The organism is Acidocella sp. (assembly GCF_036489515.1).
Classification (GTDB): Bacteria; Pseudomonadota; Alphaproteobacteria; order Acetobacterales; family Acetobacteraceae; genus Acidocella.
Genome location: NZ_DASXFO010000031.1, coordinates 1 through 55805, shown reverse-complemented (window position 1 = coordinate 55805; position 55805 = coordinate 1). Strand labels below are relative to the sequence as shown.

General features: G+C 64.4%; 57 protein-coding genes and 3 tRNA genes (1 of these 60 running past the window's edge). 37 read left to right on the top strand and 23 right to left on the bottom strand.

Features of this window, described 5'->3' with window-relative positions:
* The 8 genes from VGG47_RS04200 to VGG47_RS04165 all read left to right on the top strand — a co-directional run.
* Positions 1 to 128: the end of a fumarate hydratase gene (locus VGG47_RS04200; RefSeq protein WP_331535750.1), read on the top strand. It extends 1519 nt beyond the left edge of the window; the window shows 128 of its 1647 coding nt (coding positions 1520-1647); its start codon lies beyond the left edge, outside the window; it ends in the stop codon at positions 126 to 128.
* Positions 128 to 523 carry a VOC family protein gene (locus tag VGG47_RS04195; protein WP_331535748.1) on the top strand — a complete coding sequence of 132 codons (396 nt, stop codon included), beginning with the start codon at positions 128 to 130 and terminating at the stop codon, positions 521 to 523. The genes VGG47_RS04200 and VGG47_RS04195 overlap by 1 nt, the downstream gene beginning before the upstream one ends.
* 213 nt (positions 524 to 736) lie before the next feature.
* Positions 737 to 1756 carry a tRNA preQ1(34) S-adenosylmethionine ribosyltransferase-isomerase QueA gene (gene queA, locus VGG47_RS04190; protein ID WP_331535746.1) on the top strand — a complete coding sequence of 340 codons (1020 nt, stop codon included), beginning with the start codon at positions 737 to 739 and terminating at the stop codon, positions 1754 to 1756.
* Entirely contained in the window at positions 1753 to 2874 is a 1122-nt protein-coding gene (gene tgt, locus VGG47_RS04185) for a tRNA guanosine(34) transglycosylase Tgt (protein WP_331535744.1), read from the top strand. Before queA ends, tgt begins: the two co-directional genes overlap by 4 nt.
* Positions 2871 to 3335 carry a preQ(1) synthase gene (queF, locus tag VGG47_RS04180; RefSeq protein WP_331535742.1) on the top strand — a complete coding sequence of 155 codons (465 nt, stop codon included), beginning with the start codon at positions 2871 to 2873 and terminating at the stop codon, positions 3333 to 3335. The genes tgt and queF overlap by 4 nt, the downstream gene beginning before the upstream one ends.
* A complete protein-coding gene (gene queG, locus VGG47_RS04175) occupies positions 3322 to 4356 on the top strand; it encodes a tRNA epoxyqueuosine(34) reductase QueG (RefSeq protein ID WP_331535740.1) in 1035 nt (344 codons plus the stop codon). Before queF ends, queG begins: the two co-directional genes overlap by 14 nt.
* Positions 4357 to 4455: 99 nt before the next feature.
* The gene (gene accD, locus VGG47_RS04170) at positions 4456 to 5322 is read left to right on the top strand and encodes an acetyl-CoA carboxylase, carboxyltransferase subunit beta (protein ID WP_331535738.1); all 867 of its coding nucleotides are present in this window, start codon (positions 4456 to 4458) and stop codon (positions 5320 to 5322) included.
* Positions 5319 to 6593, top strand: coding sequence for a bifunctional folylpolyglutamate synthase/dihydrofolate synthase (locus VGG47_RS04165; protein WP_331535736.1), 1275 nt, complete (start codon positions 5319 to 5321; stop codon positions 6591 to 6593). Before accD ends, VGG47_RS04165 begins: the two co-directional genes overlap by 4 nt.
* A gap of 138 nt (positions 6594 to 6731) precedes the next feature.
* Here the strand turns inward: VGG47_RS04165 and VGG47_RS04160 are convergent, their stop codons facing one another.
* The 9 genes from VGG47_RS04160 to VGG47_RS04120 all read right to left on the bottom strand — a co-directional run bounded on the left by VGG47_RS04160 (position 6732) and on the right by VGG47_RS04120 (position 12184).
* Complete coding sequence (locus VGG47_RS04160; RefSeq protein ID WP_331535734.1) at positions 6732 to 7217, bottom strand: GNAT family N-acetyltransferase; 486 nt, start codon at positions 7215 to 7217, stop codon at positions 6732 to 6734.
* A 10-nt stretch (positions 7218 to 7227) separates the two neighbouring features.
* Positions 7228 to 7950 carry an acetoacetyl-CoA reductase gene (gene phbB / locus VGG47_RS04155; RefSeq protein WP_331535732.1) on the bottom strand — a complete coding sequence of 241 codons (723 nt, stop codon included), beginning with the start codon at positions 7948 to 7950 and terminating at the stop codon, positions 7228 to 7230.
* A gap of 296 nt (positions 7951 to 8246) precedes the next feature.
* The gene (locus tag VGG47_RS04150; protein ID WP_331535730.1) at positions 8247 to 9809 is read right to left on the bottom strand and encodes a DHA2 family efflux MFS transporter permease subunit; all 1563 of its coding nucleotides are present in this window, start codon (positions 9807 to 9809) and stop codon (positions 8247 to 8249) included.
* Between the two features lies 1 nt (position 9810).
* Complete coding sequence (locus VGG47_RS04145) at positions 9811 to 10866, bottom strand: HlyD family secretion protein (protein WP_331535728.1); 1056 nt, start codon at positions 10864 to 10866, stop codon at positions 9811 to 9813.
* Positions 10867 to 10927: 61 nt separating this feature from the next.
* On the bottom strand, positions 10928 to 11458 hold the full coding sequence (gene nusG / locus VGG47_RS04140) for a transcription termination/antitermination protein NusG (RefSeq protein ID WP_331535726.1): 531 nt from the start codon (positions 11456 to 11458) through the stop codon (positions 10928 to 10930).
* A gap of 9 nt (positions 11459 to 11467) precedes the next feature.
* Complete coding sequence (gene secE, locus VGG47_RS04135; protein WP_331535724.1) at positions 11468 to 11662, bottom strand: preprotein translocase subunit SecE; 195 nt, start codon at positions 11660 to 11662, stop codon at positions 11468 to 11470.
* Between the two features lie 37 nt (positions 11663 to 11699).
* Positions 11700 to 11776: transfer RNA gene (locus VGG47_RS04130), tRNA-Trp, on the bottom strand.
* A gap of 149 nt (positions 11777 to 11925) precedes the next feature.
* Positions 11926 to 11999 (bottom strand) — tRNA-Gly (locus VGG47_RS04125).
* A 102-nt stretch (positions 12000 to 12101) separates the two neighbouring features.
* A tRNA-Tyr gene (locus tag VGG47_RS04120) sits at positions 12102 to 12184 on the bottom strand.
* A 69-nt stretch (positions 12185 to 12253) separates the two neighbouring features.
* Here VGG47_RS04120 and VGG47_RS04115 point away from each other — a divergent pair.
* A complete protein-coding gene (locus VGG47_RS04115; protein ID WP_331535722.1) occupies positions 12254 to 13177 on the top strand; it encodes a TrmH family RNA methyltransferase in 924 nt (307 codons plus the stop codon).
* 143 nt (positions 13178 to 13320) lie between these two features.
* Here VGG47_RS04115 and VGG47_RS04110 read toward each other — a convergent pair whose 3' ends face one another.
* A complete protein-coding gene (locus tag VGG47_RS04110) occupies positions 13321 to 14718 on the bottom strand; it encodes a trypsin-like peptidase domain-containing protein (RefSeq protein ID WP_331535720.1) in 1398 nt (465 codons plus the stop codon).
* A 77-nt stretch (positions 14719 to 14795) separates the two neighbouring features.
* On the opposite strand from VGG47_RS04110, the gene VGG47_RS04105 reads away from it, so the two are divergent.
* From VGG47_RS04105 to VGG47_RS04055, 11 genes are all read left to right on the top strand, one after another.
* Positions 14796 to 15845, top strand: coding sequence for an Mrp/NBP35 family ATP-binding protein (locus tag VGG47_RS04105; RefSeq protein ID WP_331535718.1), 1050 nt, complete (start codon positions 14796 to 14798; stop codon positions 15843 to 15845).
* Positions 15845 to 16288 (top strand): DNA polymerase III subunit chi, encoded by a 444-nt coding sequence (locus VGG47_RS04100; protein ID WP_331535716.1) that lies wholly within the window; start codon positions 15845 to 15847, stop codon positions 16286 to 16288. Before VGG47_RS04105 ends, VGG47_RS04100 begins: the two co-directional genes overlap by 1 nt.
* 11 nt (positions 16289 to 16299) lie before the next feature.
* The gene (locus tag VGG47_RS04095) at positions 16300 to 16884 is read left to right on the top strand and encodes an AtpZ/AtpI family protein (RefSeq protein WP_331535714.1); all 585 of its coding nucleotides are present in this window, start codon (positions 16300 to 16302) and stop codon (positions 16882 to 16884) included.
* A 3-nt stretch (positions 16885 to 16887) separates the two neighbouring features.
* Positions 16888 to 17640, top strand: coding sequence for a F0F1 ATP synthase subunit A (locus tag VGG47_RS04090; RefSeq protein ID WP_331535712.1), 753 nt, complete (start codon positions 16888 to 16890; stop codon positions 17638 to 17640).
* A gap of 38 nt (positions 17641 to 17678) precedes the next feature.
* Positions 17679 to 17915 (top strand): ATP synthase subunit C family protein, encoded by a 237-nt coding sequence (locus VGG47_RS04085; protein WP_325395237.1) that lies wholly within the window; start codon positions 17679 to 17681, stop codon positions 17913 to 17915.
* On the top strand, positions 17915 to 18484 hold the full coding sequence (locus VGG47_RS04080; RefSeq protein ID WP_331535709.1) for a F0F1 ATP synthase subunit B: 570 nt from the start codon (positions 17915 to 17917) through the stop codon (positions 18482 to 18484). The genes VGG47_RS04085 and VGG47_RS04080 overlap by 1 nt, the downstream gene beginning before the upstream one ends.
* Positions 18485 to 18488: 4 nt before the next feature.
* Positions 18489 to 19007: a F0F1 ATP synthase subunit B gene (locus VGG47_RS04075; protein WP_331535707.1), complete on the top strand. Its 519-nt coding sequence runs from the start codon at positions 18489 to 18491 to the stop codon at positions 19005 to 19007.
* Positions 19008 to 19280: 273 nt separating this feature from the next.
* A complete protein-coding gene (locus VGG47_RS04070; RefSeq protein WP_331535705.1) occupies positions 19281 to 19706 on the top strand; it encodes a MerR family transcriptional regulator in 426 nt (141 codons plus the stop codon).
* Positions 19707 to 19761: 55 nt separating this feature from the next.
* Positions 19762 to 20898: a thiolase family protein gene (locus VGG47_RS04065; RefSeq protein ID WP_331535703.1), complete on the top strand. Its 1137-nt coding sequence runs from the start codon at positions 19762 to 19764 to the stop codon at positions 20896 to 20898.
* A 1-nt stretch (position 20899) separates the two neighbouring features.
* Positions 20900 to 23263 carry a 3-hydroxyacyl-CoA dehydrogenase/enoyl-CoA hydratase family protein gene (locus tag VGG47_RS04060; RefSeq protein WP_331535702.1) on the top strand — a complete coding sequence of 788 codons (2364 nt, stop codon included), beginning with the start codon at positions 20900 to 20902 and terminating at the stop codon, positions 23261 to 23263.
* A 203-nt stretch (positions 23264 to 23466) separates the two neighbouring features.
* On the top strand, positions 23467 to 25239 hold the full coding sequence (locus VGG47_RS04055) for an acyl-CoA dehydrogenase C-terminal domain-containing protein (RefSeq protein WP_331535701.1): 1773 nt from the start codon (positions 23467 to 23469) through the stop codon (positions 25237 to 25239).
* Positions 25240 to 25381: 142 nt separating this feature from the next.
* Here the strand turns inward: VGG47_RS04055 and VGG47_RS04050 are convergent, their stop codons facing one another.
* Together VGG47_RS04050 and phaR are read right to left on the bottom strand one after the other, a co-directional pair.
* Positions 25382 to 25978, bottom strand: a complete 597-nt coding sequence (locus VGG47_RS04050; protein ID WP_331535699.1) for an ankyrin repeat domain-containing protein — start codon at positions 25976 to 25978, stop codon at positions 25382 to 25384.
* A 202-nt stretch (positions 25979 to 26180) separates the two neighbouring features.
* A complete protein-coding gene (phaR, locus tag VGG47_RS04045) occupies positions 26181 to 26774 on the bottom strand; it encodes a polyhydroxyalkanoate synthesis repressor PhaR (protein ID WP_331535697.1) in 594 nt (197 codons plus the stop codon).
* Positions 26775 to 27080: 306 nt separating this feature from the next.
* Between phaR and VGG47_RS04040 the strand changes: the two genes are divergently transcribed.
* The 4 genes from VGG47_RS04040 (at position 27081) to VGG47_RS04025 (ending at position 30991) form a co-directional block, all read left to right on the top strand.
* Entirely contained in the window at positions 27081 to 28247 is a 1167-nt protein-coding gene (locus VGG47_RS04040) for an alpha/beta fold hydrolase (RefSeq protein ID WP_331535695.1), read from the top strand.
* Between the two features lie 40 nt (positions 28248 to 28287).
* Entirely contained in the window at positions 28288 to 29460 is a 1173-nt protein-coding gene (locus VGG47_RS04035; protein WP_331535693.1) for an acetyl-CoA C-acetyltransferase, read from the top strand.
* A gap of 185 nt (positions 29461 to 29645) precedes the next feature.
* Positions 29646 to 30353 (top strand): CoA transferase subunit A, encoded by a 708-nt coding sequence (locus VGG47_RS04030; RefSeq protein WP_331535691.1) that lies wholly within the window; start codon positions 29646 to 29648, stop codon positions 30351 to 30353.
* Complete coding sequence (locus VGG47_RS04025; RefSeq protein WP_331535689.1) at positions 30353 to 30991, top strand: 3-oxoacid CoA-transferase subunit B; 639 nt, start codon at positions 30353 to 30355, stop codon at positions 30989 to 30991. Before VGG47_RS04030 ends, VGG47_RS04025 begins: the two co-directional genes overlap by 1 nt.
* Before the next feature lie 139 nt (positions 30992 to 31130).
* Here VGG47_RS04025 and VGG47_RS04020 read toward each other — a convergent pair whose 3' ends face one another.
* Together VGG47_RS04020 and VGG47_RS04015 are read right to left on the bottom strand one after the other, a co-directional pair.
* The gene (locus tag VGG47_RS04020; protein ID WP_331535687.1) at positions 31131 to 32795 is read right to left on the bottom strand and encodes a long-chain-fatty-acid--CoA ligase; all 1665 of its coding nucleotides are present in this window, start codon (positions 32793 to 32795) and stop codon (positions 31131 to 31133) included.
* A gap of 409 nt (positions 32796 to 33204) precedes the next feature.
* Entirely contained in the window at positions 33205 to 33408 is a 204-nt protein-coding gene (locus tag VGG47_RS04015) for a cold-shock protein (RefSeq protein ID WP_284256130.1), read from the bottom strand.
* Between the two features lie 362 nt (positions 33409 to 33770).
* Between VGG47_RS04015 and acs the strand changes: the two genes are divergently transcribed.
* A complete protein-coding gene (gene acs / locus VGG47_RS04010) occupies positions 33771 to 35705 on the top strand; it encodes an acetate--CoA ligase (protein ID WP_331535682.1) in 1935 nt (644 codons plus the stop codon).
* A gap of 142 nt (positions 35706 to 35847) precedes the next feature.
* Here acs and trpS read toward each other — a convergent pair whose 3' ends face one another.
* The 3 genes from trpS to VGG47_RS03995 form a co-directional block, all read right to left on the bottom strand.
* Positions 35848 to 36852, bottom strand: coding sequence for a tryptophan--tRNA ligase (gene trpS / locus VGG47_RS04005; protein ID WP_331535680.1), 1005 nt, complete (start codon positions 36850 to 36852; stop codon positions 35848 to 35850).
* 32 nt (positions 36853 to 36884) lie between these two features.
* A complete protein-coding gene (murJ, locus tag VGG47_RS04000) occupies positions 36885 to 38429 on the bottom strand; it encodes a murein biosynthesis integral membrane protein MurJ (RefSeq protein WP_331535678.1) in 1545 nt (514 codons plus the stop codon).
* A 193-nt stretch (positions 38430 to 38622) separates the two neighbouring features.
* Positions 38623 to 39768, bottom strand: coding sequence for an ABC transporter substrate-binding protein (locus VGG47_RS03995; protein ID WP_331535676.1), 1146 nt, complete (start codon positions 39766 to 39768; stop codon positions 38623 to 38625).
* An 85-nt stretch (positions 39769 to 39853) separates the two neighbouring features.
* Here VGG47_RS03995 and VGG47_RS03990 point away from each other — a divergent pair, with 85 nt between their 5' ends.
* The 5 genes from VGG47_RS03990 (at position 39854) to VGG47_RS03970 (ending at position 43344) form a co-directional block, all read left to right on the top strand.
* Entirely contained in the window at positions 39854 to 40858 is a 1005-nt protein-coding gene (locus VGG47_RS03990) for an NAD(P)H-quinone oxidoreductase (RefSeq protein ID WP_331535674.1), read from the top strand.
* Between the two features lie 140 nt (positions 40859 to 40998).
* Positions 40999 to 41460, top strand: a complete 462-nt coding sequence (locus VGG47_RS03985; protein ID WP_331535672.1) for a hypothetical protein — start codon at positions 40999 to 41001, stop codon at positions 41458 to 41460.
* A gap of 65 nt (positions 41461 to 41525) precedes the next feature.
* Positions 41526 to 41855, top strand: coding sequence for a hypothetical protein (locus VGG47_RS03980; RefSeq protein WP_331535670.1), 330 nt, complete (start codon positions 41526 to 41528; stop codon positions 41853 to 41855).
* Positions 41856 to 41900: 45 nt separating this feature from the next.
* Positions 41901 to 42251 carry a RidA family protein gene (locus VGG47_RS03975; protein ID WP_331535668.1) on the top strand — a complete coding sequence of 117 codons (351 nt, stop codon included), beginning with the start codon at positions 41901 to 41903 and terminating at the stop codon, positions 42249 to 42251.
* Positions 42252 to 42573: 322 nt separating this feature from the next.
* Complete coding sequence (locus VGG47_RS03970) at positions 42574 to 43344, top strand: CHAP domain-containing protein (protein WP_331535666.1); 771 nt, start codon at positions 42574 to 42576, stop codon at positions 43342 to 43344.
* 141 nt (positions 43345 to 43485) lie between these two features.
* Here VGG47_RS03970 and rsmA read toward each other — a convergent pair whose 3' ends face one another.
* Entirely contained in the window at positions 43486 to 44319 is an 834-nt protein-coding gene (rsmA, locus tag VGG47_RS03965; RefSeq protein WP_331535664.1) for a 16S rRNA (adenine(1518)-N(6)/adenine(1519)-N(6))-dimethyltransferase RsmA, read from the bottom strand.
* Between the two features lie 43 nt (positions 44320 to 44362).
* Between rsmA and VGG47_RS03960 the strand changes: the two genes are divergently transcribed.
* Both VGG47_RS03960 and VGG47_RS03955 read left to right on the top strand, forming a co-directional pair.
* The gene (locus VGG47_RS03960; RefSeq protein ID WP_331535662.1) at positions 44363 to 46153 is read left to right on the top strand and encodes a chloride channel protein; all 1791 of its coding nucleotides are present in this window, start codon (positions 44363 to 44365) and stop codon (positions 46151 to 46153) included.
* A 193-nt stretch (positions 46154 to 46346) separates the two neighbouring features.
* Complete coding sequence (locus VGG47_RS03955; RefSeq protein WP_331535660.1) at positions 46347 to 47441, top strand: hypothetical protein; 1095 nt, start codon at positions 46347 to 46349, stop codon at positions 47439 to 47441.
* 164 nt (positions 47442 to 47605) lie between these two features.
* On the opposite strand, the gene msrB is transcribed toward VGG47_RS03955, so the two are convergent.
* Complete coding sequence (gene msrB, locus VGG47_RS03950; RefSeq protein WP_331535658.1) at positions 47606 to 48016, bottom strand: peptide-methionine (R)-S-oxide reductase MsrB; 411 nt, start codon at positions 48014 to 48016, stop codon at positions 47606 to 47608.
* A 100-nt stretch (positions 48017 to 48116) separates the two neighbouring features.
* Here msrB and msrA point away from each other — a divergent pair, with 100 nt between their 5' ends.
* Entirely contained in the window at positions 48117 to 48815 is a 699-nt protein-coding gene (msrA, locus tag VGG47_RS03945; RefSeq protein WP_331535656.1) for a peptide-methionine (S)-S-oxide reductase MsrA, read from the top strand.
* 17 nt (positions 48816 to 48832) lie between these two features.
* Positions 48833 to 48979, top strand: a complete 147-nt coding sequence (locus tag VGG47_RS03940) for a DUF6726 family protein (RefSeq protein ID WP_331535654.1) — start codon at positions 48833 to 48835, stop codon at positions 48977 to 48979.
* 154 nt (positions 48980 to 49133) lie between these two features.
* Here VGG47_RS03940 and VGG47_RS03935 read toward each other — a convergent pair whose 3' ends face one another.
* A complete protein-coding gene (locus VGG47_RS03935) occupies positions 49134 to 49307 on the bottom strand; it encodes a hypothetical protein (RefSeq protein WP_331535652.1) in 174 nt (57 codons plus the stop codon).
* Positions 49308 to 49515: 208 nt separating this feature from the next.
* On the opposite strand from VGG47_RS03935, the gene VGG47_RS03930 reads away from it, so the two are divergent.
* The 3 genes from VGG47_RS03930 to VGG47_RS03920 all read left to right on the top strand — a co-directional run bounded on the left by VGG47_RS03930 (position 49516) and on the right by VGG47_RS03920 (position 51367).
* Complete coding sequence (locus tag VGG47_RS03930) at positions 49516 to 49887, top strand: hypothetical protein (protein ID WP_331535650.1); 372 nt, start codon at positions 49516 to 49518, stop codon at positions 49885 to 49887.
* 35 nt (positions 49888 to 49922) lie between these two features.
* A complete protein-coding gene (gene gshB / locus VGG47_RS03925; protein ID WP_331535648.1) occupies positions 49923 to 50867 on the top strand; it encodes a glutathione synthase in 945 nt (314 codons plus the stop codon).
* Between the two features lie 119 nt (positions 50868 to 50986).
* On the top strand, positions 50987 to 51367 hold the full coding sequence (locus VGG47_RS03920; protein ID WP_331535646.1) for a hypothetical protein: 381 nt from the start codon (positions 50987 to 50989) through the stop codon (positions 51365 to 51367).
* 147 nt (positions 51368 to 51514) lie between these two features.
* On the opposite strand, the gene otsB is transcribed toward VGG47_RS03920, so the two are convergent.
* From otsB to VGG47_RS03905, 3 genes are all read right to left on the bottom strand, one after another.
* Entirely contained in the window at positions 51515 to 52210 is a 696-nt protein-coding gene (gene otsB / locus VGG47_RS03915; protein ID WP_331535644.1) for a trehalose-phosphatase, read from the bottom strand.
* 163 nt (positions 52211 to 52373) lie between these two features.
* A complete protein-coding gene (gene malQ, locus VGG47_RS03910) occupies positions 52374 to 54401 on the bottom strand; it encodes a 4-alpha-glucanotransferase (protein ID WP_331535642.1) in 2028 nt (675 codons plus the stop codon).
* A partial coding sequence (locus VGG47_RS03905; RefSeq protein ID WP_331535640.1) for an alpha-amylase family glycosyl hydrolase occupies positions 54398 to 55805 on the bottom strand: 1408 nt, incomplete at its 5' end. The genes VGG47_RS03905 and malQ, both read right to left, overlap by 4 nt.

The window sequence follows — 55805 nt, the reverse complement described above, 5'->3', positions numbered from 1 at the left end:
CCAAGGTCGAGGTGCTGGAATACCCCGAACTGGGCATGGAAGCGGTGTGGCGGATCGAAGTGAAGAACTTCCCGGCCTTCATCGTCGTCGACGACAAGGGCAACGACTTCTTCGCCGGGCTTGGCTGATGCGCTTCACCGTCGACCGGATCGACCATGTCGTGGTCTGGTGCGCTGACCTGGAGCTGGCCGCTGCCTGGTATCAGCGCGTGCTGGGCATGGAACGCGAGGAATATGGCGGGGAAAACCGCACCGCTTTGCGCTTCGGCGCGCAGAAGATCAACCTGCAGGAGACCGGCCATTCGCTCCTCTCGGGGAGCGATGAACCAGGCCCGGGGACACAGGAGATCTGCTTCGTCGTCGCCGTCCGCCCCGAAGACGCCATCGCCCAGCTCCACGCCTGCGGCGTGACCGTCGAACGCGGCCCGGTCGCCCGCATCGGCGCGCTCGGCGACGTCATGTCCGTCTATTGCCGCGACCCGGACGGCAATCTCATCGAACTCGCTTCGTACCTGGGAGCCTAAGTTCGTGGAGCAGCAAGGCCAAGGGGCGCTGCCCCTTGGAACCCCGCTAAGGGCTGAGCCCTTAGAACCCATTAGTAGGTTTGTGGAAGGCGCTGGCCCTGACCTTGTCACGGCCACGTATGCCAGCGCCTTCCACAAACCTTTTAGCGGATCGAACGGCGCCGCCGTTCGCAGGGGGTTCAGGGGGACAGAGTCCCCCTGGCCTTGCTTCTCATGAACCTGTCCGAGTTCGATTACGATCTGCCTGACCGGCTGATTGCCACGGCGCCGGCGCGGCCGCGGGATAGTGCGCGGCTGCTGCATGTGGGGGCGGGGCTGGCGGATCATGTGGTGCGGGATCTGCCGGGGTTGTTGCGGCGCGGGGATTTGCTGGTGGTGAACGACACCAAGGTGATTCCGGCGCAGCTGACGGCGATGCGCGGTGCGGCGCGGATTGGGATCACTTTGGACCGGCGGCTGGATGACGGGCGCTGGCGGGTTCTGCTACGCAACGCGAGGCGGGTGCGGGCGGGGGATCTTCTGGAGATCGATCCGGCGTTTTCCGCGACCGTGGATGCGGTTCTGGAGGGTGGTGCGGCGCTGTTGCGGTTTGCGGCGGACGATTTTTACGCCGCTTTGGCGCGCTCCGGCGCGCTGGCGCTGCCGCCTTACATTGCCCGGCCGGAGGGGATCACCGCGCAGGACAAGGCGGATTACCAGACGATGTTCGCCACGCATGAGGGCGCGGTGGCCGCTCCCACGGCGGGGCTGCATTTTACGCCGGAGCTGCTGGGCGCGTTGGCGCAGGCCGGGGTGGAGAGTGTGCGGGTGACGCTGCATGTGGGGGCGGGGACGTTTCTGCCGGTGCGGACCGAGAATGTGCTTGAGCACCGGATGCATGCGGAGCGCGGTTTTGTGTCGGCCGAGACGGCGGCGCGGATCCGTGCGACACGGGCAGCGGGCGGGCGGATTGTGCCGGTCGGCACCACGGCGCTGCGGGTGATCGAATCCGCGGCGGCGGGCGGCGAGATTGAGGCCTTCGACGGGGAGACGGATATTTTCATCATCCCCGGCTATGGCTTCAAGGTCACCGATCTGCTGGTGACGAATTTCCATCTGCCGCGTTCGACGCTGTTGATGCTGGTTTCGGCCTTTGCCGGCATGGAGCGCATTCGCGCGGCCTATGCGCATGCGATCGCGTCGGGTTACCGGTTTTATTCCTATGGCGATGCCTGTTTGTTGGAGCGTGCGTGAGTTTTTCCTTTGAATTAGCGGCCACGGATGGCGCGGCGCGGGCGGGCACGTTGCACACCGCGCATGGCGAGGTGCCGACGCCGACCTTCATGGCGGTGGGCACCGCCGGCACGGTGAAGGCGATGACTGCTGACGCGGTGCGGGCGACGGGCGCGAACATCGTGCTTGGCAACACCTATCATCTGATGCTGCGACCGACGGCCGAGCGCGTGGCGCGGCTTGGCGGTTTGCACAAGATGATGGACTGGCCGGGGCCGATCCTCACCGATTCCGGCGGGTTCCAGGTGATGTCGCTCGCCAAGTTGCGGAAGATGGACGAGACCGGGGTGACGTTCCGCTCGCATCTGGACGGTTCGGCGCATCATCTGACGCCGGAACGGTCGATGGAAATCCAGTATCTGCTGGATTCCACGATCACCATGGTGCTCGATGAGTGCACGAAGTTTCCGGCCACGCATGACGAGGCGGGGGCTTCGATGCGGCTATCCACGCGCTGGGCTAAACGCTCGCGCACCGCTTTCGTCGAGCGCGAGGGCTATGGCCAGTTCGGCATCGTGCAGGGCAGCGTTTATGAGGATCTGCGCCGGGAGTCCGCTGATGCGCTGCGGGAGTTGAATTTCGAGGGCTATGCGATCGGCGGCCTGGCGGTGGGCGAGGGGCAGGAGATGATGTTCGGCATGCTGGACATCACCGCGCCGATGCTGCCCGCGCAGAAGCCGCGCTATCTGATGGGCGTGGGCACGCCGGACGATTTGCTGGGGGCGGTGGCGCGCGGGGTGGACATGTTCGACTGCGTGATGCCGACCCGGGCCGGGCGCACGGCGAGGGCTTTCACCTCCCGCGGTGTCTACAACATGCGCAATGCGCGGTTCATCGATGACGGCGCGCCGCTGGATGAAGGCTGCGCCTGCCTGTGTTGCACGCGCCATTCGCGGGCCTATCTGCATCATCTGTTCCGGGCCGAGGAAATTCTTGGGCCGATGCTGCTGACGGCGCATAATCTCACCTATTATCAAGCGCTGATGCAGGGCGCGCGGACGGCGATCCTGGCCGGTGACTATGACGCCTATTGCGCGGCAGTCCGTGCCGGTTGGACGGATGGAGGACCGAAAAAATGACGGACGATCGTTACCAGGGGCTGAAGCAGCTCGGCGCCCACACCAAACAGCCGAATTCGCCGGAAGAGGCGGTGCTGGAGCGTGTGCCGGCGATGATGGGCGGCAAGAACGCGGTGGTGCGCTTCACCTGCCCGGAATTCACCTCGCTCTGTCCGATGACGGGGCAGCCGGATTTCGCGCATATCGTCATCGACTACATTCCCGGCGAATGGCTGGTGGAGAGCAAGTCGCTGAAGCTGTTCTTCACCAGTTTCCGCAACCATGGCGATTTTCATGAGGCCTGCACGCTGCAGATCGCGGACCGGCTGGTCGAGCTTTTGAGCCCGGTCTGGCTGCGCATTGGCGCGTACTGGTATCCGCGCGGCGGCATTCCGATCGACGTGTTCTGGCAGACCGGGGCGCCGCCTGACGGGGCGTGGATCCCGCCGCAGGACGTGCCGGGATATCGTGGCCGCGGCTGATGCCAAAACCGCGATCATCGCGCGGGCCCGGGCGCTGGGGTTCGATGCGATCGGTTTTGCCCAGGCCTCTTTGAGCCCAAAACGCGCCGCCGGGTTGCGCGAATATCTGCAGGCGGGCCGTCACGGCGAGATGCGCTGGATGGCCGAACGGGAAAAGCAGCGGGCCGACCCGAAGGCGTTGTGGCCGGAGGTGGTGAGCGTGATATCGCTCGGCCTTTCCTACGCGCCCGAAGGCGATCCGCTGGAGAATCTGTGCCGGAAGCAGGTGGGCAATATTTCCGTCTATGCCCGCAACCGGGATTATCATGACATCGTCAAAGGCAAGCTGAAGCATCTGGCGCAGGCCATCGCCGCACTTGGCAAGGGTGTTAAAGTGTTCGTCGACACCGCGCCGGTGATGGAAAAGCCATTGGCGATGCAGGCGGGGCTGGGCTGGCAGGGCAAGCATACCAACCTGGTGTCGCGCGCCCATGGCTCCTGGCTGTTTCTGGGCGAGGTTTTCACCACGCTGGAGATCGCGCAGGATGCGCCGCATGCGGATCGTTGCGGGTCGTGCCGCGCCTGCCAGGACGTGTGCCCGACCGAGGCCTTTCCCGCCCCCTATAAGCTCGATGCGCGGCGCTGCATTTCCTACCTGACCATCGAATATACCGGGCCGATTCCGGAAGAATTCCGCGTGGCGATGGGCAACCGGATTTATGGCTGCGATGACTGCCTGGCGGTGTGCCCGTGGAACAAGTTTGCGAAAGCGGGGCGGGAGCAAAAGCTGGCGCAGCGGGAGGATCTAACCGCGCCGCTGTTGGCCGAGCTGGCGGCGTTGGACGATGCGGCATTCCGCCAGAAATTCTCCGGCTCGCCGGTGAAACGCATCGGGAGGAACCGGTTCGTTAGGAACGTGGCGATCGCGATAGGCAATAGTGGCGATCTTTTGCTTATGCCTGCGGCGGAAGCTCTAGCGCGGGATGCGGATTCGGTGGTGGCCGAGGCAGGAGCCTGGGCGATGAAGCGGCTCAAAAATTAGGGGTCTGGGGCCTTCCGGCCCCAGCGGGTGCAGGGCGGAGCCCTGCCCGCCGGAGGCCATTGCTTTTCTTCCGTAATTAAAGAAGCTAAATCCCTTCCCATGAGCTGGCTCACCGAATTCGTCCGTCCGAAAATCCGTACCCTGCTGGGCCGTCAGGAGGTGCCGGACAATCTCTGGCATCAATGCCCGAAATGCCAGCAGATGATTTTTCATCGCGAGCTGGAGGCGGCGCGAAAGGTGTGCCCGCATTGCGGCCATCATATGCGCGCCACTGCGGCCGAGCGTCTGGCCTGGACCTTCGATGATGGGGTGTACACCCGCATCGATCTGCCGAAGGCGGTGGTCGATCCGCTGAAATTCCGTGACCAGAAGCGCTATGCGGACCGGCTGCGCGATGCGCAAAGTGCCACCAAGCAGGACGACGCGCTGTTGGTCGCGCACGGCACGGTCGGCGGCTGCAAGGCCGTGGTGGCGGCGATGTCGTTCGAGTTCATGGGCGGGTCGATGGGCGGTGCGGTCGGTGACGGGCTGGTGGCGGCGGCGCGTCTGGCGGTGCTGCAGGCGGCGCCGCTGATCGTCTACACCTCCTCGGGCGGCGCGCGCATGCAGGAGGGCTCGGTCAGCCTGATGCAGATGCCGCGCACCACCATCGCCACGCAAATGGTGAAGGAGGCCGGGCTGCCCTTCATCGTGGTGCTGACCGACCCCACCACCGGCGGCGTGACCGCCTCCTTCGCGATGCTGGGTGACATCCAGATCGCCGAGCCGAACGCGCTGATCGGCTTCGCCGGGGCGCGCGTGATCGAGCAGACCGTGCGCGAGAAGCTGCCCGAAGGGTTTCAACGCGCGGAATATCTGTTGGAGCACGGCATCATCGACATGGTGGTGCACCGCGCCGAGCTGACCGCGACGCTGGCGCGGCTGATCGACATGATGACCGCGAATAAGCGGCAAGTCGCCGCTTGACCCAGGCTGACGCCGCGCCGGAGGCGGCGCGCAGCGTGCATGCCAGTTTGGAGCGTCTGCACAAGCTCTACCCCAAGCTGATCGATTTGCGGCTGGACCGTTTGGTCCGGCTGCTGGCTGACCTGGGCGATCCACAGCTCTCATTGCCGCCGGTGATCCATGTGGCCGGCACCAACGGCAAGGGCAGCGTGTGCGCGTTCATTCGCGCCATCGCTGAGGCGGCCGGCTTGCGGGTGCATGTGTATACTTCGCCGCATCTGGTGCGTTTCAACGAGCGCATCCGTCTGGCAGGTTCGCTGGTGTCCGACGAACAGCTGGCGCAGGCGCTGGACGAGATCGAGGCGGTGAACGCGGAAAACCAGATCACGGTGTTCGAGGCGATCACCGCCGCGGCGTTTTTTCTGTTCGCCCGCGTGCCGGCGGATTTGTGCGTGGTCGAGGTGGGGCTGGGCGGCAAGCTTGACGCCACCAACGTGGTGCGGCCGGCCGCCTGCGCGATCACCTCCATTTCCATGGACCATCAGGATTTTCTCGGGGACCGGCTGGAGATCATCGCCGTCGAGAAGGCCGGGATCATCAAGCAAAACGTGCCCGTGGTGACCGGTTTTCTGGCCCCGCCGGCGATGGGGGCGGTCGAGGCGGCGGCCGGTGAGGCTGGCGCCCGGCTGCTGCGGCGCGGACGTGACTGGGATGTGGTGGAGACAGAAAACGGCCTGCGGCTTGACGGGCTGGACCTGCCGCGCCCGGCGCTGCTCGGCGCGCATCAGGCGGAGAATGCCGGCATTGCCATCCAGGCGCTGCGCGCCGCCGGGTTCGACCTGGCCGTGCCAGCCCTGGCCTTGGGTCTGAAAAGTGCTGAATGGCCGGCGCGGCTGCAAAGGCTGCGCGGCGCGCTGCTGGCGCAACTGCCGGCAGGTTCACAGTTATGGCTGGATGGCGCGCATAACCCCGGCGGCGCCGAGGCGCTGGCCACCCAGCTCGCCGCCTGGGACGGGCCGACGACGCTGGTCGTTGGCATGAAGCAGTCCAAGGACGTCACGGAATTCCTGCTAATCCTGCTCCCCCATGCGGCGCAAATCATCGCCGTGCAGGAGCCCGACCAGCATCTGGCGCTGCCGGTGCCCGAGATCATCGCCGCCTCGGGCGGCGTCGCGGTGCCGGGGCCCGATGTCCGCGCCGCACTGGCGCAGATCACGGCGCCAACGCGGGTGCTGATCTGCGGGAGCCTGTATCTGGCCGGGGAAGTGTTGAAACTGGACGAAGTGAAGTGAAGGACTACTTTTTGTGAACAAAAAGTAGCAAAAAAACTTTGCTATGCTGGGTCATGGGCGTTGTCGGCGACAACGCCCATGACCCAGCATAGCGCAAAATTTTTGCGCCGCTTTTTTTAAAAAGCGGCCGCTTCCTTCCTAAAGCTTCTGGAACATCAGCAGCGCGTCGACATCCCCGTGTGTGGGATGGCGGAACGCGCCGGGTAGGCGGCAGAGCGTTGCAAAGCCCATGCTGGTCCAGAGTTTCACGGCGCGCTCGTTTGTGGACACCACGAGGTTGAACTGCATGGCGGCAAAACCGCGCGCGCGGGCGGTGGCGAGCGAGTGTTCGCACATCGCCCGGGCGATGCCGCGGCCGGTGGCGCCCGGTGCGGTCATGTAGCCGCAATTGGCGACATGCGCGCCGTTGCCCGTCTGGTTGGCGCGCAGATAGTAGGTGCCGAGGAGTTTTGTGTCCTCGGCGGCGGCGAACGTCTCGTGGTCCGGCGCGGTCCAGTAGGCGAGGGCGTGGGCTTTGCTCATGTCGCGCGGCAGCGGGTAGGTTTCGCCGGCGCGGATCACGGGCTCCAGGATCGCCCACAGCGCGTCATGGTCGGCTTCCGTCACCGGCCTGATGGTGAACATCGCGGCGGTCTCAATACATATGCTGGCCGCCGTTGATGGAGAGTGTCGAGCCGGTGATGAAATCGGCCTCGTCGGCGGTGAGAAACACCACGCCGCGGGCGATGTCCTGCGCCGTGCCGAGCCGGCCGCGGGGGATTTTCGCGACGATCTTTTCCAGCACCTCGGGCGGCACCGCGCGCACCATTTCGGTATCGACATAACCTGGCGCCAGGGTGTTGGCGGTGATGGCGTAGCGCGCTCCTTCCATCGCCAGGGCCTTGGTGAAGCCGTGGATGCCGGCTTTCGCGGCGGCGTAGTTCACCTGCCCGTATTGGCCGGCCTGGCCGTTGATCGAGCCGATATTGACGATCCGGCCGAATTTCTTCGCCTTCATGCCCTCGAAGCACACTTTGGCGAGGTTGAAGCAGGAGCCGAGATTGGTGTCGATCACCTCATCCCACATCTCGCGCGTCATTTTCGCGATGGTGGTGTCGCGGGTGATGCCGGCATTGTTGACGAGGATGTCGATTGTGCCGTGTTTCGCGGCGATGGCGGAGACCGCGGTCGCGCACTGGTTGAAGTCGCCGGCGTCGAAACGCACCGTCTCGATCCCGGTTTCGGTGGTGAAGGCTTCGGCCGCCGCGGTGTTGCCCGCATAAGTGGCGATGACATGCCGTCCCGCTTGCTGCAGTGCGACACTGATTGCCGCCCCGATGCCCCGTGTGCCTCCGGTAACCAATGCAATGCGCGCCATATTTTTTTCCTCCTCTTTTTTTAGGCTAGAATAGATTTTTGGGGGCCGGAAGCGACGACCCGGCTATACGAACAGCATGGCACGAATCTTCATCGTAACGACATGAATTTCTACAAGTTTTAAGCGGAAAGCGCCATGCGGCATTGATGCAGATCAAGCGGCCGCTTTTTGAAAAAAGCGGCGCAAAAACTTTTGGTTACGCTGGGCCATGGGCGTTGTCAGCGACAAAGCCCATGGCCCAGCGTCGTAAAGTTTTTTTGCTACTTTTTGTTCACAAAAAGTAGCCGTCCTTTCTTTTAATGCGCGCCCGGTGCTGCGGCGCCGGCGGGGCGGCGGAGAAACAGCGTGGCGACTACCGCCAGCACCATGCCGCAGCCGAGCAGCGCGAACGCGTCGCCATAGGCGAAGTAGTTTGCCTGCAACTCGATGGTGCGGCCGATCGTGATCACGGCTTCGTGCTGCGCCGCAGCAGGATCGGCCATGCCATGCGCCTCGAAATAGCCGGTCAGCATGTCCAGCCGCTCGCGCGTCGCCGGGTCGAGCAGGCTGACCTGCGGCGTGATGATCGCGGAATGGAATTTCTCGCGGTTGGTGACGAAGGTCTGCACCGTCGCGATGCCGATCGCGCCGCCGAGATTGCGCAGCATGTTGAACAGCGACGAGGCGGAGCTGGAATCCTTCAGCGGGATGCCGGCGGTGGCGATCATGGTGATCGGCGGGAACACCAGCGCCTGGCCGACGGCGCGGATCAGGTTCGGGATCAGCAATTGCGGGCCACTGTCGTCGGGGCCGAGATTCATGTTGAGGAAGGTGCTGATGGCGAACAGGATGAAGCCGAGTGCCAGCAGCCGGCGCGGATCGACCTTGCGCATCATCCAGGGCACGAAGGGGATGATGAGCAGTTGCGGCAGGCCGATCCAGGCCATCACCGCGCCCGATTGCCGGGCGCTGTAGCCATGCGCTTCGGCGAGGTAGAGCGGGATGAGATAGACTGCGGAATACAGCACGAAGCCGAGCATCACGTTGGCGGCGCTGGAGAAGGCGAAATTCCACATCTTAAACAGGCGCAGGTTGACCAGTGGCGTTTTGTTGCCGGGGCGCAGCTCCTGGAACAGGAAAGCGATCAGCCCGATGGCTGAGATGATCGAGAGGTGCACGATAAAGGGCGAGCCGAACCAGTCGTCCTTGTTGCCCTCCTCCAGCACGATCTGCAGCGCGGCGAGGCCGACCGCCATGGTGGCGATGCCGAGCCAGTCGCCCTGGCGGAATTTTTGCAGCTGCATCGGCGACGGCTGCAGGCCCCAGAACAAAGCCGGCAGCATCAGCGCGCCGGGGATCAGATTCAGGAAGAAGATGTAGCGCCAGCCATAGATGTCGGTGATCGCGCCGCCGATGGTCGGGCCGATCGCCGGCGCGAAGGTGGCAGTGAGCGCGAACGCGGCGAAGCCGATCGGGCGCGACGCCGGCGGCAGCAAGGTGATCACGCAGACCAGCGAGAGCGGGATGAGCACGCCGCCGAAAAACCCCTGGAGCGCCCGCAGCGTCACCATTTCCGGAAAATTCTCGGCGAAGCCGCAGGCGGCGGAGAAGGCGAGAAACAGGATGGTGCTGACGATCAGGTAGCGGCGGAGTGAAAATACCTGCGACAGCCAGCCCGAGAGCGGGATGACGATGATCTCGCCGATCAGATAGGCGGTGGAGATCCAGCCGCCATTGTCGAGCCCGGTGCCGATGCCGCCCTGGATGTCGGGCAGCGAGGTGTTGACCACCTGGATGTTCAGCACCGCCATGAAGGCGCCGATCAGCGCGCCGCCGACCGCGACCCGGTTGCGCAGCGGAATCGGTTCGGCCGAGGCCATCTCAGCCGCCCGCGCGGGTATCGATGGAGGGTTCGACCGAGAGACCGGGGCGCAGCTTGCCGATCAGCTCCGGGGTCAGATGCAGGTAGATTTTCACCGGCACGCGCTGCACGATTTTCGTGAAATTGCCGGTCGCGTTGTCGGGCGGCAGAAGCGCGAATTCCTGGCCGGAATCGGGGAACACGCTGTCCACCCAGCCGGTGACCTTGAGGTTCGGGAAGGCGTCGACATCGACATCGACCTGCTGTCCGGGCCGGATGTTGGTGATCTGCGTCTCCTTGTAGTTGGCAAGGACATAGACCTGGTTCATCGGCACGACCGCCATGATCTGCGTGCCGGTCTGCAGATAGTCGCCCAAGGCCACGGTCTTGTCGCCGACCACGCCGTCGAACGGCGCGCGGATATCGGTGTGGCTGAGATTGAGGGCGGCCATCTGGATGCGGGCTTCGGCCTGTTTCAGGCTGGCCTCGGCCTGGGCGAGGTCGGCGTTCAGCACATCCACCCGGCGTTCTGCGCCGGTCAGCCCGGCCTGGTCGGCGGCGAGCGTGGCGCGCGCGGTGGCGAGATCGGTGGTGGCGCGGTCGGTGGTCTGGATCGGGCTGGCGCCGGTGGCCGAGAGGCGGGCATAGCGGTGCTGGTCTTGCGTGGCGAAGACGAGCTCGGCCTGGTCGCCGGAAATTTTCGCCTGTGCTGCGGCGATGTTCGTCTGCTGCAGCGCGAGCTGGGCCTGGTCGTTGGCGATGCTGGCGCGCGCCGCGGCGGCGTCGGCCTGCGCCAGGCTCAGGGCGTTCTCATAATCGCGTGGGTCGATGCGCACCAGCAGCTGGCCGCGCGTCACTTTCTGGTCCTGGTTGACCGCGACATCGGTGACATAGCCGCTCACCTTGGCGGCGATCAGGCTGGAATCCGCGGCGATATAGGCGTCATCAGTGGAGACGAAATACTGGCCGACCAGCAGGTACTGGACCAGCCAGATGGCGACGGCGACCACCACGACAGCGCCGCCGAGAACCATCAGCCAACGTGTTGTTGGGTTAGATTTTCTTACGTCGGACAAGCGGCAACCCCTCGATTACATTGCCGCGGACATAAGGGTTAGCCGGCAAATTGCAAGCCGGTCAGAGTTTCTCCACCTGACCGTATTCGAGATCGACCGGGGTCGAGCGGCCGAAAATCGAGACCGAGACTTTCACCCGGCCCTTGTCCTCGTCGACCTCTTCGATCACGCCGTTGAAGCTGGTGAACGGGCCGTCGGCGACGCGCACCTGCTCGCCGACCTCGAAAATCACCGCCGGGCGGCGCGTCTCGCTGCCTTCCTCGGCCTGCTTCATGATCCGCTCGGCCTCGCTGTCGGAGATCGGCGTCGGCCGCGTCTTGCTGCCGAGGAAGCCGGTCACTTTCGGCACGTCCTTCACCAGATGCCAGGCATCGTCGGACATATCCATGTGCACCAGCACATAGCCGGGGAAGAACTTGCGCTCGGTGTTCACTTTTTGCGCGCGGCGCACCTCGGTGACCTCTTCGACCGGCACAATGATCTCGCCGATCTGCTCGGTCAGGCCCTTGAGATCCGCCTGTTCCTTGATCTGGGTGGCGATTTTTTTCTCGAACCCGGAATAGACGTGCAACACATACCAACGCTTGGCCATTTTTATTCCTTAACTCCCGACGCCGAACAGGGCGCGCATGCCGGCGCCGATGAGCTGATCAACGGTCAGAAAAAACACAGCGGTCACAATCACCATGGCGAGCACAAGCCCCGTGGTTTGCACGGTTTCCTTGCGCGAGGGCCAGGTGGTCTTCGCCGCCTCGGCGCGCACTTCGCGCATGAACTTCACCAGGTTGAACGCCAATGCCGACTCCAAAACAGCCATGATGCGCCGGGTGGGATGGCAGGGGCGGAGGGTCTCGAACTCTCAACCTCCGGTTTTGGAGACCGGCGCTCTAGCCAATTGAGCTACGCCCCTAAAAATCCACACCAGCGTTAAGCGCGCGTTCCACACGTTGGCGCGCCCGCTGTCAAGTCTCTGTCTCATATCCGGCCGCCGGGCGGTGCCGTCTATGCAGGTTTTGCATCCCGCTCCGGCAAAAAGAGCGGAGCAAAAAACGCAGCGAATGGAGCGGGTGACGGGAATCGAACCCGCACACCCAGCTTGGAAGGCTGGGACTCTACCGTTGAGCTACACCCGCAAAAAAGTTTTTTAGCCCGATTTGCATCTGGCCGCCCCACCAGCCCCAGATGCAAAATGCGCTACGCGGGGGTGAGACGGTTGCTGCAAACCTCAGACAGTATGGAAGGGGTTGGATTCGAACCAACGTAGGCGTACGCCAGCGGATTTACAGTCCGCCCCCTTTAGCCACTCGGGCACCCTTCCGTATGGGCTGTCCTTTCTCCGATCGGGCTTTGGTTGTCAACGGAAAGACCGAGGGATAGTGAACGCGCCATGACACAAAATCGTCCCCCTAAATCCCGGAACGGCCGGCCCGGCGCGCGTGCGCAAGGGCCTGGCGACGTTGCGGAGCGTCGCCCGAGCACCTCCGGCGGCCGGCCTGACCGCGCGGAGTCCGGTGGGCAGGGCCGCCCGCATGGGCATGAGCGCGGCCGCAGCCAAGGCCGTGGCGAACGCGCGCCGGCGGTGCCGGCGGGGGCGGTGTGGCTGTATGGCACGCATGCGGTGGCGGCGGCGCTGGCCAATCCGGCGCGCCGGCTGCGCCGGCTGGTGATCACCGAGGAGGCCCAGGCGCCGCTCGCAGCGGAATGCCCGGCGCCCTGGCCGATCCAGCCGGAAATCACGCCGCGCGAACGCATCGACCAACTGCTCGGCGCCCGTCAGGGCAGCGGCATCGTGCATCAGGGGGTGGCCCTGCTCACCGACCAGCTGACCGCGCCGCCGCTTCTCGACGCGCTGAAACGACCTGGGCCGATTCTCGTGCTCGACCAGATCGCCGATCCGCGCAATGTCGGTGCGCTGATGCGCACCGCGCGGGCGTTCGGCGCCGCGATGGTGATCGCCCAGGAGCGCAACGCGCCGGAAGAGACCGGAGCGCTGGCCAAAGCCGCCTCGGGCGCGCTCGAACTGATCCCGCTCCTGCGCATCGTCAATATTTCGCGCGCGCTGAGCGTGCTCAAATCCGCCGATGTCTGGGTCGTCGGGCTGGACGGCAGCGTGCCGAACCGGCTGAACGGCGCGTCCTTCGCGGGGCGCCGCGTGGCGCTGGTGCTGGGCAGCGAGGGCGAGGGCATGCGCCGGCTGACGCGCGAGACCTGCGACGAGGTCGCCGCACTGGCCATGCCCGGCGGCATGGAAAGCCTGAACGTCTCCGCCGCAGGGGCGGTCGCGCTCTACGAGCTGACGCGCACGCTGTAGGAAAAAAGGAAGGCTACTTTTTGTGAACAAAAAGTAGTTTTTTGCTCCTTTGGGCCATGGGCGTTGTCCCAGACACAGCCCATGGCCCAGCATAACAAAATTTTTTGCGCCGCTTTTTTTAAAAAGCGGCTGCTTGCTTCCTTTTACGGGATCGGCACCGGCACCCAGCGCGGGCCGGGATCGCTGCCATCGGCGACGTCGCCGCTCACCAGCAGGGTTGCCACCTTCGTGTCCCCCGTCCTCAACGTTTGCAGCTGGCTTTGCAGCGCCGTGGCCGTCGCCACGGTCTGGCCGGAGACTTCCTCGATCACATCGCCGGCGACGATGCCGGCTTGCGCCGCCGGGCCGTTACCGGCGACCGCGGTGATCGAGACGCCGGCTTGTGTCGGCTTCGCCGCGACCGTGAGGCCGAGGGACGTGACGTCGACCGGCGGGGGCGGGACGTGGGCGCTGGGCAGTGTGTCGGCGGTCTGGGCCGGCGGTACGGTCAAAGTGAGCGTCGTCTGTCGCTTGGTTCCGTCCTGCCAGAACTGCGCCACAGTGCTCTGCCCGGCGGGGATTTCCGCGGTGCGGATGAGCAGCGCGCGCGGATCCGTCACCGGCACGCCGCCCAGCGAGACCAGCACGTCGCCCGGCTGCAGTTTGCCGGTGGCCGGCCCGTCGGCGGCGACGCCGCCAACCAGCGCGCCCGCGGTGTCAGGCAGGCCGAGCAGGTTCTGGATCGCCGGCGTCACCTCCTGGGTGGAGACGCCGAGCCAGCCGCGCGTCATGTTGCCGGTGTTCTTCAGCTCATATGCCACCGGCATGGCCATGGCGGAGGGGATGGCGAAGCCGATGCCGATCGAGCCGCCGGAGGGCGAGTAGATCGCCGAATCCACGCCGATCACCTGGCCTTGCAGGTCGAACAGCGGGCCGCCGGAATTGCCGCGATTGATCGCCGCGTCGGTCTGGATGAAATCGTCGTAGGTGCCTTCGTTGATGTTGCGGTTCAGCGCGCTGACGATGCCGGCCGAGGTGCTGCCCGGCAGGCCGAACGGGTTGCCGATCGCCAGCACCCAGTCACCGACCTGCAGTTTTCCCGAGTTGCCGAAGGTCACGAACGGCAGTTTATGCCCGGCATCGATTTTCAGCACCGCGAGATCCGCCGCCTTGTCGCGGCCGACCAGGGTGGCGGGCAGGATCGTGCCGTCCTGCATGGTGACGGTGATCGAGGAGGCGCCGTCGATCACGTGATTGTTGGTCAGCACGTAGCCGGCGGGATCGAAGATGAAGCCGGAGCCCAGCGCCTCCTCGGCGCGTGGCGGCGGCAGGACCGTGCCGGCGGCAGGCGTGGTGTCCATGGTGGGGTGGTCGGCGCTGCCGCTGCCGCCCAGCGTGTCGTCCGGCGTGGCGTTCACCGGGTCGGTACTGGCGATGCTGACCACGGCCGGCATCACTTTTGCCGCGAGGTCCGCCAAGGCCGGCGGTTCGGGCGGGGCCGCATGCGCCGCGAAACCGGCGAGCAGCAGGGGGGCGCAGAGCAGGCAGGTCAATTTGGTCATGATAAGAAGTGTGCGGTCGCGGGGCGATCTGCGCAAGGGTCTGGACAGGGGGCGGGCCTGGGTTAAACCATAGCGTCATGACCGAAAACGATATCCGCGCCGCCCTCGCTCCCTTCAATCTCAAAGAGATGCTGGAGGGGGTCCATGTGCAGGGGGGCCTGGTGCAGGTGACCCTGGCGGTGAAACGCGAGGAGGCACCGAAATTTGAAGCGCTGCGCCGCGAGATCGAGGCGAAACTTTCCGCCCTGCCCGGGGTGCGCAACGCCGCCGTGGTGCTGACCGCGCAAAAAGCCGCCCCAGCGCAGGCGCCGGCCGCGCCGCAAGAAGTGCCTCTGCTGCCCGAGGTGAAAGCCGTGATCGCGGTGGCCTCCGGCAAGGGCGGTGTGGGCAAATCCACCGTGGCGGTGAACCTTGCCGTGGCGCTGGCACAGAGCGGGCTCAAGGTGGGGCTGCTGGATGCCGACATATACGGCCCGTCGTTGCCGCGCATGCTGGGGCTGAACCGCAAGCCGCAGGTCAAGGACGGCAAGATGCTGCCGCTGGAGGCCTGGGGGGTGCGCTGCATGTCGATCGGCTTCCTGGTCGAGGAGGAGACCGCGATGGTATGGCGCGGGCCGATGGTGACCGGGGCGCTGAACCAGATGCTGGCCCAGGTGGAATGGGGCGCGCTGGACGTGCTGGTGATCGATATGCCGCCCGGCACGGGTGATGTGCAGCTGACGCTGGCGCAACGGGCGAAGCTCGCCGGTGCCGTGGTCGTCTCCACCCCGCAGGACATCGCCCTGATCGACGCACGGCGTGGCGTCAAAATGTTCGAGCAGGTGCGGGTGCCGGTGCTCGGGATCGTCGAGAACATGTCGTATTTCTGCTGCCCGAACTGCCAGCACCGCAGCGACATCTTTGGTCATGGCGGTGCTGCGGCGGAGGCGGCGCGCATCGGCGTGCCGTTCCTGGGCGAGGTGCCGCTGCTGCTGGAGATCCGCGCGACCGGCGATGCCGGCACGCCGGTGACCGCCTCTGCCCCCGACAGCGAGGCGGCGAAAGCTTTCGCGGGCATCGCCGCGCAAGTGCGCGCCACGCTCGGCAAGGCGGATCAGAAGACCGGGCCGCGTATCAGCATCGAGTGATGGCCGAGATCGGCTTCTATCATCTGACCCGGACCGACATCGCGGCGGCGCTGCCGCCTTTGCTGGGGCGCACGTTGCAGGCGGGGGAGCGGGCGCTGGTGCTGTGCCCGGACCAAGCCCAGGTCGCGGCGCTGGACGAGGCGCTGTGGCGCTGCGCCACGCCGGACTGGCTGCCGCACGGCACGCAAGCCACGCCGCACCCGGAATGGCAGCCGATTTTTCTTGCCGCGGAGAACGTCAATCCGGCGGGGGCGGCGTTCTTGTTCCGCATCGGCGGGGCACAAGCCGAGAGCGGCGCCTATAAGCGCGTGTTCGATCTGTTCGACGGCAATGACGCCGACGCGGTGGCGGCGGCGCGCGTGCGCTGGCGCGAGGCCAAACAGGCGGGCCACGCCTTGACCTACTGGAAACAGACGGAAGCTGGCTGGGAACGGGCGCAGTAAGACTTCTTTTTGTGAACAAAAAGAAGCAAAAAAACTTTATTTATGCTGGGCCATTGGCGTTGTCGGCGCCAACGCCCACGGCCCAGCATAAAAAAGAAGTTTTTGCGCCGCTTTTTTCAAAAAGCGGCTGCTTTCTTTCTCCACGAAGCTGGCGCTGGCGCCGGGCCGCCCCGGATGCCATGAATGTAACGCAGTGTGGCTCGGTATTCTTGACAGGGTGTGGGGTGATCGGTAGCAACCCCGGAAACTCCAGGCGGCGTAGAACCGCTGAAAACAGGCGCATGAACGACGGTCGGGACAAAGAGACTTTTGAGCAGCGGCTTGCGGCAGCGCAGGCGGCGGCGGAAGGTCAGGCGAAGCGGGACTCAGCTCACAAAAGTGCTGGGTCGGCGGAGCGCGCGATCAATCTGGCAATGCGGTTGGGAGTTGAGCTGGTGGCCGCCATGGTCATCGCCGTGGTGATCGGGTGGGGGCTGGACAAGCTCTTTCATACCACGCCGTGGCTGATGGTCCTGATGGTGCCGGTGGGTATGGTAGCCGGCTTGCGCAATCTGGTGCGCGCGGCCGGGACGAAACAGGCGGCTGACGAGGAATAGAGTATGGCAGGCCCAACGATCGACGCGCTCGGACAATTCCGCCTGACAACCGGGCTGGGGCCGCTTGGCCGCGCCATCGACTTCACCAACTCGAACGAGGCGATGCTGGCCAGCGCCGTGATCGTCGTGATCCTGTTCGCGATCGGGCTGAAGAGCCGCGCTCTGGTGCCGGGCCGGATCCAGGCGCTGGTCGAGCTGCTCTATGAATTCGTGCACAACATGTGCATGGACACGATCGGCCCGGAGGGGCGGAAGTTCTTCCCCTTGGTGTTCACCATTTTCAGCTTCATCCTGCTCGGCAACCTGATCGGCCTGTTCCCGTATTTTTTCGCGTTCACCAGCCATATCGCGGTGACGCTGACGATGGCGCTGTTCGTGTTCCTGTTCTCGACCGGGGTGGGATTCTACACGCACGGCTTTCGCTTCTTCAAATTTTTCGTCCCCGCCGGCGTGCCGGGCTGGCTGTTGCCGCTGCTGGTGCCGATTGAGATCATCTCCTACCTGTCGCGGCCGGTTTCGCTCTCGGTGCGTTTGTTCGCCAACATGACCGCTGGTCACGTGATGTGGGAAGTGTTCGCCGGCTTCATGCTGCTGCTGACCGCCAGCCTCGGCGTGGTCGGTGCGGTCGCCGCGATCATTCCGCTTGGGCTGAACGTGGCGCTGGTGGCTCTGGAATTGCTGGTGGCGGGGCTCCAGGCCTATGTTTTCGCCATCCTCACCTGTCTGTATCTGCACGACGCCGTGCATATGCACTGATCGTCTCCGGTTAGAATTTCTCGAAAGGAATAGAGTTTATGGATCCTCAGTCAGCCGCCCTTCTCGCCAAGGATATCGGAGCGGGCCTCGCCACCATCGGTGTTGCCGGCGCCGGCGTCGGTATCGGCAACCTGTTCGGCTCGTTCGTGTCCTCGGTCGGGCGCAACCCGGCGGCTCGCGACGCCATGTTCCGCGACGTGCTGCTTGGCTTCGCGCTGACCGAAGCGGTGGCGCTGTACGCGCTGGTCATCGCGCTGGTCATTCTGTTCACCTGATGCGCCGTCTCGCCGCCATCGCCCTGCTGAGCCTCACGCCCGCCGCCGCCATGGCGGACGGGACGATGCCGCAGATGGATTTCAAGAATCCGCTCACCCTGGACCAGTTGGGGTGGATGGCGGTGATTCTGGTCGTGCTGTATTTCCTGCTGTCCCGCTGGGGACTGCCGGAAATGGGCAAGGTGCTGGCCAACCGCGCCACGGCGATCGAGCGTGATCTGACCGCTGCGCGCATGGCCAAGGCGGCCGCCGACCAGGCGATGGTGGCGCTGAACGCGTCCCTGAGCCAGGCGCGCCACCTCGCCCAGGCGCAGGTCGCCGCGGCGGTGGAGAAGGCCAAGGCGGAGGCGGCGTTGAACGCCGCCGCGCTGAACGCCAAACTGGACGAAAAACTGGCGCAGGCGGAGGCGCAGATCGCAGCGGCCCGCGCCCAGGCCATGGCGGCGATCAAGCCGGTCGCCGAGCAGGCGGCACAGACCATCCTGGTCCGCCTCACCGGCACCGCGCCGGAGAGCAGCCAGCTGGATCAGCGCGTCGACGACGCCCTGGCGGCACGGAAGGCGGCATAGGCAGATGGAATACCAGGCGCTTCACAACACTCCCTGGATGCATGGCTCATTCTGGGTCTTCGTCGCGGTCGTCATTTTCGCGATCCTGGCCGGGCGCAGGATCGTCGGTGTCCTGACAAGCATGCTCGATGCGCGCACCCAACAGGTGCGCGATGCGCTGGACGAGGCGGCGAATCTGAAGGCCGAGGCCGAAGCGATGCTGCTTGAGGCCCAGGCGGCGCAGGCCCAGGCGATCAAAGACGCGGAGCAGATTCTCGCCTCCGCCCAGGCCGAGGCGGCACGGATGGCGGCGGCGCTGGCCGCCGAGGCGCAAGCCACGGCCAAGCGGCGCGAACGGATGGCAATGGAGCGCATCGCCGCGGCGGAAGCTTCCGCCGTGAACGAGGTGCGGGCCGCAGCGATCGACATCGCCACGGCCGCCAGCGCCCAGCTGCTGCGCGACACGTTCGGCGCAGCCGCGGATGCGGCGATGATCGACCAGTCGATCACCGGCGTGCCGGCGGCGCTGCGCCAGGCGATCTAACGTATAGTGAAGCAAGCAGCCGCTTTTTAAAAAAAGCGGCGCAAAAATTTCTGCTATGCTGGGCCTGAGGCGGTGTCCGCGCCAACGCCCATGGCCCAGCATGAATAAAGTTTTTTTGCTACTTTTTGTTCACAAAAAGTAGCCTTTCCCTTCGCTGCGTTTCGCATGCTGGACAAGGGCCAAAAGTTTCCGTATACGTCAATCAAAACCTCTAAGCGTTAAATACGGGAAAGCGGCATGCAATTGTCCACGGCAGCAGCAAAAGGCGTCGTCATGCAGACCAGAACCAAGCCGGTCTCCGGTGCCACGGAAAATGATTCGACCGCACTTTATTCGGTGAGCCAGCTCGCCGGACAGCTCGGGGTCACGGCACGGACCATCCGCTTCTACGAGGACAAGAACCTGATCACGCCGCAGCGGGCCGGCACCACGCGGGTCTACGGGCTGCGCGACCGGGCTCGGCTGATCCTCATCCTGCGCGGCAAGCGGCTGGGGTTCTCGCTGCGCGAGATCAAGGAGTTGCTCGACCTGTACGACGCCGATCCGCAGCACCATGTGCAGTTGCGGCAATTGCTGGTGGCGATCCGCAAGCGGGTGACGAAGCTGCAGGAGCAGCGTGTCGCCATCGACGAGTGTTTGGGCGAGCTGCAGGAGATCGACCGGCAGTGCGAGGACGTGCTCGCCAGCCGCGCCAAATAGACGCCGGATAAAAATGACGGGCCGGATCAAAAAATGACAGTCGGAGGAGAGTTGAATGACCGGAGTGGTGATTGCGGGCTACGCCCGTTCCCCGTTTACGCCCGCGCATAAGGGCTCCCTGGCGCGCAAGCGGCCGGATGAGATGGCGGCCGAGGTGGTGCGTGCGCTGGTCGCGCGTAGCGGCGTGAAGCCGGAGGATATCGAAGACCTGATCCTTGGCTGTGCTTTCCCCGAAGGCGAGCAGGGTTTCAATGTCGCCCGGCTGATCGGCTTGCTGGCGGATCTGCCGATCTCGGTGGCCGGGACCACCGTGAACCGCTTCTGCGGCTCGTCCATGAGCTCCATCCATATCGCCGCCGGCGCCATTCAGATGAACGCCGGCGAAGCGTTCATCTGCGCCGGCGTGGAAAGCATGAGCCGGGTGCCGATGGGCGGCTTCAACCCGCTGCCGAGCCCGAAACTCTATGCGGCCCGGCCCGACGCCTATATCGGCATGGGCGACACCGCCGAGAACGTGGCGCAGCGCTGGCAGATCACCCGCGCCGCGCAGGAAGCCTTTGCGCTGGACAGCCACCATAAGGCGGCCGCGGCGCAGGAGGAAGGCAAGCTGGCCGCCGAGATCGTGCCGATCGCCAACGGCAAGGGCATGATCGAGAAGGATGAGTGCATCCGCGCGAATTCCACCGCGCAGGACCTAGCCGGGTTGAAACCGGCTTTCTCCAAGGACGGCACGGTGACCGCCGGCACGTCGTCGCCGCTGACCGATGGCGCGTCGGCCGTGCTGGTCTGCTCCGAGGACTATGCGCGCAAACACGGGCTGGATGTGCTGGCGCGGATCAAATCCATCGCCGTGGCCGGGTGTGCGCCGGACATCATGGGCATCGGCCCGGTCGGGGCGTCGCGCAAGGCGCTGGCGCGGGCGGGGATCGGTAGCGCCGATCTCGATGTGGTGGAGCTGAACGAGGCATTCGCTTCCCAGGCGATGGCCTGCATCCATGATTTGGAGCTCGATCCGGCGAAGGTGAATCTCGATGGCGGGGCGATCGCGCTCGGCCATCCGCTGGGTGCGACCGGCGCGCGCATCACCGGCAAGGCGGCTTCGCTGCTGAAGCGCGAGGGCAAGCGCTACGCGCTGGCGACGCAATGCATCGGCGGCGGGCAGGGCATCGCCACCGTGCTGGAGGCCGTTTGATATGGTCGGCTCCGTCGCCGTGATCGGCGCCGGCGTCATGGGGGCGAGCATCGCCGCCCATGTCGCCAATGCGGGCGTGCCCGTGATGCTGCTGGACATCGTGAAACCGGGTGCGGCCAGCCGCAACGCGGTGGCGGCAGGCGCCATCGAACGGCTCAAAAAGATGGACCCGGCGCCGCTGATGGGCAGCCGGGCGGTGAAGCTGATCACGCCCGGCAATATCGAGGATGATCTGCAGCACCTCGCCGACTGCGACTGGATCATAGAGGCGGTGGTCGAGCGGCTCGACGTCAAACAGGACCTGTATCGCAAGCTGAATGCGGTGCGCAAACCGAGCGCCGTGATCTCTTCCAACACCTCCACCATACCGCTGCACGAGCTGACCGCCGGGCTGCCGGACGATTTCGCCAAAAGCTTCTGCATCACGCATTTCTTCAACCCGCCGCGCTATATGCGCCTGCTGGAAATCGTTGGCGCAGAGGACCAAAAATTCGAGGCGGTGAAGACGTTTGCCGACGAAAAACTCGGCAAGACGGTGGTGCATTGCAACGACACGCCGGGCTTCATCGCCAACCGTATCGGCACGTACTGGATCCAGTGCTCGCTGGTCCTGGCGCAGGAGCTGGGGCTGGAGGTGGAAGAGGCGGATGCCGTGCTCGGCAAGCCACTCGGCTTTCCCTCGACCGGGATTTTCGGGCTGATGGATCTGGTGGGCATCGACCTGGCGCCACACATCAACGCTTCGATGGGCCGGCTGCTGGCGAAGGATGACGCGTTCCACACCATGAATCGCGACAGCCAGGTGATCGAGAAACTGATCGCCGAAGGCTATACCGGCAACAAGGGCAAAGGCGGATTCTATCGCCGGAGCAAGTCTGCGGACGGCAAGCGCGAAAAACTGGCGCTGAATTTGCCGCAGGCCGTGACCGGCCAGCTCGCCTGGCGGCCGGCCGTGAAGCCGGATATTCCCCTGCTCAAGGACGCGCGCAAGGATCTGAAGAAACTCCTTGGCTCCGACAGCAAATACGGCAAATACGCCTGGGGCGTTCTGGGGCGCGTGCTGGCCTATACCGCGTCTCTGGTGCCGGAGATCGCCAGCGACATCGCCGATATCGATGCGGCGATGCGGCTCGGCTATACCTGGAAGTTCGGCCCGTTCGAGCTGATCGACCGGCTCGGCGCCGAATGGGTGGTGGCGCATCTCTCCGAGCTCGGGATTGCCGTGCCGCCGCTCCTGAAGCTTGTCGGCAGCGGTACATTCTATCAGGCGAAGGGTGCGGAACTGCAGCAGGTCTCTGCTGAGGGCGGCTACAAACCCATCCGCCGCGCGCCGGGGATTTTGGTCCTCGACGATATCAAGCGCGTGCAAAAACCGCTGCTCGGCAACAAGGGGGCGTCGGTCTGGGACCTTGGCGACGGCGTGCTGTGTTTCGAGATTCATGCGCAAGTGCGCGGCTCGATGCTGAACATGCTGGACGGCGATATTTTGACCGTTCTGGAAAAAGCCCTGGCGCTGACGCAGCAGAAATACAAGGCGCTGGTGCTGTATAACGACGATCTGCGCGAGGCGCCGCACAAGACGAATTTCTCCACCGGTGCGAATATCGGCATGGCGCATATGATGGCGAACATCCGGCTCTGGGGCAAAATCGAAAACTCCATCAAGGAGGGCCAGAAGCTTTATCTGGCGATGCGTTATGCGTCGTTCCCGGTGGTGGCGGCGCCGGCCGGGCGGGCGCTCGGTGGCGGCTGCGAGATGCTGCTGCATTGCAGCGCCGTGCAGGCCTATGCGGAGAGCTATATCGGCCTGGTCGAGGCCGGGGTGGGGCTGGTGCCGGGCTGGGGAGGATGCGCGACGATGCTGACGCGCTGGCAGCATGACAAACGGATGCCGAAAGGCCCGATGCCGGCGGTGGCGAAAGTGTTCGAGATCGTCTCCACCGCCACGGTCTCGCGCTCCGCGGCCGAGGCGAAGGAATTGAAATTCCTTTCCGAGGGCGATGGCATCACCATGAATCGCGACCGCCTGCTGGCGGACGCAAAGGCGAAGGCGCTGGCGCTGGTCGCCAACTACCAGAAGCCCGAGCCGTTGCCGCTGCGCCTGCCGGGGCCGGCCGGTCTGGTCGCGCTGCGCATGGCGGTGGATGGCTTCCACAAGCGCGGCATCGCACTCGATCATGATGTCACGGTCTCCACCGCGCTCGCGGAAGTGTTGAGCGGCGGCGCCACGGACTATCTCGACGAGATGAGCGAAACAGATGTGATGGCGCTGGAACGCACGAAATTCATGGCGCTGATCCGCACCAAGGAAAGCCAGGCACGGATCAAGAGCATCATCGACACCGGAAAACCGTTGCGGAATTAGAACGTGAGAGGGAGGGAAGTGGCCGCTTTTTGAAAAAAGCGGCGCAAAAACTTTTGTTACGCTGGGCCATGGGCATTGTCCCCGACAACGCCCATGGCCCAGATTAATAAAGTTTTTTTGCTTCTTTTTGTTCACAAAAAGAAGCCTTCCCCTTCACTTGCCTGATTAACCAAAACTAATCGCATTCTAGCGGGAGCAAAAAAATGCCGATCTACAAGGCGCCTTTGGACGATATGCGGTTTGTCCTGCACGAGCTGTATGACAGCAAGACGATCGCCGAATTGCCGGATTCGGCCGAGTTCACGCCCGAGCTGATGGATAGCGTGCTCGAAGAGGCCGCGAAATTCACCGAGGGGGTGCTGTTCCCGCTCAACCAGTCCGGCGACCTTGAAGGCTGCGTCTTCGAGAATGGCGTGGTGCGTACGCCAGCCGGGTTCAAGGCGGCGTATGACGCCTATCGCGAGGGTGGCTGGCCGGCGATGTCGGCAGCACCCGAATTCGGCGGGCAGGGGATGCCGGTCGCGGTCGCGATGTCGGTCGAAGAAATGATGTGTTCGGCGAATGTCGCCTTCGGCCTGTATCCCGGCCTGACGCACGGCGCGTATCTGGCGCTGTACCATCACGGCAGCGACGCGCAGAAGCAGATGTTCCTGCCGAAAATGGTGGAGGGCGTGTGGTCCGGCACGATGTGCCTGACCGAGGCGCATTGCGGCACGGATCTGGGCCTGCTGCGCACCAAGGCGGTGCCGAACGAGGACGGGTCATATCGGCTCACCGGGAGCAAGATCTTTATTTCCGCCGGCGAGCAGGACCTGACGGAAAACATCATCCATCTGGTGCTGGCGCGGCTGCCCGATGCGCCGCCGGGCGTGAAGGGAATTTCACTCTTCGTGGTGCCGAAATTCCTGGTGAAGGAGGACGGGTCGCTCGGCGCCCGCAATGGCGTGAGCTGCACCGCGATCGAACACAAGATGGGCATCAAGGCCTCGGCCACCTGCGCGCTGGCCTTCGACGGGGCTCAAGGCTGGCTGGTCGGCGAGGCGCATAAGGGCCTGCGCGCGATGTTCACGATGATGAACACCGAGCGGCTCTCGGTCGGCATCCAGGGGCTCGGCGTGGCGGAAATCGCGTATCAGAACGCGGTGAACTACGCCCGCGAGCGCCTCCAGGGCCGCTCGCTGACCGGCACCAAATATCCGGAGAAGCCGGCGGACCCGATCCTGGTGCACCCCGATGTGCGGCGCATGCTGCTGACCATGCGCGCCTATATCGAGGGCTGCCGCGCGCTCTCCGGCTGGGTGGCGCGCGAGATCGACATCCTGCACCGTGCCACCGATGAGGACGCGACGCTGGTCGCCGACGATTTCACCGCACTGCTGACGCCGGTGGTGAAGGCGCTGTTCACGGATCTCGGCTTCGAGGTCACCTCGTTGGCGCTGCAATGCTATGGCGGGCACGGCTATATCCGTGATCACGGCATGGAGCAGTATGTCCGCGATGCGCGGATTTTCATGCTCTATGAGGGCACCAACGGCGTGCAGGCGCTCGACCTCGTGGGCCGCAAGCTGCCGCAGGACGGCGGGCGGCTGCTTACCCGTTTCCTCGATCCGGTGATGGAATTCATCGAGGCGAACGATGCCGAGGAGATGGCGCCCTTCATCGCCCCGCTGCAGATCGCGCTGGAAAATCTGCAGGTCGCGACCGGGCATATCATGGAAACCGGGATGTCGAATCACGACGAGATCGGTGCTGCCTCGGCGGATTATCTGCGCCTGTTCGGGCTGACGGCGCTCGGCTTCGTCTGGGCGCGCACGGCGCAACTGTCGCTCCCGAAGGCGGACGAGAGTTTCTATAAGGCCAAGCTCACCACCGCGAAATTCTTCATGCAGCGCCTGCTGCCGCAGACCGGGGCGCTGCTCGCCAGCATCCAGTCCGGCGCCGAGGTGATGATGGAGATGGAAGACGCGGCGTTTTGAGGGAAGGAAGACTACTTTTTGTGAACAAAAAGTAGCAAAAAAACTTTGCTATGCTGGGCCATGGGCTGTGTCAGCGACAACGCCCATGGCTCAGCGGAGCAAAAATTTTTGCGCCGCTTTTTTTAAAAAGCGGCCGCTTTCTTTATTGCTTCGAGCCGAACCCTAAAAAGCCGGCGGCAGGGTCCGGGGTTCCCGGGTTATCGCCCATCACCGGCACCGGCACCGGCACCGGGCGCGGCGCCGCAGTGCGGTCGGAGATGATCAAGGTTGATGCCGGCGCATGATGATGCCCGGCAGGGGGAGCGGCGGGCGCCGGGGCGGTGCTGCCGCCGCCCTCTTCGTTGCGGGCCGCCAGCAACATGAAAGTGATGGTCGAGCGGTTCAGCGCCACGGACATATCCAGCGGCGTCTCGCCCAGCGGGTTTTGCGCGCCCAGATTGGCGCCGCGGCTCACCGCGTCCTGCGCCGCGCCGTAGTCGTTTTTGTCGATGGCGGTGAACAAGGCCGCGGTCGGGTCGCCGGTGCCGGGTTTTTGCAGGTTCGGCCCGGTCGCGAGCGGTGTGGTCACCGCGCCGGGCACACCGGCCGGGGCGATGTCGGGCACGCGCTGCCGTGGCTGCGGGGCGTTGCCGCCCCCCATGGAGCCTCCCATGCCGCCCATTCCGGGGGCCATCTGCGCCAAAGCCGGCGTGGCGGCGAGCGACAGAACCAGAGCGAAAGCCGAAACAACAGTTTTCATGACCAAGTCTCTAGCGCATCAGAAGTTGCGCCACCAGAACCCGGCAGCGAAGGCGAAGGATAAGGCTACTTTTTGTGAACAAAAAGTAGCAAAAAACTTTATTTATGCTGGGCCATGGGCGTTGTCGCCGACAAAGCCCATGGCCCAGCATAACAAAACTTTTTGCGCCGCTTTTTTTAAAAAGCGGCCGCTTTCTTTGCTCTCAACCCGCTTTTTTCGGCGCGGCGCGCAGCGTGGCGAGTTGTTGCTGCAGCCGTTCCACCTCAGCGCGCAGGCTGATGATTTCCTCCTGGAATTCCTGCGTGGTCTGGCCTTCGGGCCTGGTTTCGCCCTCGCGGTAGAAGGGGGTGAACAGGTTCATCGCCCGTTCCATCATCGCCAGGTTTTTCCGGCTCATATCCTCGATGCCCGGCGGCATGAACGGGCTTAGCGTTTTGGTCATCGTCTCGCGCATGGTTTCCTGCTGGCGGACGAAATTGCTCATGGCCTGTTCGAGATAGCGCGGCACCATGTTTTGCCCGTTGCCGCCGTAAAAGCCGATCAACTGGCGCAGGAAATTGGTCGGCAGCAGGGCGTTGCCCTTGCCTTCTTCCTCAACGATGATCTGCGTCAAAACCGAACGGGTGATATCCTCGCCGGATTTCGCGTCATAGACCACGAAGTCGCGATCCTTGCGGACCATTTCCGCGAGATTGTCGAGCGTGATATAGCTGGAGCTCTCGGTGTTGTAGAGGCGCCGATTGGCGTATTTCTTGACGATCACAGGCTGTGCGGGCTGTTCGGCCTTTTCATTCATCTGCGTTATTCCCCACTTGCGGCTTTGTAAAAGCGGCAAGAATTCATAGATATTGTATAGTGCGGAGGCTAGCATGGCGATCCGCTTCTGGCGAATTATGTTTCCCCGGCGTAGGAACAGGGCCGGGAGAGGGTTACCGGGGAGCCCAATGCGGCATGGAAGATACTTTGGCCAGCGATCTTGTGGCCATGTGGCAGAGCGAATTGACTGCCATGGCGGCGGACCGGGAGGTTCAGGAATCCTGGGCGACGCTGCTGGCATTATGGGCGCAGTCGGCCACTGCCGCCGCTTCGCTGCTGTCGCGTGATGGCACGTCCGGAAGCGCCCGCACCGCTCAGCCGGCGCGGCCCGCGCCCGTTGCTGCTGCATCTCAGCCTAGCCTGGCTGAAGTCGAGCAACTCAACCGCCGCGTCGCTGAACTTGAGCAACGTCTGGCCGAGCTCGTGGCCCGAGACGGAAGAGCCGCCGCTTCCTGACGCGCTGGCGCAGACGCTGGAAGCCGATCGCGCGCTGATCGCCGGCATCGCCGCCTACCGCGCGGATCCCTACACGCGCCAGATGCTCGATCCGCCTTGCCTGTGGGAGGAGGGGGAATCCCGGCTGCTCGATTATGGCGGCGAGGGGCCTTCCGTGCTGTTCGTGCCGAGCCTGATCAACCGCGCCTATATTCTCGACCTCATGGAAGACGCGTCGATGCTGCGCTGGATGAGCGCGCACGGGGTGCATCCCTATTTGTTGGATTGGGGCTGGCCGGGTGAGGCGGAGCGGCGGTTTTCGTTCACCGACTACGTTGCCGGGCGGCTGGAGCGGGCGATCGCGGCGGTGCCGGGAAAGATCGTACTGACCGGTTATTGCATGGGCGGGCTACTGGCGCTGGCGGCGGCGTTGCGTCTGCCGGAGAAAATCAGCGCCCTGGCGCTGCTGGCGACCCCGTGGGATTTCCATGCCGACGATCCGGCGGCGGCGAAGCGGATTGGCGACATGGTGCCGGCGCTGCAACTCATGATGGGCTTTTCCAACACCCTGCCGATCGACGCGCTGAACGCGCTGTTCGCGATGATCGACCCGTATGGCGTGGGCGCCAAATACCGTGATTTTGCCGGCCAGGACAAAGCCTCGGCGCGGGCGCGGCGGTTCGTCGCCATGGAGGACTGGCTGGCCGATGGCGTGCCGCTGGCGGCCCCGGTGGCGCGCGAGGCACTCGACGGCTGGTATGGCGCCAACAGCCCGGCCCGGCTGCAATGGCGCGTCGCCGGCCTGCCCGTCGACCCGGCCAGGCTCACGGTTCCCGCCTTCTGCGCCATCCCGGCGCGCGACCGGCTGGTGCCGGCGGCCTCCGCGCAGAAACTCGCGGCCTCTCTGCGGCAGGCCAGCATCATCGAGCCGCGGGCCGGACATATCGGCATGGTCGCTGGCACCCATGCCAAATCCGCGTTGTGGCAGCCATTTACGGATTGGCTGCACGGGCTATGATGACGGCAAAGGCATAAACGCATCGAGAGGGAAAACCGCCATGGACGACATCGTCATCGCTTCCGCCGCGCGTACTGCTGTTGGTAGTTTCAACGGTGTTTTTGGCGCCACCCCGGCTCATGTCCTCGGTGCCGCGGCGCTGACCGCCGCGATCGAGCGCGCCAGGCTCTCGCCCGAGGAGATTGACGAGGCGATCCTGGGTCAGGTGCTCACTGCCGCCCAGGGAATGAATCCGGCCCGCCAGGCCGCCCGTGCCGCCGGCATCCCGGATTCCAAGACCGCATTCGGCATCAACCAGGTGTGCGGCTCCGGCCTGCGCGCGGTCGCCCTCGCGGCGCAGCAGATCATGAGCGGGGAGTCCGAGATCGTGATCGCCGGCGGGCAGGAGAGCATGAGCCAGTCCACCCATGCCGCCTACCTGCGCGCCGGCACCAAGATGGGCGATGTCGGCTTCATCGACACCATGATCAAGGACGGGTTGTGGGACGCGTTCAACGGCTACCATATGGGCATCACCGCCGAGAACGTGGCCAAAGCCTGGCAGATCACCCGCGCCGACCAGGACACGCTGGCTTTGGCCTCGCAGCAGAAGGCCGCCGCCGCCCAGAAGGCCGGGAAATTCAAGGATGAGATCACGTCGGTGACGCTGACCACCCGCAAGGGCGATGTGGTGGTGAGCGAGGATGAATATATCCGTCACGACGCTTCCGCCGAGACCATGGCGAAACTGCGCCCGGCCTTCACCAAGGAAGGCACCGTCACCGCCGGCAATGCCTCGGGCATCAATGATGGTGCTGCGGCCCTGGTGGTGATGAGCGCGCGCGAAGCCGCCAAACGCGGCCTGACGCCGCTGGCGCGCATCGCCAGTTTCGCCACCGCGGGTGTGGACCCGGCGGTGATGGGGTCCGGGCCGATCCCGGCCTCGCGCAAGGCGCTGCAGCGCGCCGGCTGGTCCACCGGCGATCTCGACCTGATCGAGGCCAACGAGGCCTTCGCGGCCCAGGCCTGCGCGGTGAACAAGGAGCTCGGCCTCGACCCGACCAAGGTGAACGTGAACGGCGGGGCGATCGCCATCGGTCACCCGATCGGTGCTTCCGGCGCACGCATCCTCACCACTTTGCTCTATGAAATGGGCCGCCGCGACGCCAAAAAAGGGCTCGCCACGCTCTGCATCGGCGGCGGCATGGGTGTCGCCATGTGCGTCGAGCGCTGAGAGCATAGACAAGTGGCCGCTTTTTGAAAAAAGCGGCGCAAAAACTTTTGGCCCCGCTGGGTCATGGGCGGTGTCTGCGCCAACGCCCATGACCCAGCATTAATAAAGTTTTTTTGCTACTTTTTGTTCACAAAAAGTAGTCTTCCTTAATCGAGGGAAACGTCCATGAAAACGGTGAGTGACCAATGGTGAACAAGGTATATCCGGACGCCAAGGCGGCGTTGGCCGACGTGCTGAAGGACGGCATGCTGATCCATTCCGGCGGGTTCGGCCTGTGTGGCGTGGCTACGGCGCTGATCGAGGCGATCCGGGAGTCGGGGGTGCGCAACCTCACCATCGTCTCCAATAATGCCGGGATCGACGGCGCCGGGCTCGGCATTCTGCTCGACAGCCGGCAGGTCAAAAAGATGATCTCCTCCTATGTCGGCGAGAACCAGACCTTCATGAACCAGTATCTGGCCGGGGAGCTGGAGATCGAGTTCAACCCGCAGGGCACGCTGGCCGAGCGCATCCGCGCCGGCGGCGCCGGCATCCCGGCTTTCTTCACCGCCACCGGCTACGGCACCAAGATCGCCGAGGGCAAGGAGACGCGGGAGTTCAATGGCCGCCATTACGTGATGGAACAGGGATTGTTCGCCGACCTCGCCATCGTCCACGCCTATAAGGGCGATACCGAGGGCAACCTCGTCTACCGCAAGACCGCGCGTAATTTTAACCCGATCATGGCCACGGCGGCGAAAATCACCGTCGTCGAGGTCGAGCATCTGGTGTCGCCGGGCGAGATCGACGGCGACCATATCATCACCCCGGGCGTGTTCGTCCAGCGCATCGTCAAGCTCGACCATGTCGACAAGCGCATCGAGAAACGCACCGTTCGCGAGAGGGCCGCATAATGCCGTGGAGCAGAGATCAGATGGCGGCCCGCGCCGCCGCCGAGTTGCAGGATGGGTTCTACGTGAATCTGGGCATCGGCATCCCGACCTTGGTCGGCAACCATATCCCCGAAGGGGTTTCCGTGCAGCTGCATTCCGAGAACGGCATGCTGGGCATGGGGCCGTTCCCGTATGAGGGCGAGGAGGATGCCGACCTCATCAATGCCGGCAAGCAGACGGTGACGGAAATCCCCACCACCTCCTATTTCGATTCCGCCGCCAGCTTCGCCATGGTGCGCGGCGGACATATCGATATTTCCATCCTCGGCGCCTTGCAGGTGTCCGAAACCGGGGACCTCGCCAACTGGATGATCCCCGGCAAGATGGTGAAGGGCATGGGCGGCGCCATGGACCTCGTCGCCGGCGTGCCGCGCGTCGTGGTGGTGATGGAGCACAGCGCCAAAGGCGAGTCGAAAATCCTCAAAGAATGCACGCTGCCGCTCACCGGCAAAGGCGTGGTCAGCATGATCATCACCGATCTCGCGGTGTTCGACGTGGACAAGACCAAAACCCCGTCGCTGACGCTGATCGATCACGCGCCGGATGTGACGGTGGAGCAAATCCGCGCACAGACCGAGGCGGAGTTTGCGGTTAAGTAAGGAAGGAAGGCTACTTTTTGTGAACAAAAAGTAGCAAAAAACTTTGCTATGCTGGGCTATGGGCGTTGTCGGCGACGCAGCCCATGGCCCAGCATAGTAAAAATTTTTGCGCCGCTTTTTTAAAAGCGGCTACTTTCTTCTATGCTTCCGTCGCGCGTTTCATCTCCTCCGCCACCAGTTCCTTTTTTGACAGCTTGCCGACCAGGGTCTTGGGCAGGGAGTCACGGATTTCCACGGTTCTCGGGCATTCGATCTTGTTCAGGTGCTGGTTCAGGAAAATGAGAATCTCCGCCGCCGTGGCGCTGGCGCCGGCGCGCAGCGTGACGAACAGTTTCGGTGACTGGCCGCGATATTCGTCCGGCACGCCGATCGCCACCGCGTCCTGCACCGCGGGATGCTGGTAGGCCGCCTCTTCGATAACGCGCGGATAGACATTATAACCGCCGCAGAGGATCAGGTCCTTGATGCGGTCGACGATGAACAGATAGCCGTCGGCATCGAGATAGCCGATATCGCCGGTGCGCAGCGCGCCCTCCACGAACACCTGCGCGGTCTCCGCTGGGCGCTTGTAATAGCCGCGCATCACCTGCGGCCCGCGCACGCAGATCTCGCCATGCGTCCCTTGGGGCAGAATTTCCTCTGGCCGGTCGGGGTTGCGGATTTCGATCACCGTACCGGGCACGGCCTGGCCGACCGAGCCGCGCCGGATCGCGCCGGCGAGGTTGAAGGAGACCACCGGCGAGGTCTCAGAGAGGCCATAGCCTTCAAGGATCGGGCGCTGGGCGAGGCGTTCGAAGCGGTCGATCGTCTCGCTGGCAATCGGCGCGCCGCCTGAGATGCCGAATTTGATGCAGCTGAGATCGCTTTTCGGCGTCGTTTCGGCGGCGTTGCAGAGGGCCGTGAACAGGGTGGGCACGCCGGGCAGGAGCGTCGGGCGGCGCCGCCGCAGGGTTTGCATCATCAGCTTCATGTCCAGCCTGGGCAGGAGCACCAGCTCGGCGCCGATGGCGAGGCCGAAATTCATCACTGCCGTCATCGCGAAGACATGGAAGAACGGCAGCACGGCGAGGAAGCGTTCCTGCCCCTGCTGCAGCCCGGCCATCGACGCCAGCACCTGCCGCACATTGGCGGTGACGTTGGTGTGGGTGAGCATCGCCGCTTTCGGGACGCCGGTGGTCCCGCCGGTGCTCTGCAACACGGCGATGTCATGCGCCGGGTCGAGATGCACCGGCACCAGCCTGTCGGTGCCGGCGATCAAGGTTTCGAACGTCATGTACGGTGCGGCCTGCGGCACGCTCGCCAGTTCCTGGCGTTTCAGCAGCCGGAACAACTGCCCTTTGACCAGCGGCAGGGCGGCGGTCATGGAGCAGACAATGACGCGGCTGAACCGGCCCTGGGCGGCGAGCCGGGCGATTTTCGCGTGGATGGCGACGACGTCGAGCGAGACGATGAGCGAGGTTTCCGTCTCGCTGGCCTGTGCTGCGATTTCATTGTCCGTGTAAAGCGGGTTGAAATTCACCACGGTGCCGCCGGCCTTGAGGATGGCGTAATACATGATGACGAAATACGGGCAGTTCGGCAGGCACAGCCCGACCTTCACGCCTTTGGCGACGCCCAGTCTCTGCAGCCCGGCGGCGGCGCGCTCGGTGAGGCGGCCGAGCTCGGCATAGGTTGTGCGGCGGCCCAGAAAATCCAGCGCAATATTGGCGCTGTAATGACGCACCGCGGTATCGAGCAGGGTGAAAGCGGGTTCGCTCGGAAGCACGAAAGCCGGTGCCGGATCTGCTGCCGTTTGGCCGTCCATCGTTTCCTCTCCTCGTTGCTGCGAGAGACGATGGCGTTCGGGATGAAGCTACAGCTCCAGGCCAGAGCGGTCGCGCTCCCGGTTCAGGACGTTTTTGTGGTGGTGACGTTAGCGTTAGGGTAGTGCCGAATGTTCAGCCAGGCAACCGACATGATCGGTTTTCTAGCGTAATGAAGAGGGCTTGTTGCGGCGCGGCGCCCAGCGCAGAAAAACAAACAGTACAGAAGAAATACTGACATGATGGCGGCTGGCGTCGGCATCCTGGCCACCGTCAGCGTGTCGTGACGGCGGCTCAATCTGAGGTTGCGGTGCGCGACGACAACCTCAAGCCATTTAAATGCAGACGCAGAACGAACGCAGCGCGTGGTTTTGTTAGAACGCGCTGTGGTGCCGCGCCTGCTGCCGGCGGTTAGACCGCCTTCAGGTTGATCGCTGCTGCTTTGCCGCGCTCCATGGCGATGTCGAACGTCACCTTCTGGCCTTCGTTGAGGCCGCGGAGACCTGCGGATTGCACGGCGGTGATGTGAACGAACACGTCCTTGCCACCATCCTGCGGAACGATGAACCCATATCCTTTGGTGGTGTTGAACCACTTAACGGTGCCAGTAGCCATATTCTTGTCGTCGCTCCTAATTTTAGACCCACCGCGCGCCTGCCGCACGGATGAAGGGCACAACCGGCATATGGTCGTCTTGTTGCGTTTCGTCCCTTAGGAGCGCCGATCCAAGTCAAGCCAAACACGATTGCAACTAAATTTCACGCAGAAACATAAGGGATTGTCAACGACTTCGTGAGGGCTAACCTAAGACCTCTTCAGAAATTTCAATGAACGTCAATGTTGCGGTCGCCAATCGCCCGCAAGCGCCGCCTTGACGCTACGTGATGTTCCCGGAAGGGGCTATTTTGCCTAAGGCTTTCGGCCAGCCTAAAATTTTGGCATAATGGCGGCGCAGCACAATAACGAGGAGGACCGAGATGTCGGACGTGGATATCGTACCAGTCAAACCGGAAATCGCCGCCGCGGCTCTCATCTCGCGGGCGCAATATGAGACGATGTATGCGCGCGCCGCCGATACGCCGGATGCGTTCTGGGCTGAGGAATGCCGCCGCATCACCTGGATGAAGGCGCCGACCCGGATCAAGAACACCTCCTTCACCGGCGATGTCTCGATCAAATGGTTCGAGGATGGCACGCTGAACGCCGCCGCGAACTGCCTCGACCGGCACCTTGAAGCGCGGGGCGACCAGGTGGCGATCATCTGGGAAGGTGACGATCCGAACATGTCAAAAACCGTCACCTATCGGGAGTTGCACGAGCAGGTCTGCCGTCTTGCCAATGCGCTCGAACACAAGGGCATCAAGAAGGGCGACGTCGTCACCATCTATATGCCGATGGTGGTCGAGGCGACGGTGGCGATTCTCGCCTGCGCGCGCATCGGCGCCATCCACTCCGTGGTGTTCGGCGGCTTCTCTCCCGATTCCCTGGCAAACCGCATCCAGGATTGCGGTTCGGTGGCATTGATCACCGCCGATGAAGGGCGCCGCGGTGGCCGCCGGGTGGCGTTGAAGGTGAATGCCGACGAGGCGTTGAAAGCCTGCCCGAGCGTGAAAACCGTGATCGTCGCGAAAGTCACCGGCGGCACCGTGGAGATGCAGGCGGGCCGCGATGCCTGGCTCGACGAAATCAGCGCCGCCGCTGCGCCGCAGCACAAGCCTGCGGAAATGAACGCCGAGGATCCGCTGTTCATCCTCTACACCTCCGGCTCCACCGGCAAACCGAAAGGCGTGCTGCACACCACCGGCGGATACATGGTCTGGGCCAGCTTCACGCACGAATATGTGTTCGACTATCATCCGGGCGAAATCTACTGGTGCACCGCGGATGTCGGCTGGGTCACCGGTCACACCTACATCGTCTACGGGCCGCTCGCGAACGGCGCCACCACGCTGATGTTCGAGGGCGTGCCGAACTATCCCGACAGCTCGCGCTTCTGGCAGGTGGTCGACAAACACAAAGTTAATATCTTTTACACCGCGCCGACCGCGATCCGCGCCTTGATGCGCGACGGCGAGGGGCCGGTGAAGAAAACCTCCCGTAAATCCCTGCGTGTTTTGGGGACGGTGGGCGAGCCGATCAACCCCGAGGCCTGGCACTGGTACGACCGCGTGGTCGGCGAGCATCGTTGCCCGATCGTCGATACCTGGTGGCAGACGGAAACCGGCGGCATCCTCATCACCCCGCTGGTCGGCGCGATCGCGGCGAAGCCCGGCTCGGCGACCTTGCCGCTGCCGGGGGTGAAGCCGGTGCTGGTCGATGGCGAGGGCCATGAACTCGCCGGTGTGGCCGAGGGCAATCTCTGCATCGCCGATAGCTGGCCGGGGCAGATGCGCACTGTCTTTGGCGACCATGAGCGCTTCGTGCAGACCTATTTCTCGACCTTCAAGGGCCTGTACTTCACCGGCGACGGCGCCCGCCGTGATGCCGATGGCTATTACTGGATCACCGGCCGCGTCGATGACGTCATTAACGTCTCCGGTCACCGCATGGGCACCGCCGAGGTGGAATCCGCACTGGTGGCGCATCCGCTGGTGGCCGAGGCCGCGGTGGTCGGTTTCCCGCACGACATCAAGGGCCAGGGCATCTACGCCTACGTGACCCTGGTCGCCGATGCCACGCCCACCGAGGAACTGCGCCGCGAGCTGGTGGCCTGGGTGCGCAAGGAGATCGGCCCGATCGCCGCCCCCGATGTCATCCAATGGGCGCCCGGCCTGCCGAAAACCCGCTCCGGCAAGATCATGCGCCGCATCCTGCGCAAGATCGCTGCGAACGAGACCGACAGCCTGGGGGATACCTCCACGCTGGCCGATCCGGGCGTGGTGACCGACCTGGTCGACAACCGCGCTGCGTAAGGAAGGAAGGCTACTTTTTGTGAACAAAAAGTAGCAAAAAAACTTTGCTAACCTGGGCCATGGGCTTTGTCGCCGACAACGCCCATGGCCCAGCATAACAAAAGTTTTTGCGCCGCTTTTTTCAAAAAGCGGCTGCTTTCTTTCAGCCGCGCGGCAGAAACCCAACCAGCCGCTCCGCCTCCACCACGATCGGTTCGGCAATGGCGGCGGCGCGGCGTGCGCCGGCTTGCAGGATGTGGTCCAGGGAGGTGGGGTCGGCGAGGTATTCGCGGGTTTTTGCACCGATCGGTTCGAGATGGGCGATCAGGGCGTCGGCGAGTTTTTCCTTGAAGGGGCCGAAGCCGGAGCCGGCGAAATGGTGCAGGACCTCGTGTGGCTTCTGCCCGGTGATTGCGGCGTAGATGCCGATTAAGTTGCGCGCTTCGGGGCGTTCGGAAAGGTCGTGGACATGCTCCGGTAGCGGTTCGGGATCGGTTTTCGCGCGGCGGATTTTTGCCGCGATCATGTCCGCGCCATCCGTGAGGTTGATGCGCGACTGGTCCGAGGGATCGGATTTCGACATTTTCTTGGCCCCGTCGCGCAGGCTCATCACGCGAGCGGACTCCTTCAGCACCAGCGGCTCGATGCGCGGGAAGAAGGCGGTGGAAAAATCATGGTTGAATTTTTCCGCGATGTCGTTGGCGAGCTCGAGATGCTGGAGCTGGTCGTCGCCCACCGGCACCTTGGTGGCGTGGTAGGCGTGGATGTCGGCGGCCATCAGGTTGGGGTAGACATACAGCCCGGTGGAGACGGCTTCCCGGTCCTTGCCGGCCTTGTCCTTGAACTGGGTCATGCGGTTGAGCCAGCCGATGCGCGAGACGCAGTTGAAAATCCAGGCCAGGCGCGCATGGGCGGAGACCGCCGATTGGTGGAAGAGGATGCTGCGCGCGGGGTCGATGCCGCAGGCCAGCAGCACCGCGGCCATCTGGCGCGTTTGCTCGCGCAAGGCGGCGGGGTCCTGGAACACCGTGATGGCGTGCAGATCGACGAGGCAGAAGACGCATTCGTCATCGCTGTCCTGCAAGGCGACCCAGTTGCGGATCGCGCCGAGATAATTGCCGAGGGTGGCGATGCCCGTGGGCTGAATGCCGGAAAAAATGCGTGCCATGGCCGGAGGTTTCGCCGCCTTTGCGGCGCCGGTCAACCGGCCACGGCCTTGCGCCGCCGGCGCCGCAGCAGCGCCGTAAGTTCGGCCATGTCGAAGGCGCGAACCAGAAACCCGCACCCAAAATAGGCGATCCCGCCGGCCACGGTGAGGAGCAGGAATTCAGGGATGCTCGTCTTGCCGGGCGGGAGCAAAAACTCGGTGCCATACAAGGCAGCCGCCATCACCGCCCCGGCCAACAACAAACGCGGGATGCGCCGCTTGGCCAGCGCGTCGAAAGTGAAATGCCCGCGCCTGCGCAGGATCCACACCAGCAGCACGGCATTGCAGGCGGAAGAGAGGCTGGTCGCCAAAGCCGGGCCGACGGCCTTGAGCGGATGCATGAACAGCAGGTTCATGCCGAGGTTCAGCGCCACGGCCAGCACGCCGATTTTCAGCGGCGTCATGGTGTCACCGCGGCCGAAGAAACCCGGGGTGAGGATTTTCACCAGGGCGAACACCGGCAGGCCGATCGCGAACGCGGCCAGCGAATTCCCCGCCAGCACGGCGTTATGCGCGGTGAAGGCGCCGCGCACGAACAGCACATCCATCACCGGCCGCGCCGCCACCGCCAGCCCGATGGCTGCCGGCAAGGTCAGCATCAGCACGGATTCGAAGGCGCGGTTGAGTGCTGCCATGGCGTTCTCCTCCTCGCCCAGCGCGATGTGCCGGGTAAGCGCCGGCAGCAAAGCGGTGCCGGCGGCGGTGCCGATCACCCCCAGCGGCAGCTGGTTCACGCGGTCGGCGTAATACAGGATCGACACCGACCCGGCCGGCAGCAGCGTGCCGATGATGATGTCGATGGAGACGTTGAGCTGCGTCACCCCCGCGCCGACCAGCCCCGGCGCCATGCGGCGGAACAGAATTTTCATGCGCGGCGTGAGCTTGGGCTTCGGCACGGTGATGCGCATCCCGGCACGGCGCATGGCGATGATCAGCAGCAGCATCTGCGCTACGCCGGACACGGTGACACCCCAGGCCAGGGCGAAGCCCGGATTGGCCATATAGGGGGTAAGCGTCAGCATGAAGGCGATGGAGAATAGGTTGAACAGCACCGGGGCGGCGGCGGCGGCGGCGAAGCGCCCCATCGCGTTCAGCACGCCCGAGAACAGGGCGGTCAGGCACACGAAGAACAGATACGGGAACATGATCCGCGTCAGCACCACCGCCAGCGCGAACTTGCCGTGATTGCCGGAGAAGCCCGGGGCCAGCACGTAGAGCAGCCAGGGCATGAAAATCTCGCCCAGCACGGTCAGGCTGCCGAGCCAGAAGATCATCACCGCCGTCGCCTCTTCGGCGAAGCCGGTCGCGGCTTCCATCCCTTCCTGGTGCAGGATGGTGGAGATCGAGGGCACGAAGGCGGCGTTGAACGCACCCTCGCCGAACAGGCGGCGGAACAGGTTGGGCAGGCGCAGGGCAACGAAGAACGCATCCGCCACCGGGCCGGTGCCCATCATGGCGGCAATCAGGATGTCCCTGACAAAGCCGAGAATGCGGCTCGCCATCGTCCACATCCCCACCGTCATCGCACCACGCATCATGCCCTGGCTGTAGAGGATTACCGGCGGGTCAGGAAGAGTGAGGGAAGAGAAGGAAGAACTACTTTTTGTGAACAAAAAGTAGCAAAAAAACTTTGTTATGCTGGGCCATGGGCGTTGTCCCCGCCAACGCCCATGGCCCAGCATAGTCCAAAAGTTTTTGCGCCGCTTTTTTTAAAAAGCGGCTACTTTCTTTCTAAACTGCCGGCACCAGCGTCGCGCCGCGCCATTGTTGAAGCGCAACGAAGCTGCGCGTGTTCTGGCCGTCACGGTCGAAGGCCACGCCCCAGCCATTTGCCAGACCACCCGGGGCGATGTCGGTCCCGCGCAGCGCGTCCAGCAGCTTCGATGCGTCGCCGCGCACGCTGTTCAGCGTGTCGAAGACCAGTTTGGCGCCGACATAGGCGGTCAGGCTGTCCGGCCCGCGTGGTGCCATGCCGTAGCGGCGCTCATAGGCTTGCGCGAGGGCGGCGGCGCCGGGCGGATAGAACGGCGCCGCGATCACCAGCGTGCCGTCGAAGAGGGGGCCGAGGGTGGCGCCGGTTTCGCGCAGCGCGTAGCCGTCGCCGCAACCGAGCACCGCCGGCTTCCAGCCTTGGCCTTGCATCGCCAGGAAGAAGGCCATCACGTCGCTGGGTCCGGCGGCGTGCAGCACGATGCCGGCGCCGGCCCGTTTCAGCCGTCCGACCGGATCGATGAGGTCGGCCACGTCTGGCGGGTAGCCGATGGCGAGTTGGATCGGCACTTTGGCGGCTGTCAGCGCGGCGGTGACGGCGCTGGCGATGGCCGTACCTGTGGCCCCGGTATTGTAGAGCAGCCCAATCTTTTGCCCTGAGAACCGGCGCCGGATCGTATCGACCGCAAGATCGCCGATCATCACCGTGGTCGGCGCGGTGCGGAGCAGAAAATGGAAACCGCGCGTGGTGATGCCGGCGGCGGGGGCATTGAGTTCGATGAACGGCACCTGCGCCAATTCCGCTGCGGCCGAGCCGGGGAAGGAGAGGCTCGAGGCGCCGGCGCTCAGCACCAGCCCGGCATGGTGGGCGGTGATCAGACCGTTCACCGCCGCCGTGGCCTGGGCCGGGCTGAAGGCGTCGGCGGTGACCAGCGCGACCGGCTTGCCGGTGATGCCGCCCGCCTGGTCCATCGCGTCGGCGGCGAGCTGGATGCCGCGCCGGCATTCATCGCCGATCAGCGAGAGGTCGCCGGAAAGCGGCAGCGCCGCGCCGATCACCGGGGCGGCCGGCGGAGCGGGTTGTGGGTGCGGCGTGGCGGCCCCCGCCGCGCCGGCGGCCAAAAGCCCGGCGCCGGCGAGCAGCGCGCGGCGGGATAGATTTAACATGGAGGTCAACCTCGCATCTGCCCGGAAGTGCGGCAAGTTTGCGGTACCCCTTGACGGAACTGTGCAGGCTGCCGAGCTTGGGCGCATGACCCAAATTCCTGACACCATGCGCTTCATCGATGTTTCTCAGCCCGGCGGACCGGAGCAAATGCGGATCGCCCAGACCGGGACGCCGCGGCAGGGCGGGAGCGAGATCTTGATTCGCGTGCTGGCGGCGGGGGTGAACCGGCCGGATATCCAGCAACGCAAGGGCGCCTATCCGCCGCCGCCGGGCGCCAGCCCGATCCTCGGTTTGGAAGCGGCGGGCGAGATCGTGGCCTGTGGCGCGCAGGTGACCGATTTTGCCGTCGGCGACCGTGTCACCGCTCTGTGCAATGGCGGCGGCTACGCCGAATATGTCGCAGTGCCGGCGACGCAGTGCCTGCCCTGGCCGCAGGGCTATGACGCCATCCAGGCCGCTGCCTTGCCGGAGAATTATTTCACCGTCTGGGCCAACTTGTTCGACATCGGCCGGCTCAAGCCCGAGGAGAGCCTGCTGGTGCATGGCGGCACGTCCGGCATCGGCATCACCGCGATCCAGATGGCGCGGGCGCAGGGTTCCAAAGTTTTCGCCACTGCCGGCTCGGCGCAGAAATGCGCCGCCGTCGAGAAGCTCGGCGCAACGGCGATCAATTACCACGAGGAAGATTTTGCCGCCGTCATCGCCGACGCCACGCTCAAAAACGGCGTCGACGTGGTGCTGGACATGGTCGGCGCGCCTTATACCGAGCGTAATCTGCGCTGCCTGGCGCGCGGCGGGCGGCTCGTGCAGGTGGCCTTCATGCAGGGCAGCAAGGTGGAAAATCTTGATCTGCTGTCGGTGATGACCAAGCGGCTGACGATCGCCGGCTCGACCATGCGGCCGCGCAGTGCTGAGGACAAAGGCGCGATCGCCAAGGCGCTGCGCACCTGTATCTGGCCGCTTTTGGAAGCCGGGCGTTTCGCGCCGGTGATCGACAGCGTGTTCCCGCTGGACCAGGCAGCCGCCGCGCACGCGCTCATGGAGAGCAGCGCGCATATCGGCAAGATCGTTCTGAACGTTGCCGGGTAGGCAAGCAAAGAGGAAGACTACTTTTTGTGAACAAAAAGTAGTAAAAAAACTTTTTTATGCTGAGCCATGGGCGTTGTCGGCGCCGCAGCCCATGGCCCAGCATAACAAAAATTTTTGCGCCGCTTTCTTGATCCGCGCGCATGATTGACGTCACGTCGGGCACAGCCCAGGGGCCGGCGGGCGTGGTGCTGCACCTCATCTCCGCGCCGCCTTCGGCTTTGCCGACCGTGACCAAGCGGGATCTGGAGCAGGCCTGGGAGGCGGCACAGCTAAGTGGGGCGGCGCCGCCGCGCTTTTTCCGCTTTGTCCCCGAAGGGGGCGAGCCGGTGGAATTGCTGCTGCAGGACCGCGATGCTGCGTCCTGGGCCGCGGCGGTGGAGCGTAGTGCCGGGCTTTCCACCGCTTACGGCGTCTCCGTCTGCCTGCGGCTGCTGGCGCTGGTCGCTTTGATGGCCGAGGCCGGGTGGGCGCGCGCCTGGTTCGTGCTGCGCCGCGACGGCGCCGCCATCCGCCCGGAATTATGGCATGCCGCCGCTTTGGTGACGCTGAATGATCGCGGGGGCTTTGACGAACCCGACCTGCGCGCTCTATTGCCCGAATAATGCGATCGCTTGCGCCCGGCCGTGCCGGGGTGAGGTGCTTGCCGGATCAGCCTGGATAGGACGCGATGAAACAGATATTTTTGGCGGCCCTGGTTTGTGGAATACTGGCGGGATGCGCGGCATCGGCGCCGGAGACCACCGCCCAGCAGGCCGATGACGCGACCTGCACCGCCCAGGCGGATGCCGCGTATAACGCGCAGAACACCAACCTGCTGGGCCGCACCAGCCAGAATGGCCTGCTTTACGCCCCGACGAATCATGTGTTCGACGCCCAGCGCATGGGCTCGATGAGTGCGCGCGACAACCAGATCCAGCAATGCGAGCAGGACGGCAATGCCGGGCCGAGCGTGAACGGCGTGCCGGTGGTTGCCCCGCATATTGTGCAGAGCCCCTAATCCCCTAACCCCAAGACACTCACCTCAAGATAAGGGACCAGACCCATGAGCCGTATCATTCGTACCGAGCCGAACTCCGTTCTTTCCAAAGCCGTGGAATATCACGGCTTTGTCTACACCCAGGGTGTGGTCGCCAGCGACCCGTCCCAGGACATCACGGTGCAGACCAAGGATGTGCTGGCGCAGATCGACGCCCTGCTCGAGACGCATGGCACCGACAATACCCGTCTGCTGCAGGCGCATATCTGGCTCAAGGATATCGCAGACCGCGGCGCGATGAACGAAGTGTGGTCGGCCTGGCTTCCGGAGGGGCAGGCCCCGGTCCGCGCCTGCGTGCAGTCGGTGCTGGCCGATCCGCGCTACCTCGTGGAGATCATGGTGACGGCCTGCCGGTAGGATTTTTGTCCCCGGCGTCATTATTTAAGTTTTATTCCTTCTGAGGGCGTTAGCCCTGTTTTCTCCGGCGCGGCGTGTGGGTCCAGGCACACGCCGCACTGCTTTCATCGAACTGAAATATAAACGTCACGGTGCATAGGAAAGTTGTCTCATTCCGCAGCTTCCGTTACGGATTGAAACGGAGATTTTACGATTCTGTGGTAATTTTGTCGCAAGTGCGTATTGCGTGCAGCACATTCCACCCGTAGCCCGAACACATAGCAATTTGGCAAGTGCGGTACTGGAAATGAGGCAGTCTTCAGCGGGCGTCAGAAAGACCAGTTTGGTTGGCGTCAAAACCCTGTTCGCTGCGGGGCTGTCTCTGGTCGCCGCGGCGTTCGGCAGCCACGCCGCCTCCGCCGCCACGCACGGCAGCCGCCATGTTTCGCACACCACCCGGCACACTTATGTGCGCAGCCATCACGCCGTTGCCAGTGTGCATCATGAACACGTGATGATCCACCGCACGGCCGCCCGCGATTACGGCTACAGGCACCATATGGCGTCCGGCTATCGGGCCGAGCATGTTTCCTACCGCGTGTACCGTCACCACTCTTATGGCGCGACCTCCTACCGTTATTCCGACCTGCAATGCGTGCCCTATGCGCGCGAGGTCTCGCATATCGACCTGACCGGCAACGCCTATCTGTGGTGGGCCGAGGCGGCTGGCCGCTACGCCCGCGGCGACACGCCGACCGAAGGCGCGGTGCTGAATTTCCGTGGCGTCGGCCGCATGCCGCTCGGCCATGTCGCGGTGGTCACCGACGTGATCAACAGCCGCACCGTTCTCGTCACCCAGGCAAACTGGGTCGCGGACGCGATCACCAATGACGTCCGGATCGATGACGTCTCCCCGGACAACAACTGGTCGGAAGTCCGGGTCGAGCTGGGCGACAGCAGCACCCTGGGCTCAACCTACCCGACCTATGGCTTCATCTATAACAAGCCGGCCGACAGCACGATCATCGCCACCGCCGGGCAGAGCACCGAAGTCGCGGAAGCGCCGGTCGCACAGGCGGTCAACGACCAGACACCGGACCGCAATCTGCAATAAGGTAGGAAGCAGCCGCTTTTTGAAAAAAGCGGCGCAAAAACTTCTTTTATGCTGGGCTTGAGGCGTTGTCGCCGACACCGCCCATGACCCAGATTAACAAAGTTTTTTGCTACTTTTTGTTCACAAAAAGTAGTCTTTCCCTTAGCTTTCCCGGCGGAGCAGAGTCTCCATCAGCCGGACGAATTCCGCGACGCTGAGCGTCTCGGCCCGGCGCTCCGGGTCGATGTCTGCGGCGCGCAGCAGCGCCTCGCCTCCTAAGGATTTCAACGCCCCGCGCAGCATTTTGCGCCGCTGCCCGAACGCCGCTGCGGTGACGCGCTCCATCGTCCGAAATTGTTTTTGCTCCGGCTGGTTGGGGCGGGGGATGAGCCGCACCAGCGCGGAATCGACTTTCGGCGGGGGCGCAAAGGCGGCGGCGGGGATGTGCATGACGATCGCCGTCTCGCACAGCCATTGCGACAGCACGGCCAGCCGCCCGTAGGCGTCGGTATCCGGCGCGGCGCAGATGCGCTCGGCCACCTCCAGCTGGAACATCAGCGTGAAGGCGGAAAAGGCGCCGGCCTGGGCTAGCCAGGAGACCAGCAGCGGCGTTCCGACATTGTAGGGCAGGTTGGCGACCACCGCGCGCGGCGCCGGGACCAGGGCGGTCAGGTCCTGCCGCAGGGCATCCGCCGCGATGATGGTGAGGCGTCCTTCCGCATCCGCCGCCAAGGCTTCGATGGCCCGTACGGCGCGCGGGTCGAATTCCACGGCAGTGACATGCGCGGCGTCGCTGTCCAGCAGCGCGCGGGTCAGCCCGCCCGGGCCCGGGCCGATTTCCACCACGTTCAGCCCGGTGAGGGGCGCGGCGCGCGCGGCGATCGCCGCCAGCAGGTTCGGGTCGAGGAGGAAATGCTGGCCGAGGGATTTGTCCGCCTTGAGGTCGAACTCCCGGACGATGTCGCTGAGGCGCGTGCGGCGTAAAAATTGATCCATCCTGCGCTTGTTACCTGAGCGCCGGACGTGGCAACAGGGGAACGTGAGTCAACGTTTCGCCCGTGCAGCTTCGGCCTATCGCCCGATTGGCGACTGGGTGATGCATGTCCCGCAGACGATGCGCGCCTTGGTGCGCGCGGACGAAGTCTGGCTGGCGCTGCTCTCCGCCGTGGTCGGCGTGTTCGGCGGCATCGGTGTGGTGGTGATCAACGACATCACCGCGATCATGCATGAGCGCCTGTTCGCGCTGCCCGCCGGCCAGGGGCTGTCGGAATCGCTGTTTGTGGCTCCCTTGCGCGCCTTTTCCGTGCCGGTTCTGGGCGGCGCGGTTCTGGGGGTGAGCATGTGGGCGCTGGCGCGGCTGCGGCCGCATAACCTGATCGACCCGATCGAGGCCAATGCGATGTATGGCGGCCGGGTTTCGCTGCTGGACAGCCTGATCGTCGCCGGCCAGACCGCCTGGTCGAACGGCGTCGGCGCTTCGGTCGGCATGGAGGCGGGCTACGCGCAGCTCGGCGCCGGCATCGCCTCGTGGCTGGGGCGCAGCTTCCGGGTGCGGCGCAGCGACCTGCGCGTGCTGGTCGGCTGCGGCACGGCGGCGGCGATTGGCGGCGCCTTCAACGCCCCGCTCTGTGGCGCCTTCTATGGCATCGAGCTGATCATCGGCATCTATTCGATCGCGACCTTGCCTTTTGTTGTCATCGCCGCCCTGGCCGGCACGCTGACGGTGCAGATTCTCGCCGGCGGCACGCCGCCATTGCAGGTGACGTTGCCGGCGCTGGTGCCGAACGGCGCCTATGTGACGGTGCTGGTGGAGGGCATGGTCTGCGGCCTGCTCGGCATCGCCGTCATGCGCGGGGTGACGATGGTCGAGGCGGCGTTCCGCCGCTCCGGCATCCCCGTCTGGGCGCGCCCGGCGCTGGGTGGGGTGGTGGTGGGGCTGCTCGGCTGCTTCACGCCGGCGGCGATGTCCTCTGGCCATTCTGCGCTGCATGCGGATATCAATGTGAGCTACCCGTTCCTGGTGGTGCTCAGCTTCATGCTGTTCAAGGCGATCGCCTCGGCCTTTTCGATCGGCGCGGGGTTTCGCGGCGGCCTGTTCTTCGCCTCGCTGTTCCTGGGCGCGCTGTTTGGCAAGGTGTTTGCCGGGGTGGTGGCGGTGCTGCCCTTCATCACGCCGATGCCGAGCGGGTTCTATGCGGTGGTGGGCATGAGCGGGCTGGCCGTGGCGATCGTCGGCGGGCCGATGACCATGACCTTTCTGGCGCTGGAGAGCACGCAGAATTTCGGCGTGACCATGGCGGTGCTGGCCGCCTCGATCGTCTCCGCCATCACTGTGCGGCGGCTGTTCGGCTATTCCTTCGCCACCTGGCGGTTCCATCTGCGCGGCGAGCAGATCCGCTCGGCGGTGGATGTCGGCTGGATCCATTCGCTCACGGTTGGCCGCATGATGCGCCGTCCCGCCGCCACCGTGCAGCGCGGCATGACGCTCAGCGCGTTCCGCCAGGAAATCCCGCTCGGCGCCTCGCAGCGCGTGGTGGTGACGGACGAGGCGGGCGCCTATGCCGGGATCGCCTATCCGGCGGAGGCTTTCGCGGTCACGGGCGAGGGCCGTTCGGTCGGCGATATCCTGCACCATCAGGAGCATTTTTTGCTGCCCGGCATGACCGTGAAGGAGGCGATCGCGGCGCTTGAGACGGCCGAGGCGGATGCGCTGGTGGTGGTGGATGGGCCGGATTCGCGTCAGGTTCTGGGGCTGCTGACCGAGCAATACGCACTGCGCCGCTACAATGAGGAGCTGGACCGCCGGCGCCGGGAAATGGCCGGCGAATAACGCGCCCCGACGGGGCCATGATAGGCGATCTGTGCTTGAGGTGATTTGTTGTTGCGCTACTGCAACGATATAATTCTATTTTCGCGCCGTAAGGGAGTCGTTAAGGATTTCCTGTTATTTATCAAGACCATTTTTCTTGATTCGAAATCGATACAACTGTAAGTAGAGATTGACAGAACGAGCAGGGGGCGAGATGGCTGCTGGCGGTCTGACAATCTCAGGTGGTGGCCACGGCCATGGCGGTCGTGAACATGGCGGTCGCGACCAACGAGGCCATGATCAATGGGGCCACGATCATCGCGGCCTGGTCGATGTCCCCGCCAAATTCACGTCCGAGGTGATGGCCTGGCTGAAGGCCTATCTCGACGGCCTCTCCGACTCGCCCCACGGCGGCCATGATGAATTCGGACAGCGCGGCGACAGCGGTTACGTGCCCAATGACGGCCGGGATGGGAGCGTTCCCGGCTCTGACAGACATCAGGGGGCCGACCGCAATCAGTTCACCAGCGGCGACGACAGGGGGGACGGAAACAGAAACGTCTATACCTCCTATGCCGATGCGACGGTGCCGGCGGCCGATACGTTCGGCGCTTCGATGCATTTCACCCGCGGCGCCGGCGGCACACTCACCTTCATCAACCACAGCGCCGATGCCGCGACGGTTTATGCCGGCCATCACGGCGCCGGGAGCGCGGTGTCCGCCTTCGGCGGCGCGGGCAACAGCTATTCTGTCGGCGGCAACGGCGCGGTGACGCTGCAGGGCAGCGCCACGCATGATTATCTGGACGCCAGCTCCTCCATCGCCACCAATGTCCTGATCGCCGGCACGGGGCTGGAGACGCTGGTGGCAAGCTCGACCATGGGCGCCAATACGTTCGAGCTCGGCCTGCCACCAACCGGCAGCCAACACGCCCCCATCGCCGACGCCGTGGTGTCGACCAGCGGTTCGGGCCTGCAGACCTTCATGCTCGGTAGCTCGAGCTCCAGCACGCTCACCGGATCGAACGCGGCCGGAGCCACGAATCTATACGATTTCATGCGTGACAGCGCGACCGAGTCGAATGGCGGGGCCCATTACACCATCACCGATTTCAACGCGGCCAACAGCACCATCTTCATCACCGACAGCACGACGGCGGCCGGCAGCGTCCATCTCGACAGCATCGCCAAGTCTGGCGGCGGCGCGGAAATTCTGCTCAGCGACGGCAGCACGATCACCCTCAAGGGCGTCGATCCCCAGTCGCTGGTGGCGCACAGCAGCAATAGCGGCGGGATCAGTATTACTTAAGGCTGGAGAGCACAGATAAAAGTAAGCAGCCGCTTTTTGAAAAAAGCGGCGCAAAAACTTTTACTATGCTGGGCCATGGGCTGCGTCGGCGACAACGCCCATGACCCAGCGTAGCAAAGTTTTTTTGCTACTTTTTGTTCACAAAAAGTAGTCTTACTTCCTGTTCAAGCGGGCGCGAAATTCATCGCTACGCCGTTCATGCAATAGCGCAGCCCGGTCGGGGCTGGGCCGTCCTCGAACACATGGCCGAGATGCCCGCCGCAGCGGCTGCAATGTGCCTCGATGCGGATCATGCCGTGGCTGCGGTCCACCGTGGTGCCGATCGTGCCTTCCACCGGGTCGGAAAAACTCGGCCAGCCGGTGCGGCTGTCGAATTTCGTGCCGGAGATGAACAGGGTCTGCCCGCAGCCGGCACAGGAGAAGGTGCCGGCCCGCTTTTCATCGTTCAGCGCGCAGCTGCCGGGCCGTTCGGTGCCGTGCTCGCGCAACACCCGGTATTGTTCGGGCGACAACATCTGGCGCCATTCCTCTTCCGTATGATGCACGGGAAACATCGTCTCGATACGGCTCGTCATTGGGGCTCTCCTCACTCATCGCGCGGAGGTGACTGCCGTTCCGCGCGGTTGGCCGTTACTATAGCGGGAACCGGGTTCGCCCCAAGTTAAAGGTACGTCCATGATCAGACACCATCAGTTTGTGCTCGCTTCAGCCGCTTTGTCGCTTGCCGTGGTCCTTGGCCTGGCCGGATCACAACCCGCTTCGGCGCAGGTCGCCGCACCGGCGCCGGCCTATGCGCCCGCCGATCCCGGTACCCTCGAGACCGCCATCCTCTCCGGGGGCTGTTTCTGGGGGATGCAGGGTGTGTATGAGCATGTGAAAGGCGTCCGCCATGTCTATGCCGGCTATACCGGCGGCAGCGCCGCCACCGCGCAATACGAGATCGTCAGCACCGGCACCACCGGCCATGCGGAATCGGTGCAGATCGTGTTCGACCCGCGCGTGCTCTCCTATGCGAAGGTCCTGCAGATTTTTGTCTCGGTCGCGGCCGATCCGACCGAACTGAACGAGCAGGGCCCTGACAGCGGCACGCAATATCGCTCGGAGATCTGGTACACCACGCCGCAGCAGCGCGCGGTGGCGGCCGCCTATCTGGCGCAGCTCAGCGCCGCCCATGTCTGGGCGCAGCCGATCGTGGTGCGGCTGGACCCGGCGCGGCCCTTCTACCAGGCCGAAACCTATCACCAGGATTTCCTGGTACGGCACCCGGACAGCCCCTATATTGTCATCAATGACCTTCCGAAAGTGACTGCCTTGCAGACAAAGTTCCCTGATGTTTACCGGCCCGTGCCGGTGACCGTGCTGCCGGTCAGCTGATGCGGCCGCATTTTGTAGTGCTGGCCCTGTTACTGGCTTTAAACGGGTGCGGCTTGGTGGCGGCGCCCTGCCGGGTCACTTCGGCCGCGATCAAGATCGTGCCGGTCGTCGGCCACCCGGCCGCGACCCCCACCGATGCCTGCGCTAACGCCATCGATCCCTGAGAGGGAAGGGAAGACTACTTTTTGTGAACAAAAAGTAGCAAAAAAACTTTATTTATACTGGGGCATGGGCTGTGTCGGCGACAACGCCCATGACCCAGCGAGGCCAAAAGTTTTTGCGCCGCTTTTTTCAAAAAGCGGCTGCTTTCTTCTGGTGTTAGCCGGCTTTCGGCTCGGGGCTGGTCGTTCCGGCGGTTTTGGCGCCGAGGGCGCGCCACCGCGCCAGTGTCGCTTCCCGGGCCGGCTTGCCGTCGCTTAAGGACGCCGCGATCAGGCGGTCGATGACAGCGTGGCGGAGTTCGGCTTCGGTCTTCAGCGCATTCGCTTGCATCAAGGCTCTCCGTCATAAAACTTGGATAAAATCTAGTTTTGATAACTTAGCCGTCGACAAAGGCGAAATTGAGGCATGGCCGAGGTTTTGCCGTGTCGCGAGGCTTGTCCGGCGGCCTCATAAATATTTCTTCCGGCGCAAAATACCTCCTGGTAAACACCGGGCTCTTTGGTATAGGTCGTGCCGAAATCAAGATCTTGAGAAATTCATGGCGCAGCAGGCAGTGTTTCAACTGATGGTAGTGGCGGCTGCGGTTCTGATCCTGTCGGGCTGTACGCAGATGTCGCGGCAATCCGCCGATCTTGCGACGTCGCTGAATGCCGGCGGGCTGGTGGGCGCCACGCCTGCAACCCTGAGTTCAGCATTTGGTCCACCGGCGCTGCGCCGGGTCGATGGCACCGCCCAGGTCTGGCTGTATCACTCGGCGGTTTGCGGTCTCAACCTCATCCTCTATCCCGATCGAAGCGGCATGCCGCGTGTGGCCCTGGCGGTGCCCGATAATGGCGACCCCGTCAGTTGCACGGCCAGCCTGCGGCGCGACCTCACGGATGCGGCCCTGGAGCATGCCACCTCGTCCTGATAGTCTCCGCCGCGAACTGCTTATTCGAGGATGATATGGGCTTGAAAATCGCCGTGCAGATGGACCCGCTGCACGGCATCGACATCACCGGCGACTCCACCTTCGCGCTGATGCTGGAGGCGCAGGCGCGCGGCCACCAGCTCTGGCACTACGAAGTGCAGCATATGTGGCTGGACGGCGCTACTCTGAAGGCGCGCGTGCAGCCGGTGACGGTGAAAAACGAGCCCGGCGCGCACTACACGTTCGGCCCGGAAAAGATCGTGGCGCTGCAGGAGATGGACGTGGTGCTGATGCGCCAGGATCCGCCCTTCGACATGGCCTATATCACCGCAACGCATCTGCTCGAGCACATCCACCCGAAAACGCTGGTGGTGAACAACCCGGCCGCTGTGCGCAACGCCCCGGAAAAGCTGCTGGTCACGCATTTCCCCGAGCTGATGCCGCCCACCCTGATCGCCTGGGATCGCGGCGCGATCAAGGATTTCCGCAAGCTGCATGGCGACATCATCGTCAAGCCGCTGTTCGGCAATGGCGGCATCGGCGTCTTCCGCATCAAGCCCGATGACGAAAATCTCGGCGCCCTGCTGGACATGTTTTTCACGGCCTCCAGAGAGCCGCTGATGGTGCAGCGTTACGAACCTGCTGTTAGAGCGGGTGACAAGCGCATCATCCTGATCGACGGCGAGCCGCTGGGTGCCGTGAACCGCGTGCCGGCGGAGGGCGACAGCCGCTCCAACATGCATGCCGGCGGCCGTCCCGAGAAGACCACGCTGACGGCGCGTGAGCGGGAAATCTGCGCGGCGCTCGCCCCGGTGCTGAAGCGGAAGGGCCTGCTGTTCACCGGCATCGATGTGATCGGCGACTACCTGACCGAGATCAACGTCACCTCGCCGACCGGGCTGCAGCAGATCGCCCGGTTCGACGGTGTGAATCTCGCCGCCGCCATCTGGGAGAAGATCGAGGCGATGCGCGGTGCTTGAACGGTACCGTTACAAACGGTGACAACTCATGATTGTAAAAGATGCCAGTCGTGGGTTAGGGTGTATGCAGCATAACTAACTACTAGCTGTAACCCCCTGACGGATCTGGAGACGTGATCATGAGCATGAGCATTAGTGGCAGCCTCAGCAGCGCCCTCGCGGCGCTGGGCACGCCGACCACAACGCCCGGCGCGACCGGCTCGGCCACGGCGGCCAAATCCTCGACGCCCTCGACTGCTTCGACTGCCTCGGTCGGCGGGGCAGCCGGCGGAGGCGGCGCGAAGTCGGCGTCGACGTCCTCATCTTCGTCTTCGTCCGCAACGACGACCACAACGACGGATGGCCCCGGCGGGGCCGTGACGACCACCGTGACGAACGCCAAGGGCGAGGTCATCTCCTCCACGACCACGACGGCCTCGTCAGCGACTGCCACCGCGTCCACCGCCGCCGCCAGCACGAGCTCAGCGTCGACGCCGGGCTCGGTGAACGCCTGGGCCTAAGCGGAAGGAAGCACTACTTTTTGTGAACAAAAAGTAGCAAAAAAACTTTGCTACTCTGGGTCATGGGCGTTGGCGCTGACAACGCCCATGACCCAGAGTAAAAAAGTTTTTGCGTCGCTTTTTTCAAAAAGCGGCTACTTTCTTCGCTCAGCCCCGGCGCAGCCAGTCCCGCACTGCTTCGGGCTCGCCTGCAAAATCTCGCTTCACGTGGAGCCCGGCGCCGCCTAGCTCGTTGGCCTTGGCGATCGCTGGCTCGTCGGTCACGTCGTCGCCGATGAAGATCGGCCGCCGCCCGGCGAAGGGCGCCATGGTCATGAAACCGGCCAGCGCGTCGCCCTTGTTGCCGCCGCGCGGCTTCAGCTCGAACGCGCAATGGGCCGGCAGCAGCGTGGCGTCGTCGCTGTCGGCGAGCAGCTGGTGCACGAGGTTGCGCAGCTCCTCCTCGTGCTCGGGCGCGCGGCGGTAATGCAGCACCAGGCTGAATTCCTTTTCCTCGATGAGAAGGCCGGGCATTGCTTCGGCGTAGCGGTTGAGCACTTTCAGCCAGTGGTTGTAGCCGGCGGGGCGCTGCACATGGCTGGTGATCGCGCCGTCCGTGGTGCGGATCACCATGCCGTGTTCGGCGGCGCAGGTCAGGCCGGGCCCGAGCAGATGGTCGATGTCGCTGAGCTTGCGTCCGGAGAGGATCGCCAGCGCGCCGCCCAGCCGTGCGCTCAAGCGCCGCAGCGTGCCAGGCAGATCAGACGGCACGACGACAGAATCCGGCGTCGGCGCCAGATCGATCAAGGTGCCGTCAATGTCGAGGAAAAGTGCGTGGTCGGCGGCGAGCGTCGGCAAAGTCATAAGATTCTCAGTAAGACAATGGGTCGGTCAGAGAGACCTCTTCTAGAGCATGATGGCTTGAGATCAGAGGGGGAAGTGACCGCTTTTTGAAAAAAGCGGCGCAAAAACTTTTGGGCGAAGCTGGGCCATAGGCGTTGTCGATGCAAACGCCCCAGGCCCAGCATTAATAAAGTTTTTTTGCTTCTTTTTGTTCACAAAAAGAAGCCTTCCCTTCACTCTCGCTGGTCCGGCGTGCGTTCGCCAGCATCGTGAGGCGCCGGCTAAAATCGGCGCGGCTGAACAGCGTCTCGGCATTGCTCGTCAGGCGGCGGCGCCAGTTGGGGTGCGCGTCGATGGTGCCGGGCAGGTTCGGCTGCTCGCAAGCCGCGAGCGCATCCTCGACCGGCAGCAGTGCCAGGGTGCAGCCAGCGCGGCCGAGATGGGAGGCGGCGGCATCAGCAGCGGCGGCGCCATCCTGCGGCGGCGGTGGTGGTGGTGTCGTGGCGCCGGACGTCGTGAAGGCGCTCCAAAGCGCGCGCCGGTCGGCGTCGCGTTGCGCCGGCGTGTCGCCGCTCATATGCAGTTTTTCGCGCCAGCCGATATCGGTGCCCTCCCACCAGCCGGCGACGGTCGGCAGGTCGTGCGTCGTGGTCATCGCCACCGCCGACTTCGTCCAGCTTTGCGGTGGGGTGAAGGTTGCGCCGTCGCGCTCGAACCACATCACGCGCAGCCCGGAGATGCCGGCGCGGTGCAATTTGGCGCCGAAACCGGGCGGCAGGGTGCCGAGATCCTCGCCGAGGATCACCGCTTTGTGGCGGTACGATTCCAGGGCGACCAGACGCATCAGATCATCCGCCGGCATCGTCAGATACGCGCCCTGGGCGGAGGGCAGTCCCTGCGGGACCACCCAGAGCCGGGTGAGGCCCATCACATGGTCGATGCGCACACCGCCGGCATGGCGCAGCGCGTGGCGCAGCATGTCGATGAAGGCGGAGAAGCCGCTGCGGCGCAGGCCTCGCGGCGAGAAGGCGGTGATGCCCCAGCTTTGCCCCTCGCGGTTGACGAGGTCCGGCGGCGCGCCGATTTCCAGCCCTTGCAAAACCTCGTCCTGGCGGCTCCAGCTATGGCTGCCGGACGGGTCGGTGCCGACCGCGAGGTCCGCGATCAGGCCGATCCTGGCGCCGGCCGCGCGGGCGGCTTCCTGGGCGGCGCCAAGCTCCCGGTCGGCGCGCCATTGCAGCCAAGCATGAAACCCGATTTTTTGCGCCGCCTGCTGTGCGAAGCGGGCGACTGCCGGATTGTCGGGATGTTGGTAGGCAGCGGGCCAGTTGCGCCAGTCGAGTGCTGATGGGTTGTCTTGGCTGAGCTTTTCCATCAGCGCCTCGAAAAGCGCGTGGCGTTTTTGCTCCGGCCCGAGTTCGGCGTGGATTTGTTCTCCCAGCTCAGGGCTGTAGGTTTGGTCAAACACCTCGCGCAGCGCGTGGAACTTGGCTGCGGCGGCGCGCGGCCAGTCGATCAGCGCGGCATCGTTCGAAGCCGCAGAATCATGGGCGATGTGGAGCACGTTCAGCGCCGCGCGGTTGGAGGGCGCGTACGGGCTGAAGCGGGTGAGGTCGGCGGCGAACAGCGCATGCACCGGGCTGATGCCGATGGCATCCGCGCCGCGCCGCGCAGCCTGGGTGCAAAAATCCGCGAGGGCCGAAAAATCGCCGATGCCGCCGTCATGTTCGCGGCGCAGCGCGTAGAGCTGTACGGTCAGGCCCCAGAGTTTCGCGCCCTGTGCCGCGTCCTCCAGCGTGTAGGAACGCGGCGGCGCCACCGCCAGCGTGATTCTGGTCCTGCCAAGCTCGAGGCCGTGATAGCCGGGCTTTTGCACCGGCGGCAGAGCGATGCCGTTCGGTTGCGCCTCCGCAATGCCCTCGACGGTTTCCCCCGTTTCCAGTGTGAGCCGGTAGCGGCCGGGCGGACCGGGCATAAAAATCGGCTCGCCCGCCGCGGCGGTGATCAGCGGCGGCGGCGCAGAATTTTGAGACGTCTCGGCGCGCAGCGTGGCCAGGCTGTCGCTTATGTCGGCTTCGTTTCCCGCGGGAAACCCGAGCGCCGCCAGCACCGCGCGGAGCGAGTCGTCCGAGACGATCTGTTCGGCGCCGCTGACGTCGCGCCAGGCGGTCTGCAGCCCGGCCGCGCGGGCGAGCTCGTGCAGCGCGCTCATGCGCGCCACAGGCAGGTGGTGAAGCCGGGCAGCATGCCGTCTTCCAGGCCGGGTCCGTAGAGCAACTCCCCCTCCATTCCGTCATAAGGCGTCGGCGTGGCGGCGAGATTCGTCGCCACTGTCAGCAAGCTTCCGTCATTCATGCGCCAGGCGGCGCGCACCGCATGGGCGGAGAGTGCCGCGGCGCCGGCAGGTTCGCAGCCTTCCATCAGCGGCGTGAGTCTGGTCCGCCGCAGGCGTAGGCAGTCGGTGTAGAGCGCGGTCCAGTCATTTTTCGTGACCTGCGGGATCGAGGCCTGGAAGGTCGCGGCCGCGTTCGCCTCGGGGATCGTCTCCCGCCGGTCCGGGGCGCGGAACGCGGCGAAGCGTGAAAACTCCTGGCGGCGCCCCGCGGTCACCTGCCGGCCGAGCTCATCGTGGTGGTCGGTAAAATACAGAAACGGCCGGGTTTCGCCAAATTCTTCGCCCATGAAGATCATGGGGATTTGCGGCGTGAACAGCAGGAAGGCGATGGCGGCGCGCAAGGCGGCGGGATGCGCCAGACGGCGCAGCCGCTCGCCGAATGCGCGGTTGCCGATCTGGTCGTGATTCTGCAGGTAGATGATGGCGGTGGGCGGCGGGCCCGCCAACCCTGTCGCCAGAAACGCCGCCATCTGCCGCGCCGGGTCGGGAAAATCCGCGTAATAGCCGTCGCTCTCGCCGGTCAGCAGCACATGCGCACAATGATGCCAGACATCGGCCCACTGCCCATCGTATTTTTGCGCTGCGGCGCCGCCGCGCAGCAGAGCCGCGTCGTTATCCTCGTTTTCCAGGATCAGGTGAATATGCCGGTCGGGCAGGGCATGGCGGATTTCCGCAGCCATTTCCAGGAGGAAAGGAGAGTCGCCGATGGCGTGCACGGCGTCGAAGCGCAACCCGTCGAAACGGACGTCGCGCAGCCAGTATAGCGCGTTGCCGATGAAAAAATCCCGTACCTCGGGGTGGCGGAAATCGATCGCCTGCCCCCAGGGCGTGCGCCGGTCGGCACGGAAGAAGGATTTCGCGTAGCGCTCGAGGTAATTCCCGTCCGGGCCGAAATGATTGTACACCACGTCGAGAAACACCTGCAGGCCAAGGCCGTGCGCCGTGTCGATCAGGGTGTGCAGCGCCTCAGGGCTGCCATAGGCGGCAGCGGGCGCGTAAGGCAGCACGCCGTCATAGCCCCAGTTATGCCGGCCGGGAAAATCCGCGATCGGCATCAGCTCGATGGCGGTGACGCCGAGGGCGGCCAGGCGCGGCAGCTGCGCGGTCACCCCGTCGAACCCGCCATAGGCGCCGACATGGAGCTCGTAGATCACGGTTTCCGCCCAGGGAAGGCCGCGCCAGTCCGCATGGCGCCAGCGAAAATTCAGGTCGGTGACCAGG

Bases quoted from the DNA above. Each gene is read 5' to 3' on its own strand.
- VGG47_RS04195 (WP_331535748.1), top strand. From the start codon at position 128: ATGCGCTTCACCGTCGACCGGATCGACCATGTCGTGGTCTGGTGCGCT.
- queA (WP_331535746.1), top strand. From the start codon at position 737: ATGAACCTGTCCGAGTTCGATTACGATCTGCCTGACCGGCTGATTGCC.
- queF (WP_331535742.1), top strand. From the start codon at position 2,871: ATGACGGACGATCGTTACCAGGGGCTGAAGCAGCTCGGCGCCCACACC.
- accD (WP_331535738.1), top strand. From the start codon at position 4,456: ATGAGCTGGCTCACCGAATTCGTCCGTCCGAAAATCCGTACCCTGCTG.
- VGG47_RS04160 (WP_331535734.1), bottom strand. From the start codon at position 7,217: ATGTTCACCATCAGGCCGGTGACGGAAGCCGACCATGACGCGCTGTGG.
- phbB (WP_331535732.1), bottom strand. From the start codon at position 7,950: ATGGCGCGCATTGCATTGGTTACCGGAGGCACACGGGGCATCGGGGCG.
- VGG47_RS04150 (WP_331535730.1), bottom strand. From the start codon at position 9,809: ATGGCCTCGGCCGAACCGATTCCGCTGCGCAACCGGGTCGCGGTCGGC.
- nusG (WP_331535726.1), bottom strand. From the start codon at position 11,458: ATGGCCAAGCGTTGGTATGTGTTGCACGTCTATTCCGGGTTCGAGAAA.
- VGG47_RS04115 (WP_331535722.1), top strand. From the start codon at position 12,254: ATGACACAAAATCGTCCCCCTAAATCCCGGAACGGCCGGCCCGGCGCG.
- VGG47_RS04110 (WP_331535720.1), bottom strand. From the start codon at position 14,718: ATGACCAAATTGACCTGCCTGCTCTGCGCCCCCCTGCTGCTCGCCGGT.
- VGG47_RS04105 (WP_331535718.1), top strand. From the start codon at position 14,796: ATGACCGAAAACGATATCCGCGCCGCCCTCGCTCCCTTCAATCTCAAA.
- VGG47_RS04100 (WP_331535716.1), top strand. From the start codon at position 15,845: ATGGCCGAGATCGGCTTCTATCATCTGACCCGGACCGACATCGCGGCG.
- VGG47_RS04090 (WP_331535712.1), top strand. From the start codon at position 16,888: ATGGCAGGCCCAACGATCGACGCGCTCGGACAATTCCGCCTGACAACC.
- VGG47_RS04085 (WP_325395237.1), top strand. From the start codon at position 17,679: ATGGATCCTCAGTCAGCCGCCCTTCTCGCCAAGGATATCGGAGCGGGC.
- VGG47_RS04080 (WP_331535709.1), top strand. From the start codon at position 17,915: ATGCGCCGTCTCGCCGCCATCGCCCTGCTGAGCCTCACGCCCGCCGCC.
- VGG47_RS04075 (WP_331535707.1), top strand. From the start codon at position 18,489: ATGGAATACCAGGCGCTTCACAACACTCCCTGGATGCATGGCTCATTC.
- VGG47_RS04070 (WP_331535705.1), top strand. From the start codon at position 19,281: ATGCAGACCAGAACCAAGCCGGTCTCCGGTGCCACGGAAAATGATTCG.
- VGG47_RS04065 (WP_331535703.1), top strand. From the start codon at position 19,762: ATGACCGGAGTGGTGATTGCGGGCTACGCCCGTTCCCCGTTTACGCCC.
- VGG47_RS04060 (WP_331535702.1), top strand. From the start codon at position 20,900: ATGGTCGGCTCCGTCGCCGTGATCGGCGCCGGCGTCATGGGGGCGAGC.
- VGG47_RS04055 (WP_331535701.1), top strand. From the start codon at position 23,467: ATGCCGATCTACAAGGCGCCTTTGGACGATATGCGGTTTGTCCTGCAC.
- VGG47_RS04050 (WP_331535699.1), bottom strand. From the start codon at position 25,978: ATGAAAACTGTTGTTTCGGCTTTCGCTCTGGTTCTGTCGCTCGCCGCC.
- phaR (WP_331535697.1), bottom strand. From the start codon at position 26,774: ATGAATGAAAAGGCCGAACAGCCCGCACAGCCTGTGATCGTCAAGAAA.
- VGG47_RS04040 (WP_331535695.1), top strand. From the start codon at position 27,081: ATGGCACGTCCGGAAGCGCCCGCACCGCTCAGCCGGCGCGGCCCGCGC.
- VGG47_RS04035 (WP_331535693.1), top strand. From the start codon at position 28,288: ATGGACGACATCGTCATCGCTTCCGCCGCGCGTACTGCTGTTGGTAGT.
- VGG47_RS04030 (WP_331535691.1), top strand. From the start codon at position 29,646: ATGGTGAACAAGGTATATCCGGACGCCAAGGCGGCGTTGGCCGACGTG.
- VGG47_RS04025 (WP_331535689.1), top strand. From the start codon at position 30,353: ATGCCGTGGAGCAGAGATCAGATGGCGGCCCGCGCCGCCGCCGAGTTG.
- VGG47_RS04020 (WP_331535687.1), bottom strand. From the start codon at position 32,795: ATGGACGGCCAAACGGCAGCAGATCCGGCACCGGCTTTCGTGCTTCCG.
- VGG47_RS04015 (WP_284256130.1), bottom strand. From the start codon at position 33,408: ATGGCTACTGGCACCGTTAAGTGGTTCAACACCACCAAAGGATATGGG.
- acs (WP_331535682.1), top strand. From the start codon at position 33,771: ATGTCGGACGTGGATATCGTACCAGTCAAACCGGAAATCGCCGCCGCG.
- trpS (WP_331535680.1), bottom strand. From the start codon at position 36,852: ATGGCACGCATTTTTTCCGGCATTCAGCCCACGGGCATCGCCACCCTC.
- murJ (WP_331535678.1), bottom strand. From the start codon at position 38,429: ATGATGCGTGGTGCGATGACGGTGGGGATGTGGACGATGGCGAGCCGC.
- VGG47_RS03995 (WP_331535676.1), bottom strand. From the start codon at position 39,768: ATGTTAAATCTATCCCGCCGCGCGCTGCTCGCCGGCGCCGGGCTTTTG.
- VGG47_RS03990 (WP_331535674.1), top strand. From the start codon at position 39,854: ATGACCCAAATTCCTGACACCATGCGCTTCATCGATGTTTCTCAGCCC.
- VGG47_RS03985 (WP_331535672.1), top strand. From the start codon at position 40,999: ATGATTGACGTCACGTCGGGCACAGCCCAGGGGCCGGCGGGCGTGGTG.
- VGG47_RS03980 (WP_331535670.1), top strand. From the start codon at position 41,526: ATGAAACAGATATTTTTGGCGGCCCTGGTTTGTGGAATACTGGCGGGA.
- VGG47_RS03975 (WP_331535668.1), top strand. From the start codon at position 41,901: ATGAGCCGTATCATTCGTACCGAGCCGAACTCCGTTCTTTCCAAAGCC.
- rsmA (WP_331535664.1), bottom strand. From the start codon at position 44,319: ATGGATCAATTTTTACGCCGCACGCGCCTCAGCGACATCGTCCGGGAG.
- VGG47_RS03955 (WP_331535660.1), top strand. From the start codon at position 46,347: ATGGCTGCTGGCGGTCTGACAATCTCAGGTGGTGGCCACGGCCATGGC.
- msrB (WP_331535658.1), bottom strand. From the start codon at position 48,016: ATGACGAGCCGTATCGAGACGATGTTTCCCGTGCATCATACGGAAGAG.
- msrA (WP_331535656.1), top strand. From the start codon at position 48,117: ATGATCAGACACCATCAGTTTGTGCTCGCTTCAGCCGCTTTGTCGCTT.
- VGG47_RS03935 (WP_331535652.1), bottom strand. From the start codon at position 49,307: ATGCAAGCGAATGCGCTGAAGACCGAAGCCGAACTCCGCCACGCTGTC.
- VGG47_RS03930 (WP_331535650.1), top strand. From the start codon at position 49,516: ATGGCGCAGCAGGCAGTGTTTCAACTGATGGTAGTGGCGGCTGCGGTT.
- gshB (WP_331535648.1), top strand. From the start codon at position 49,923: ATGGGCTTGAAAATCGCCGTGCAGATGGACCCGCTGCACGGCATCGAC.
- VGG47_RS03920 (WP_331535646.1), top strand. From the start codon at position 50,987: ATGAGCATGAGCATTAGTGGCAGCCTCAGCAGCGCCCTCGCGGCGCTG.
- otsB (WP_331535644.1), bottom strand. From the start codon at position 52,210: ATGACTTTGCCGACGCTCGCCGCCGACCACGCACTTTTCCTCGACATT.
- malQ (WP_331535642.1), bottom strand. From the start codon at position 54,401: ATGAGCGCGCTGCACGAGCTCGCCCGCGCGGCCGGGCTGCAGACCGCC.